We start from the raw sequence: 57,671 nt of genomic DNA on the forward strand, positions 1-57,671 counted from the left end.
GCCTCTTGACTAGTGTCAGGAGGCTTTTTGCATTTTAGACCTGCTGTGTTCTGAATGTACCACCTCTCCAATTAAGCTGCAGCATCTTACTGATTGGCAAGACGTGAAACGTGAAAGGTGAAACATGAAACGGCAAACCGGACCTTCGCTGCGCTCAGGTCCGTCAATCGGCAATCGTGAATCGGCAATCGGCAATGGGGACCTTCGCTGCGCTCAGGTCCGTCAATCGGCAATCGTGAATCGGCAATCGGCAATGGAAATACGGGATTTCGGCTGCGCCTCATGCCCCGAACAAGGATTACGAAATTCGGCTTACGCCTCACATTTCCGAACCCGGATTGATTATACCTCCTTTCAGCTCTACTCAGCATTCGGCTGGCGCCTCATGGCTGAAACCAGGAACCCGATTATACTTCCTTCATCCCTCAACATCAACCAGGGCCATTCGGTTCGCGCCCCATTCGCTGATCTCTTGATACTTTAGCCCGTCATCTTCTTGATCTCTCCCCAAACCCAGTAACATAAAAACCCAATAACTTAAACTTAGGATGCTATACGACACATCGCATATTAACCCTCGTCTAGCGAAGAGCGATTAAAGAACAAAGTACGTGAACTATGAACTTTGAATTGTGAACGGTACTTTTGACCTGCAACCCTATGAAAAAAGTACTCTTCCTTCTGATTTCATTGTTAGTTATTAGTACAATACAAGGCCAATCTGTAAATTTTGGCGATTCTTCTACCAGAGCATCCTGTGACAACTTTGGTCTTTCCCTTTTAGCAGGTTATAACCAGGGATATTATGTTTTGCTGAATTAGGGGTGGCTTATAATGCGTTTTCCTTTTGTGAATATCCTGTGTCATTTGCTTTGTTTGCTTCTACTGAAGTAAAATTATCTGACCATAAAACAATAGGTCCAAAAATTGGCTTTTGGGGGTCTATACTAGGGGTTGCATTTGGACTAAACATTGTTGATTACACCAATTTTGAGAATAGCTCCTTTGTATTAAGACCTGAGATTGGACTGGGAACCGGACCGGCTAAAGTGGTATATGGCTACAACGCTCGATTAACTAATTCATTAGATAGTATTAACAGACACCAGCTGGGGGTAGCCTGGTGTTTTAGAATAGTTCGGTTTAAATAAAAAGTTCAACAATGGCCTACTTTTTTGCCAACTGAGTTTAATTAAACGCAAATCTTCCGCATACGATTTTACTTACATTTGTCGTATGCGTTACTTATGCGTATTGTTAATTATCTGTACCGCTTTTATTCAGCTACCATCCTGGCGAAAGATACAGATCAACGGAAAGGCCCAGGGCACTACTTACCATATAACCTGGTATGCGCAAGACAGCACCTTCGGCCAACCCCAGATCGATAGCATCCTGGCCAGGATAGATACCTCCCTTTCTATTTACAATCCTCTTTCTCTTATCTCCCGGTTCAACGACTCGGCTACCTCGGTAAACATGGATGTGCATATGCTCAACGTGATCAGAAAGTCGATAGATACCTACCAGCAAACCGGAGGAATATTTGATATCACGGTGCAACCCCTTGTTCAGGCCTGGGGCTTTGGCCCAAAGAAAGTGAGCGGACTGCCAGATTCTACCACAATCAGGTCGCTTAAAAAATGCATAGGCAGCAATAACCTCTCAATGAAAGGAAATGTTTTATATAAATCAAAACCCTGCATAAAGATCGATGTGAATGGTATTGCCCAGGGCTATAGTGTTGACGTAGTGGCCAACTACCTGGAGACGCATGGTATTGGAAATTACCTGGTTGAAATAGGTGGGGAGATCAGGGTAAAAGGGCATAAACAACCCGGTGGTGAGAAGATGAAAATAGGCATTGAAGCACCGGGTGAAAACGATTATGAATTGTCGATGATCAGTAAGATCGTTTCGGTAGACAGCGGTGCCATCACAACCTCGGGCAGCTACCGGAAATTTTATGAAAGCGATGGCAAAAAGATCACGCACCTGATAGACCCGCGTACCGGCTATCCGGAGCAGAACGAATTGATCAGTGTGACCGTATTTGCCCGGGACGCTATTACCGCTGATGCCTACGACAATGCACTGATGGTAATGGGGTTAAAAAAAGCATTGCAGTTTGTTGAAAAACGAAAAGATATGGCTGCCCATTTTATTTACCGTACCAGTAAGGGTGCCATTGCCGATACGGCATCCAGCCGGTTTTATAAATTGTTGCAACTACAATAATTATATTAAATTGTTGGGGTGATGCCACCGAAAAATGGAATTTTACAACTTATAATAGAAGGGGATTGATTCCATTTAATCGTCTAAATAAAAAAACTTTTGCATTTGCCTTATGAGCAGACGTCATTTCATTAAACAATCTGGACTACTGGCCGGTGGTCTGTTGTTATCCAACCAATGGGTGCAGGCTTTTGCCGGCACTGCTGAAAAACTAAACATCGGTATCATCGGGTGCGGCGACCGGGGAACGGGCATAATGAATATGCTCAATGAACTTCCCGACCGTTTTGCGGTGACCGCCATTTGTGATGTGCTCGACTTCAGAATTGAGAACGCCAAAAAAGCAAGTACTTCCGCGAACCTTAAAGCATATAAAGATTATCGCCAGCTGCTCGATGATAAGTCGATACATGCAGTGGTGATTGCCGTTACATTAAGTGAGCACTATCATATAGCCAAGGATGCACTGGCTGCAGGTAAACACATTTACCTGGAGAAAGCAATGGCTTATTCCATTGATCAGGTACTTGACCTGGTTAAAGTTGCAAAAGCGCATCCCAATCAAACCGTACAAATAGGACATCAATACCGGTCAACACCTTTATACTTTAAAGTAAAGGAGATGATCGATAAAGGATACCTGGGTAAAGTTACGCAGATAGATAGCCGCTGGGACCGTAACTGGAACTGGCGCCGGCCGGTACCTGCTGGTTATACTGACAAACAGGTGAACTGGCGGATGTATAGAGAATTCTCTGGTGGTTTGCCTGCTGAATTGCTTTCGCACCAGATGGATTTCGTTAACTGGGCTTTTAACACCCATCCCGATGAAATACTGGGAACTGGCGGCATCGACTTTTATAAGGACGGTAGGGAAACCTGCGATAATGTACAGGTGATGTTGCGGTATGCCAAAGATGGGATGATTGGCAATTTTGGCGCTACCTGTGGCAATGCGCATGATGGATACATTTTCAAAATAAAAGGTACTAAAGGCGCTGTGCATTTGTTGATGCACGAAGGCGTGTACTATCCAGAACCTACTACCAAAAAGGATTTGCAAACAGTGGATGGCGTTACCGGCGCTACCAAAATTGAATGGAACAAGGATGGTGGTATTCCCATTATAAAAGAAACATTAAAAGACGGTACCTATTATGCGTTGGTGGAGTTTCATGAGTCCATTACCAATAAAAAGTTGCCATCTTCCAACATTGTTACCGGTGCTACAACCGCTATTTGTGTAGCCCTGGCCAACAGTGCTATATTTAATCACACCATAGAAAAGTGGAAACCTGCATATAATTTATCGTAATTATTTTAACTGACATATGAAAAAACTTAGCTGTGTACTTTTGGCGATTGCTTCTACGGCTGTAGCTACGGCACAATCGGGCGGTGGCTGGACTAACTTATTTGACGGAAAATCACTCAATGGCTGGAACAAGATCACCGGTTCGGCCGAGTATAAAATTGAAGATGGTGAAATCGTAGGAATTACAGTGCCTAACTCACCTAATACATTCCTGGTTACAGATAAAGAATATGGCGATTTTGTGCTGGAGCTGGAAGTAAAAGTAGATGATACTACCTCCAACTCAGGTATTCAATTCAGAAGTCACTACAATCCCGAGATGAGCAATGGCCGGGGTGGTAAAGGCCGCGTATATGGTTATCAGTTTGAACTGGACCCTTCTTCCCGCGCCTGGACTGGCGGGGTGTATGATGAAGCCCGCCGTGACTGGCTCTACCCTTTATCGTTGAACCCGGCCGCACAAAGCGCTTTCAAACCCGGACAATACAATAAAGTAAGAGTGGAGTGCATCGGTAATAACATCAGGACCTGGGTAAACGATAAAGCCTGTGCTTATGTAGTTGATACAGTTGATAAAAAAGGATTTATCGCCTTACAAGTGCATGCTATTCCCAAGCCCGAACTGGCAGGGGAGAAGATCCACTGGCGGAATATTCGTATAAAAACTACCGGTTTGTCGCCATTACCTTTCCCCAAAGGGGTTTATGTGGCAGATTATATTCCCAATACACTGACTCCCTACGAAAAAAATGAAGGCTGGAAATTGTTGTTTGACGGTAAAACCACCAACGGCTGGAAAGGCGCCTACAAACCCGGCTTCCCTGAAAAAGGTTGGGAGGTAAAAGACGGAACGTTGACCGTGCTGTCATCGAACGGTGCTGAATCGACCAACGGTGGCGATATTGTAACCAAAGATGAGTACAAAGCCTTTGACCTGTCGTTCGATTTTAAATTAACTCCTGGCGCCAACAGCGGCGTGAAATACTTTGTGACCCTTTCTGAAAATAATAAGGGATCGGCTATTGGCCTGGAATACCAGGTGCTGGATGATACCCTGCACCCCGATGCCAAACTGGGTCGCGATGGCAATCGTACCCTGGCTTCCTTATATGACCTTATAAAAGCCGATAAACAAAAACGGTTCATTCACCAACCAGGACAGTGGAACTCAGGCCGCGTAGTGGTATACCCCAACAATCATGTGGTGCATTATCTGAATGGGGTAAAAGTGCTGGAGTATGACCGGGGTTCAGCCCATTTCCGCGAACTGGTGGCTTTAAGTAAATACAAAGTATGGAAAGACTTTGGTGAGGCGCCCAAAGGACATATTTTGTTGCAGGACCATGGAAATGAGGTGAGCTTCAGAAGTATTAAATTAAAGGAATTAAAATAGCCTGTAACGTTTGAGAGATATTCAGGAACCCTTCCCGGACCGGGAGGGGTTTTCTTTTTGGGCCAAACGGCAGAATTGCCGGAAAAAAGAAAGGTCGCCTTTTTACAGGCGACCCTACACTAATCAAATACCATTAACCATTAAACCTTATCCTACTGCAAAGTTGCATATTAAATCGCACATAAAAAATAGATTGCCATAAAGATTTTGCACTAATAAATAATTACTCCTAGACAAAACCTAAATAATAGGATTATTACCATTACGTAAAGATTGGCTATGGGGAAAAGACTGCTGCACACGTTTGTATAGGCTGCTAAAGGAGTGCTAAACAAACAAGTGTTAGATTAGAATATAGCATGCCCGTCCTGTAACAAGGAGCCAGAGACTGAGAACCCGATGGGAAGTAATAATTGTCTGTTTTACAACCCGGTCTGTATTACATGGGATTGCGTTCGTTGTATTTCCTTAAGAAGGCGAGTTTGTCGCGCTCCTGGTTATATTCTCCCAACTGGTTATATTCTGCTGACAATTCTGCATCATTACTGATCAGCTTTTTAACAGCACTGGCTTTTAAGGTGGTTATTTTACCGGTATTCATATCCAGGATATAGGATACTTCTCCTTTTTCTTTTGTTTTATAGCGGAACGGTGTCGGGGCATTATGTGTTATTGTAGTACCAACGGGGGTACTAACCACCGTGGTAGAAGATGACGTTGACCATTTTGTTTCTGACTCCTGGAAAAATTTGAATACACTGATCTTACCGATGGCCATGAACCTGGCGTAGTGCTTATTATATTTTATATATACGTTTTCATTGTCTGAAAATCCCCAAAGTGACTCTTTATATTCCTTCATGTTACCTGCAGAATCCTGGTAGCTCAGCAAGTATTTATCTTCACCTGTTTGTTCCAGGAACAGATTGATGGGGTGGATGGATGGTGTGTTGCTTTTGAATTCTTCAAAACTCTTGAATACAGCATTTCTTACAATGGGATCAGTTTGTGCAAATGAAGTGAAGCAGAATGCCACAAGCAGCAGGGTGATAACCAGTTTCATGGGAAGGGGTTTGTGAAGTAAATGTAATTGAATTTGCCCAATAGCAAAAAAGTCTCCCGATTCAACGGAAGACTTTTATATCTAAAAAAACAAAACGAATACTAGGATTGAGATTGAGGTGCCTGTTCGTTGTTCTTGTCAACGGTGATCACCGGTATTTTTGACCCATACGATAACAATTTACGGGTGATGCGGTTCCACCAGCCAGGCATATGAAATTCCTTCAATGGATTGGCCATGATGAGATCGGCATTAATGCGCTTTGAAAAATCGAGCGTGCTTTTGGCCAGGTTTTTTCCTTCCAGTAAAAAGCACTGCACCGGAATAGTGCTGAGGCTTTGTATAACCTGCAGGGTTTTGTTCACTACCTGTTCTGCAGTATTGCCATCTTTACGCAAACTAACGAGGTATACCGTGCTTTGGAACGTACGGGCCAGCAAGGTAGCGAACTTGATCCGTCGCACCGGTACCTCATCGGTCAATGGTAGCACGATCTTCTTGAAGTGACTTACCAGTCCGCTTGAACGAATGGCCAGCGCCGGCACATTGGTTTTGCGGGCCAATTGGCTAATGGAAACGGAAGATAGTATGCGATGAATGAGATTGAATTTTGATAAACCTACCACTACAAGGTCCATATCGTACTGCTCAATGTATTTTACCAGCTGTTGACTGGGGCGGCCCTGTAATAAGCTGATCTCTATTTTACCTTCTCCACACAAATGATGTTGATAGGTCTCTTTCAGTAATTCCAGTTTTTTACGGGCATTTTTAAGGTCGGCAGTAATGTCGTAGGGCAGCAACATGCTGGCGTCAACGGGGATCAACGGCAACAGGTTCTTCGACACCACGTGTACCAGGTGAATATTGCACTGGAAGGTGTTCGCCAGTTCAATAGCCTTGGAAATGGCCCATTTGCTGCGGCCGGTAAAATCAACCGGCACCAGTATGTTATATAATTTTCCTGGCATAGACGTTCTTTTTTAGGTTTACTGATTAGAAATGTGGTTACTATAGCTGTGGCTCAGGGCTCTTGTATTAAGCAAGCGCCAGGAGCGATTGAAAACTGCTTTCCCGGATGTTCTTAAAGGCGATCGTTTCCAGCAGATCGTCTTTAGTACAAAAGGCAACGCCTTTACCGGCATGGCCAACCATACAACGATCGTCGCGGCTGTCGCCCACCACTATGGTGCGTTGCATGGGCACATTATACTTTTCACAGGCATATTGCAGGGCATTCGTCTTACAGTAGGAATGTCCGCATACGCTTTCTGGTGAACCAAAGAAATAGGAAGGCAGGTTTACTTCCCCTGTTACCTTTCCTTCAAAGAACTCCAGTTGATTGGCATAGGAGAAATCGGCACCGATCTTTTGCCTAACAAAGTTGGTTATTAAAGTATAACTGTTGCTGATGATGCCTATAATGTAGCCCCGGTTCTTTAATTCTTTTACAACCTCTTTAATATCACTGACCATTTCAATTTGACTGGCTACGTTCAATAGCTCATCCATGGTGCGGCCTTTTAAAAATGAACCGATCCTTTTAGTAAGGATGATGGGGTCTTTTTCACGGGCGCGCAGGTCTTCAAGCTTGGCGTTAAACCCAAATGTAGTGGCACAGGCATTAATGAAGCGGCCTTGTAGAATGGTATCATCCATATCGAAGATGGCCATTTTGTGAAAGCCGGATAATTTCTCCCGCAGGGTTTTGTTCATTTCCCGGTTAATGGCTTCCAGGGAGTGTATTTCTTCTTCACTGATGTCTTCAGGGTGTTGTAACTGGGCTTTGCTGATAATGGCCTTTGATACTTCCTTACTCATTTTACCCAGCGCCTGCCAGGGTTTGCTTTTGTTTTCAATATACCCGATGTTCACTTCGGTTACGCGCGCCTTCATCAGGTACATATCTATGAGAATACCTATATCAACCCCGTAATCGTTAAAAAAATCGATCTTTTTGAAATATGATTTTTTACCGGCTATCATACCACTGAGTGGCTGGGAGAAATGCGACAGACCGGGGTAAAAGATGTTCAACAGCGGTTTGGCAACCAGTTCGGTTACCCGGCCTGCATTGCGGGCAAAGCTGCCTTTTACAAAGTCAGCTTCATCGGCCAGCAGGGGGGCGGCCAGGTTGGTAATAGTGCCTTCCGGATATGGGTCAATGTCACCGTCGAGGAAAATAATGAATTCATTGGTAGTTATGGCAATACCATCTTTCATGGAGATGCCTTTCCCGCGCACCTGACTGATAATAACAGTTGCACCAGCTTCTTCGGCTATCTTAACGGTATTGTCTTCTGACTTATCGTCAACCACAATGATCTCAGTTACCAGCTGGAATTGCTGGCAAAAACGTATTACGTTAGCGATAGTAGCCTCCTCGTTTAAAACAGGAATAATTACAGTTAGCATATTTGTATATTTCTCCGGTTTATGATTCTACGGTGTGTATGGGGGTGAGGAAAATAATGCTTGAAAATGAGCCTGCCTGAGCGTATATCCGATGTTCCGGGTAAAATGGCAAAAGATGTGCCTTTCCTTTTACCAGACATTAAAATATATTATGTGTGGGGAAAAATCCACACATACACCCTCCATACACCCCATTTTTCCTGCGCTGAAGATCAACTGTGAATATTGACTGGGCGTTAATTTGCTATTAAAAGAGAATTAAATAAAAGCGTGTGCCAGGGCTTGTAATGAGGGAGGTCCGGTTGAAAGAAGGGAATTATCAGTGTTGAAAGGCTGGAAAGGGACTCTATATAGAAAGGGCATCTGCAATTTTGTGTTCCCTGTTAGTTAGTTATTAAGTTATTAAAAGTTATTAGGTTTTTAAATTTTGGGTGTTCTGCTATTTGACAGGAAAAGCCAAGGTTTAAGGTATTCTACGGGCGGCTCTGTAAGCTGTTGTTTTGTGTTCCGATAACTCTTTACCGTTTTAAGACTGCTTTAAGCGAGCCTGGCTATTATTCGGAGATTGCCCATTGCCGTCTATCGACTGCCGGACGCACTGAGCGAATCTAGCTATTAATCGGAGATTGCCGATTGCCGATTGCCGATTGCCGATTGCCGATTGCCGATTGCCGATTGCCGATTGCCGATTGCCGATTGCCGATTGCCGATTGCCAATTGCCGATTGCCGATTGCCGATTGCCGATTGCCGATTGCCGATTGCCAATTGCCGATTGCCGATTGCCGATTGCCGATTGCCGATTGCCGATTGCCGATTGCCGATTGCCGATTGCCGATTGCCTCCCATACCAGCCTTTGCTGAAAATAAAAAATCCTCCCGGAATTACCGGAAGGATTTATATAAGTCGATGCGATTGTGTTATTAATAGTCTCTGTTGTATCCACCGCCGCCACCGCCGCGATTGTAGCCACCTTTTTTGTAGCCACCGCCGCCGCCGCCGCCACCGAAGCTGCGTTTTTTGAATCCGCCGCCGCCACCACCTTGTGGTTTTGGTTGTGCTTCGTTAACGATAATCTTACGGCCTAAAACTTCAGACTCGTATAAGCTGGTCAGCGCGTTTTGAGCTTCGCCGTCCTCAGGCATTTCTACGAATCCAAAACCTTTGCTACGTCCGCTGGTTTTGTCTTTAACAATTTTAGCAGAAGTAACTGAGCCGTACTGCTCGAACAGGGTTCTTAAATCCTCATCGGTCATTTGCCAGGAGAGGTTCCCTACATAAATGTTCATTGTAACGAAAATTTTAGTGTTCTGAAAAAAAGGATAATGGCAATAGTTGCTACAATGAACTGAGGAAACCGAAAAACAGGTAAGACACTCGGAACATGAGAACTAAGACATTAATCTAACATGAAGATAGGAGAATTATTTTGATTTAAACAATAAAAAAAATCCCTTACCCAACCAGGAAGCGGGTTTGCGGAAACGACCGGCTTGATCTAAGACAAGTACTTAAGGAACAATAGGGGTATTTTCTGAGAAATTCCCCAGCAGGCTATAAGAACGGGAAAACCCCTAAATATGTTGTTTTTTGACATGTACAGAAAAAGAAAAAGCCTTTCCTGCCCGGAGACAGAAAAGGCTTTTTATATTGAAGTGGGAAATATTACTCGGCCACAACTTCAAATTCCAGCTCGGTTGAATGACCATTGCCGAAATCGATGGTAGCTTTATAAGCACCCAGTTCTTTAATTTCCTCAGGCAGAGTGATCTTTTTACGATCGATCTCATAACCTTTTTGCTCGCGGATTGCGCGGGCAAGTTGCAAAGAGGTAACTGTACCGAAGATCTTGCCGCTGGTACCGGATTTAGCTCCGATTTTCAGGGCACCTTCTTTCAGTTTTGCAATTACTTCATTGATAGCAGAAAGCATTTTCTGCTCTTTCTTTGCAATTTGCTTTCTTTTTTCCTCTAATTGTTTGAGGTTAGAAGGACTGGCTTCTACTGCAAACTTGCGGGGAATAAGAAAGTTACGGGCATAGCCATTGCGTACTTTAACTACCTCGTTGGCACCACCCAGATTATCTACGTCTTGAATCAGTATTATGTCCATGGTGTCCTCCTATTTTAAAAGGTCAGTTACGTACGGTAATAAGGCCATTTGACGAGCTTTTTTACAAGCCTGAGCCACTTTACGCTGGTACTTCAAAGAGTTACCGGTAATACGGCGGGGCAGTAATTTACCTTGCTCGTTCAGGAATTTCTTCAGGAACTCAGCGTCCTTATAATCAACGTACTTGATGCCATATTTCTTGAAACGGCAGAATTTCTTCCGGGGTTTCTCGGTCTTAATGGCGGTCAGGTACTTAATTTCATTTGCTTTTGCCATGGTATTATCCCTCTACTTTTTCAGTTCCTGTAGGTACACCACTTCTCTTTTTGTTATTGTACTCGACGGCGTATTTATCGAGCACAGTGAACATGTGACGCAACACATTGTCGTCACGCAGCAATTGAATTTTCAATTGCTCATTGAGGCTGGATGGCGCTTTGTATTCCATTACCCAGTACAGACCAGTGGTCTTTTTCTGGATCGGATACGCCAGTGATTTTAATCCCCAGGGATTTTCGTGCACAATTTCACCGCCAAGACTTTTGATCAGGTCAGTGAATTTTTTCTGAGTCGCTTTGAAGTCGTCGTCAGAAAGCACAGGGGTAAAAATCACCATCAATTCGTAATTGTTCATTGATCCCTGTTTGTTGGTTAAAAAATTAATTTGGGCTGCAAAGGTAGAATAAATATGTCAATTGGTCAAACATGAACAGGAGGAATGCGGGGCTAAGGATAAACCCGGATGGATTTGACTAAATAAATGAGGCAGAGCTGTGATACGCTGCTGATAACCAGGCAAATAATTAGTAAGGAATAAAAAGGGCATTTTAAATTCATTTTTAGCCTGGCAGTTAATTTATTGGCTTTTTCAAGCTTTCGGGGAACAATATTGTTCCGGAAAGCTTTTCCAACGAATTGGATCGAAAACGGGCCTGCGAATGACTTCAGCCGAATTTTAAAAGGGGCTGGCAGGGAGCTTACCCGGACTTAACAGGGACTTTCTCCCTGTGAGGTCCTTGTGAGGTCCCTGTGAGGTCCCTGTGAGGTCCTTGTGAGGTCCTTGTGAGGTCATTAAGGTTCAGGGTGTAATTGGGGAATAAAAAAGGGGGTATCATATTTTTGATACCCCCTTTGCGCACGATCAAATTATCTTTCTATTCCACCATTATCTTTTCGGTTTGAATACCTTTTGACGTAGTAAGTTTCAGCAAATAAATACCTTTTGATAAGGCACTTACATTGATTGGATTAGCGTAGGTGGCAGCCCCAATATTCAGTTGCTGCATTAATTTACCATTGACATCCATCAGTTCAACACGGGCTGCCTCATTGGTACCCTGGCGGTAAATGGTTACCGTATTGCGGGCCGGGTTGGGGCCAACAAAAAAATCGCCCGCTTTATCAAATTTGATCTTTACAATATCTGAGTAGGTTGTTTTTCCATCAAGATCCACTTGTTTCAGGCGATAGTAATTCACGCCGTATACCGGTTGTGCATCGGTATAGCTATAAGTGGTTGAGTGATTGGTATTACCTGCTGCTGCTACTTTTCCAATAGCACTAAAGGTGCGTCCATCGGTGCTTCTTTCAACAATAAATTCCTTGCTATTGGTTTCCTGAGCGGTAGTCCAGCTAAGTTTTACCAGGTCATTTGCTTTTTGACCTGTAAAGGACAAAAGGGTTACAGGAAGCGGTGTATTGTTATCGTTCCTGGTATACCAAATGGGCGAGGTAATGATGCGCGCGCTGCCATTGGTGATATCCAGGTAATAATATCCGGTTGCAAGATCTGCCAGGTTATTATCCTGGTAAGTCATGCTGCTGCCATTTACAGAGGCGATCTTTTGTGCAGCCACCCCACTGCCAGGTACGCCAAACATAACATTGATCACTGCATTGCTTACAATGGTCGATGCATCTGTAAGCCTCACGGTAATGATGGGTGCAAAACGGTCTGTAAAAATGGAACCCATCATATGTGTGTTGATGGCAAAGTCGACCCAGGTGTCACAATCCTGTGTTGCATAGAAATGCATGTCGCGGTACGCTTTGATGATATCAGTTTTTGTAAGCGCAGGCGCTATCACAGCAGTACGGGAATACGTGGTATGCCCGAAGGTAGTTTTGTGGTTGTCGTGATCGATAACTGGTCCCAGGTGATAACCAAGGGCGAGGAGTTTCTGATAATAGCCCAGGTAAAACATGGAACTACCGGGATCTTTATAGTTGATGCTGTCTGATGTTGACGGACCGCTTTCAACTGCTGTTCCCGTAATGGCATTATCTGCAACCAGATTATAGGCTATATTGGAAAGGTTGCTATAATCACTTGAATTCGGGTGGGCGAGGGTGGCGAAAGTATTTTTAGCCACATAGTCATTGATGGTTTTGAATAAACCATTGGGGCCAATATAATCGTTCTTGGCTACATATACGTCGTAGTTGTTGCCAGTACCCCAGCCGCCGCTGCCGCTTTCCCAGCCAAACAGGTCGTCCATGCCGTCGCCATACACCACTACGTGGCCCCCATTATTGATCACACCCCACTCCATACCATACAATGCGAGGAAATGGGGATTTGCGGCACTAAAGGTATTGGCTTCAATTGAACCGGAGTGATAATTATCTTTCAGCGTACCTGGGTTGTTAAGGTTCGAGAAATGGTTATGTTCTGAAATACCCAGGAAATCCATACACTGGGCAGTCATGGCATAATTGTAGTCGATGGTAGGTGTATAACCGGGGTTATCCTGGTTACCATCTGAATAATCAGAATGCGAATGCAATGTTCCAAAATAATAGCTGGTTATAGGAGCATTGCTGGTGGCTTGTGATCCTGTTAATGGAGAAGCAGTCAGATACTTTGTTCCGCCGGTGCAATTTTTATTGGCAGCAAAAACAAAGAAATAATAAGTAGTGCCTGGTGTAAGGTTAGTCGACAGGAAGTTGGTGGTGGTTGTGTTGGCCACCACTACACCGCCGCCGAGATTATCACCCACATTGTAATCGGTATTGTCAACCGGTGTGGCGCTCAACGTTGCTGAAGTGCTTCTGATCACCAAATAATTATTTGCACCAGCACCTGCGTTAAAGGTTCCCGAAATGCTGGTGTTGGAAGCATTGAAGGATAAATTGGCAGGTTGCCCGGTTGGCGTGGTACAGGGCGGCAATGGCTGGGTATTTTGTGATGCCGACAGTGGGGAAACGGTGTTGTAAGCCGGGCCGTTTAAACAATTCTGCAATTGCAGGCTGAACACATAAAAATAGTAGGTGGTATTGGGAGCCAGGTTGCTGGCGGTAAATGTAGTGGCCGTGCTGCGGCTTACCACAGTAGCGTTGCCTATTACATCACCTGCAACGTACGACTGTCCGTTCACGGGGTTACTGCTAAGAGAAGCAGCCGTACTTACTAAAACCAGGTATTCATCTGCGGTAGCAGCGGTGAAAGAACCCTGAATAGAAGTAGGCGTTGTGGTACCGAAAATGAGTGCTGTGGGTTGTGAAGCCGGGGCGGTACAAGGTGGAAGTCCGGCATTGGTGGTTGAATGATCGGTGAGTATGGTGCCAGTATAATACAACGGCCCACCGGTACAAATACCGTTCAATGAATAAACAAAGAAATAATAGGTGGTTGACGCGTTGAGTCCTGTAGCGGTGAAGCTGGTACTATTGCCATTGGCAATCACTATTCCATCCCCCACATTATCCCCGATATTGTATATCTGACCGTCAACAGGATTTGAAGTAAGGCTGCTGCTGGTGCTGGCAATAACCAGGTAAGTGTCTGGCGCCGGGCTGGCAGCGGTAAAGCTTCCCTGTATCGATACATCAGTGATGGTTCCAAAGGTCAGTGCAGTAGGTGCTGCTGTAGGGCTAACACAGGGGGTAGTTGCTAATGCGGTCACTTTAAGGTTGTCGATGCTGATCTTGGGCCTGGAACCGGTTGGAGTAACACCACCTGCGGCATTGTGATAGTAAAAACGAAGTCTGGCGGTGGCGCTGTTATTAAAAATAGCAGGCAGCGCAATATTTGATTGTGATCCGCTGGTGGGTGATCCGTTGGTAAAGTTCAGCACATTGGCAAAGGTGAGTTCGGTCCAGTTAATGCCGTCGATACTGGCGTATACGCGTAAGGAACCATTTCGATCGCCCGAGGGGTTATTGATAGAAGCCCAGTCAAAACTCAATGTGCCGGCATTTACCCCGGTAAAATCCATATAAAAGTCTATCGCTGCTGAAGAGGTATTATCGGTACCACCTGTAGACAGTAATACGATCGATTGAGTTGGCGTCGATTGATCGGTACCTTTTTGTACGCCTCCGGAACTTAAGTTCCCCTGGAAGGAGGCTGTTGAGGTGGAGAGCACATTGGGATTGGGGATGGCGCCTGTACCTGTTATTGACAAGCCGTCAAAATGGTTAGCCCCATTTCCATCAATGAAGAAATTGGTCCAGGTAGCGATATCAGAAAAATCCTGTGTATAGCTCAACCCTGGCTGTGATGCCATGGGAACCGGTAATGGTTCATTGATAAATGTCTGTTCGGTCCCATAGGCGGTGCCTGCGGCAGTTGTAGCATAGGCTTTGTAATAATATTTTGTGTTGGGAATCAGACCTGACAATGCTACGCTGAAATTTCCGCTGCTCAGATTTGATGCGGGAACCTGTATTCCTGTACCAACCGGGAAGGTTGGTACTGTACTGTATTCGAAGCCATAGCTGGAAACGGCTGAACAACCGGCATTGATAATACTTCCAGCAATGGTTGCAGTGGTTGCAGTAACTGTGGAGCTTGTTCCCGTGGTGACTGTAGCAAGTGTATTTATACCGGAACCTGTAGCCGAAATATTTATAGGCGTAACGCCTCCACCGCTTACAATGATATTACCATTATAAGATTGAACTATTGTTGGACTAAAGCGTACATAGATGGCTTTTCCTGTAAAACCATTCCCGGAATAAGAAAAGCTAAGGGTGCTGGTATAAGGGCCTGCAGCCGATTCGCTGTAAGTAAATCCCGGAAGGGCTGCGAGGGCAAGATCACTGCCATCCAGATCTGCGCCATCTAAGGTAAACGAGGTAGGACCAGCTGTTGTATTAATACAGTTATTACCAAAACTATTCAAAGCAGAACCCTGAATAACTGTTGGTGTGCCGGCTGTTGCTCTGCTTACGGTTATAGTGTACGATTTGGTAGTAACCCCATCCGGTGCAGTTACTATAGTTGTGATGGTATTAGGGCCTTCGCTTAACGAAATGGCTGTAGAAGCGTTGCCACTGATTACCGGAATGCTATTAACGGTAATGGTGGCCGATGCATTAGCGGTTGGGGTAACAGATATGCTGTTGATAGCATTTGCTACTGATGCGGTATAGCTGGTAGTAGAAGCGGAAAATGCTGGTGATAAGGCTCCGGAGCTTATTGTAAGTCCTGTTAACGACACATCTGAAGAGGTAGCAGTAATGCTGAAATCATCAATGCCAAGTCCATCATCGTTACCTGTAATATTAACGTCGTTCCATTTGATATAGAAGGTGGCCCCATTGGCTATAGAAAGCCCCGAAATGGTGACGTTGAGGGTGGTGCGGTTTGCGGTGGCATTACCATCATAAGCACTGATGGCGCCGCTTGTATTAGGCGTGTTAAAATCAAGGGAGTTAACATCCGTCCATGTTCCGGTAGTAAGGCTGGTCGCATTAAGACTGTATTGAAAGTCCAGCCTGTCTGTACGGCCGCCCGTAGCGCCCAAACGCCATTGTTCGCCCACATAGGTAATGGTAAGGGATGTAACCGTACTGCCCGTGTTGTTAGTAAATCCAGCGCCGATGGAAGGTTGCAGGGCGTTTGATGCTATACCGCCGAAAGCCCGATCGGAACTGCCAGCGGAACCAAAGCTGTAGGTATCTCCTGCAGTTACAGAACCTGTGCTAGCAGTATAATCGGTATTGCCGCCGGCTTCGCTGAATAGCCAGCCTGTGGGAACATTGGTGGCCAGGGTGCCTGTTCCTGTACTGACCAGCGTATTGAAATCCTGGGTATACGCGGTGTTCAATGTTGTTAAACTAATTTGTGCAAATAGTTTGGGACATGCTATCAGGAGCATACCCAGGAGTAACAGGTACAATTTTCTCATGTGTGCATAAAGGTTTTGAAGGAAAAATATTTATCGGTTATTCAATGATACTGGCTGCAAGCAGAATGAGCTACCAGTTAAGGATTTTGTGGGTGTAAAGGGTCGGAATCAAAGATAGAAGCCCTGTATTATGCAAATGTTACGGGTTGCAGTAAATATAGTATATCACAAATACATTGTCAGGGATTGTAAGAAACCGACGCCGTAAATGTTAGAAACTAACATTGATGAAGAGGCCAGGGTTTCATGAATGTACTTGAAAAGGCAACCGGAATGGCCGACGTTATTCACGTAGTCACACGTTGTGTTTGCGGAAATTGAGTAATTGCTGTATGTTAGAGGCATATATGGAAAATAATAGATTAACCATATCGGAGGGCAATAAACTTTTTAAAAAGCTGATGAAGGATCCGCTTAAAGAATTGAGCTTTTCTATTAAGGCAGGTGTCGTTATAAGAAGAGAAAAGAACCAGGGTTTTGAAGAAATTGCTTATGAAAGTCTTGAGTGGTGGAACGGTCAGTTTAGATTATGGTATAGTGCAGTAAAACGTATCGATCCGGTTGAAAAGATCTGGGATGACTATTTTTTAGATTTAATGCCGTTGGGTGTTGGCGAAGCCTACGTGAACACGACTATATTTGTTAATGCCCGGGTTTTAAGGGAATATCAATACGATCCTGCGAACAGGATTAAATGGAGAAGAATGAATGATTATCACCTGGCGGATGCTACAGAAGAAGGCGTTGTTGATTTGGCTGAACAATTTCTAAAAACGCTTAAAACTTATATAATACCTACATTCGAAAAATACAATAACATACAGCTTTTGGATGCTTTTGTAAACGAACGGCCGGAATATTTCTTTGAAACAATGCATCTGTTTCCGGATAGAGGATTTGAATATAAAAAAATGATCATTGCCAAACTGGCTGGTAATAACGATTTTCAACTGGTATGTGATGCGGTTCGACAAAACATTATCAATACCGAGTATGTTAACGGGGATTTGCCGAAGGAAACATATTGTGGCTTATTTGAGAAAGTGTATGAGCGATTAAAAAACGAATTACCCCTTAACAATCCTGTGGTAGATTAGTACTCGCCCAGGGGTACGATTACCGCACCCGGGAACAAAAGGTGGCTGAAAGGAAATTGAAGGTCTTTAATGTGTCCAGAAGTGTCATTGCCTCCGTTCCGACGCCCCGGTTACGACCGACCAATCAATTAAACAGCATAGACCAGGGGCAAAACCGCCATTAAGGGCTGGTATTGGCCTGGCTCGTTTTTGTGCTGGTAAGGATGGTCGCCTGCCTAATGAAGCATCACTGCCCCTGAAATCACCCCCTTTCAAGCGGTCTGGCTGACAATTTTGCCGATTTTAGCTTCCCACGGGCCAATGGCACTCTCTTTGGTGGGGTTCAACCCATACTATTAAACTGCCAAAAACGAAACATATGCAAAAAGGGACCATACAGGTACAAACGGAGAATATCTTTCCGATTATTAAGAAGTTCTTATATAGCGATCACGATATCTTTCTGCGCGAGCTGATCAGCAATGCGGTGGATGCTTCCCAAAAATTGAAAACCCTTTCTTCAATAGGCGAAGCAAAAGGGGAAGTGGGCGATCTGCTGATAGAAGTAAAACTCGATGAAGAAAATAAGACCATTACCATTTCTGACCGCGGTATTGGGATGTCAGCTGCGGAAGTAGAGAAATATTTGAACCAGGTGGCATTCAGTGGCGCCGAGGAGTTTGTAAAAAAATACAAAGGACAGAACGAGAATGCCATCATTGGTAAGTTTGGACTTGGCTTTTACTCTGCCTTTATGGTGAGCGATAAAGTAGAAGTGTTCACCAAAAGTTTTAAAGAAGATGCGCCTGCCGTACGTTGGGAGTGTGATGGCAGTCCAGAATACATGTTGGAAGAAACCAATAAAACCGATCGTGGTACCGACATTGTTTTACACATTAATGAAGAAAGCGCCGAATTCCTGGACCCAGAACGCATTCGTGGCATTCTGCTCCGTTTCTGTCGCTTTTTACCCGTACCTATTTATTTCCGTCATAAGAATGAAGAAGCTGATGCGCCCCCAATCAACAATACCCAGCCAGCCTGGAAAAAGAAACCATCTGAACTGACTGCTGAGGATTACCAGAATTTTTATAAAGAACTGTATCAGTATAACGAACCGCCGTTGTTCTGGATACACCTGAATGTTGATTATCCATTCAACCTCACTGGTATCCTGTACTTCCCCAAAATAAAACAGAGCTACGAAATTCAAAAAGACAAGATCCAGCTCTACAGCAACCAGGTATTTGTAACTGATGAAGTAAAGGATATTGTGCCGGAGTTCCTGATGTTGTTACATGGGGTAATTGACAGTCCGGATATTCCATTGAACGTAAGCCGCAGCTACCTGCAGGGCGACCCCAATGTGAAGAAGATCAATAACCACATCACGAAGAAGGTAGCCGATAAACTGGAAGAGTTATTCAATAAAGAAAGAAAGGAATTTGAAGGCAAGTGGGATAACCTGGGCTTATTTGTGAAGTACGGTATGATGACTGATGACAAGTTTATGGAAAGAGGCAACAAGTTCCATTTGTTTGAAGTGGCCGGCAGTGCAGAAGGGGAGAAGAAATTCTATACCCTGGATGAATTGCGCATGGCAACAGAGACCCTGCAAAAGAACAAAGATGGCAAACTGGTTATTCTGTATACTACCGATATCGTGCAGCAAGATGCCTACATAAGAGGGGCAGAAGCGAAAGGTTATATAGTAGTGAAACTGGATACCATTATCGACCCTTCCTTCGTAAACCAAATGGAAACGAAATGGAATGATGTTACTTTTAACCGGGTTGATGCTGATATTGCCGATAACCTTATCGACAAACAGGAGAACCTGGATAGTGTGTTAAGCAAGGATGATGAAGCTACCTTAAAAGGTCTGTTTGATATTAAAATGACCGGTCTTTCCATGACAGTTGAAGTGAAAGGGTTGAGCACGGAAGCGCCGCCGGTAGTGGCTACCCGCCCTGAGTTTATGCGCCGGATGAAAGATATGGCTTCTATGAGCGGTCCTATGGGTAGCTTTTATGCAAATATGCCCGATGAGGTTACGCTGACAGTAAATGGTAATCACCCTATTTATCAGCAGGTGTTGAAGAATGATGATAAAGCAATACAGGAAAAGGTAGTGCATAACCTGGCAGATCTGGCTTTGTTATCCCAGGGTTTGCTGAAAGGAAGTAACCTGACCAACTTCATTACCCGTAGCGTTGACCTGATGGGTGCGAAAGAATCTGAAGTAGGAAATATAAAATAAGAAGTAAGACAGGTATAAAATAAAAACAGGCCACCAGTTTTAACTGATGGCCTGTTTTATTTTTGTCTACTTGATTCTTTGTCCTGTCGTACTAATTCCTATCTTATATATTTACATGGCCCATCTTTTAATTATCCATCATCTCACTTTCCTGGTCCTATTTCCAGCCACCTCCGAGCGCACGGTACAATTCTACCATGGCGTCCAGTTGATTGCGTTGGATAGTGGCATTGTATAACTCTGCCTGTAACAGATTGCTTTGGGCAGTGATCACTTCCAGGTAGTCGGCCAAACCGCTTTTGTATAACAGTTTCGCATTACCTATGGCGCTGTTCGACAAAGTCACCTGGTCATTACTGAGCTGGAATTGCGTTTTCAGTTTATCAATGCTTACCAGGGCATTGGCTACTTCACCCATGGCATTATAAGCAGACTGGCGAAAGCTGATAGCAGCTTCATCGCGTTGCAGCTTGGCCACTTCAAACTGTGTTTTCAACGCCCGGCGTTGAAAGATAGGCTGGGTAATACCGGCCAGACCTGTAGCAAATAATGAACCTGGGATGTTGAACCATTTGGTGAACTCAAAAGCATTCAAACCGCCACTGGCAGTGATACTGATGGTGGGGTACATACTGGCCTGGGCTACACCAACGCGTGCATTGGCTGATACCAACGCCATTTCGTTGCTACGCACATCGGGCCGGCGGCTTACCACAGCGGCAGGTACGCCGGTTGGTAACTGTTCCCATGCTTTGTATTCCTGCAATTTCGTGGTGCGGGCAATAGTACCAGGCTGGTCGCCGCTCAGGATGTGGATCGTATTTTCCTGGATGGCGATCTGTTGCTCCAACTGAGGGATCAGGATCTTAGCCGTTTGCTGTTGAGAAGTGGCTTGTTGAACCGCTAACTCAGTAGCCTGACCAGCTTGTTTTTGCAACGAGATAAATTGTACAATGGTATCGCCCAGGTTAACGCTGCGTTTGGCCACTTCTAACTGTGCATCCAGCATCAGCAGGTTGAAATAGCTGCTGGCAATGTTGGCTACCAGGGCAGTTTGCACGGCCCGGCCAGCTTCGAATGATTGCAGATAATTCGCATTGGCAGCTTCGCGTTGTCCGCGCAGCTTGCCCCAGATATCGATTTCCCAGTTTAAACCGGCATTCAGGTTATAGTCTTCCAGGTGCTCTTTGCCCAGGAAGTTCTTCAGGCTTATTCCATTCAAGCTGTTCTTTGAAGGGAAGGTACTGGAGGCGGTTAAATTAGCCGAAATAGTAGGTCCCCAATTCACTTTAGCCTGTTTGGCATAAGACCGGGCTTCTTCTACCCGTTTCATAGCCAGTTGTATATCGAAGCTGTTATCCAGTGCATGACCTATCAATGACTGCAGGGTAGGATCGGAAAAGTATTTTTTCCATTCCATATCTGCCACACTGCTGGTATCGGCAGTTGCGGTAGTGTTGGCGAACTGAGTAGGTAAAGCAAGGTCTGACCGTTGATAATCTTTACCCATTCGGCACGCTGCCAGTAACGCCACCAAAGCCAGGGTGGAATAAATAGTGATATTACTTTTACGCATGTATATCCTTATTTAAAATTTCGAACTTTTAAGAATTGCCATCCGCCGCTAAGCGAATGGCAATCCATGAATGATTTATTATTCGCCTAATTTGATCTCTTTCATACCTGGGCGGCCTGTTATTCTCTCCTGCATAGCCTGGAAGATCACAAACAGAACAGGAATGAGGAACACACCCAGGATCACACCGGTAAGCATACCGCCAATGGCGCTCATACCAATAGAGTGGTTACCGAGTGCAGAAGCGCCATGCGTCCATACCAGTGGTAACAAACCAACGATAAAGGCAAAGGAGGTCATGAGGATGGGGCGTAACCGGAGCCTGGAGGCTTCGAGAGCCGCATCTATCAATCCCATTCCATTTCTTCTGCGTTGTACGGCAAACTCCGTGATCAGGATCGCGTTCTTTGCCAACAAACCTACCAGCATGATCAAACCGATCTGCACATAGATGTTGTTTTCGATACCGGCAAAGCCGATAAAGGCAAATACCCCTAATACGCCCGTAGGTATGGTTAAGATTACCGATAGGGGCAGGATGTAACTTTCATATTGTGCTGCCAGCAGGAAGTATACGAACAGGATGCTCAGCAGGAAGATAAAGATCTGCTGGTTGCCTGTTTTAATTTCCTCCCGGGTTACACCTGTGAACTCAACCTGGTATCCTCTTGGTAAGGCCGTTTTGGCGGTTTCTTCAATGGCCTTGATGGCGTCACCGGTACTAAAACCAGGTTTGGGTGAACCGTTGATGGTAACGGCATTGAACAGGTTGTTACGGGTAACGGTTTCAGGGCCGTATACTCTTTTTAATGTTACCAGCGTTTTGGCCGGTACCATTTCTCCCTGGTTGTTCTTTACATAAATTCCATCAATTGAATTAATATCAGCGCGGAAGGGGGCATCGGCCTGCGCCATTACGCGGTAGTATTTACCAAACCGGTTAAAGTCGGTAACAAAGCTACTTCCGTAATAGATCTGCATGGTTTGCATCAGCTCGCTGATGGATACACCCAACTGTTTGGCTTTCTGATTATCCACTTCTATGGTGAATTGCGGATTACCTGCTGCAAAGGTGGTAAAGGCAAAACCGATCTCTTTCCGTTGCATCAGCGCGCCAATGAATTGCCAGGCGGTTCCACCCAGTTTACTGAGCGGACCATTGGTGCGGTCCTGCAACATGAACTCAAAACCACTCGCGTTACCAAAACCCTGTACGGTAGGGAAGTTGAAGAAGAAGGCATTGGCGCCTTTTACCTGGCTTACTTTCCCGATAAGGCCGCCAGCTATCTGGTCAGGGTTTTTAACTGCTCCTCTCTCTTCATAAGGTTTCAATCGCATGAAACCTGCTGCATACGGTGAAGCGTTTGCATTGCTGAGGAAGTTCAAACCGTCGATCACATACAGGTGATTATAGGCAGGGTCTGATTTAATGATGCTGTCAATTTGCATAGTAGCCTGGTGCGTACGCTCCAGTGAGCTACCGGGCGGTGTATTTACAGCAAACAGTACGAAACCCTGGTCTTCTGTTGGAATAAAGCCGGTAGGTGTTTTCTTAGTTAAATAGAATGCACCGGCGGTAATAGCTATCAGGGCAACTATGGTCACCCATTTGCGGCGTACCAAAAACTTCAGGCTGCGTACATATCTGTTGGTCATTCCATTGAACCCGGCATTGAAGGCAGCATAAAAGCGGCCCATGAAACCTCTTTTACGGCCATGGTGTTCCCCACCTTCCCCTGCATGTTCATTCTTCAGGAACAGGGCGCACAGCGCAGGGCTCAGGGTAAGGGCGTTCACCGCCGAAATAAGGATCGCAATGGCCAGCGTAAAGGCAAACTGCCGGTAGAACACACCTGCAGGGCCTTGCATAAAGCCTACCGGGATGAACACCGCCGCCATTACCAACGTAATAGAAATGATGGCGCCGGAGATCTCACTCATTGATTGTACCGTAGCCGCTTTTGCCGGCAGGTTGGTGCGTTCCATTTTCGAGTGCACCGCTTCCACCACCACAATGGCGTCATCCACCACCACCCCAATAGCCAATACGAGGGCGAACAGGGTTAACAGGTTGATGGTAAAACCAAACAACTGCATGAAGAAGAAGGTACCGATAATGGCCACTGGAACGGCTATGGCAGGGATCAGCGTTGAGCGGAAATCCTGCAGGAAGATGAACACTACAATGAACACCAGAATAAAGGCTATCACCAGGGTTTCCCGTACCTGATCTATGGAGGCATCGAGGAACTCCTTGGAGTTATACATTACTGTAGTTTTAAGACCCTTTGGAAGCGTTTTTTCAAAATTCTTCAGCAGTCTTTCTACTTCTGTCAGGATGTCGTTGGCGTTGGAACCTGCAGTTTGAAATACGGCGAAACCAGAAACAGGTGTGCCATCCAGGCGCGCGTTGGTTGAATAGGTGTAAGAACCAAATTGAACGCGGGCCACATCTTTCAGGCGCAACATAGAACCATCGGGATTTGATTTGATGATCATGTTCTCATAATCTTCACCCTGGTTCGACTTCCCTTTGTATTTCAACACATACTCAAACACTTCGGCGCTGCTTTGGCCCAAACGGCCGGGAGCGGCTTCGAGGTTCTGATCTTTAACAGCATTCAACACATCCTGAGGCGACAGGTTATTGGCTGCCAGGCGATCGGGCTGCAGCCAGATACGCATGGAATAATCCTTGGTACCAAATACCTGGGCCTGACCTACACCAGGTACACGTTGTACCTCGGGAATAAGGTTGATCTTGATATAGTTTTCGATAAACAGCTCATCGTATTTTTCTTTGTTGTCGCTGCTGAGCGCCACGAACATGATGATACTGTTCTGTACTTTTTGGGTGCTGATACCTGCCTGTACTACTTCTGCAGGAACCTGGCTTACAGCTTTTGATACGCGGTTCTGTACGTTTACAGAAGCGATATCGGGGTTGGTGCCCTGTTTAAAGTATACAGTCAGTGTCATACTACCATCGTTACTGGAGTTGGAGGTCATGTAGGTCATGTTCTCCACACCATTGATGGCTTCTTCGAGCGGAGTGGCAACGGAGCGTGCTACTACTTCGGCGTTGGCGCCTGGGTACAGTGCTGTTACCTGTACGCTTGGCGGCGCAATATCAGGGAACAGGGTAACAGGCAGCGTGAATAACGACAGCCCGCCTAGCAAAAGCAGTATGATTGATACAACCGTTGATAGGACCGGTCTTTCAATAAATCTTTTTAACATGAGGGAATTTTTTTGAAATTGAAGTCTGTTTTCTGCGGTAAAGGCAGGAAGCAGGAGGTAAGTTTTGTATCATCAGGCACAAAAGCTCCCTGTAGTCAAAGTAGGTTAACTCTGACCTTCCTACGTCTTACGTCCTGCTTCGTGAATTATAGAGGTTTCGCTTTCAGCAAGCTGTCGGCAGAAATTGGCTGCGGTACTATCGCAATACCATCCTGCAGATTTCCAGCTCCGGCAAACACGATCTTGTCACCGGCTTTCACACCGTCCTTTACAAAATAATAGTTAGTTGTTTTTCCTGCCACGGTGATGGGCTTGCTGGCCACTTTGTTACTGTCACCTACGATGAAAACAAATACTTTGTCCTGCACTTCGAAGGTAGACTCGATAGGCACGATCATCGCATCGGCAAATTGTTGCGGGATGCGAACCTTTCCGGTATTACCTGTGCGGAGGATCCCGCCCGGGTTAGGGAAGGTGGCGCGGAAACTGATAGCGCCGGTTGTTTTATCGAATTGTCCTTCTACGGTGCTGATCTTTCCTTTTGAACCAAACACGCTGTTGTCGGCCAGGGCCAGTTCAACCGCTGGTACATGCTTTACTTTTTCTTCTATGCTGTTTCCGGCAAATTGGTTTTTAAAAGAAAGAAAGTCGGGCTCACTCAATGAAAAGTAAGCATACATTTCACTGATGTCTGAAAGAACGGTCAGTACATCGTCTTTACCAACAAGGGCTCCTTTTTTGCTGGGAATACGGCCGATGTAACCATTGGCAGTTGCTTTCACTAACGTGTAACCGACATTGATCTGTGCATTGGCTACTGCAGCATCTGCCTGTTTAACGGCAGCGACTGAAGCATCGTAAGCGGCTTTGGCGGTTCTGAGCTGAACATCGGAGATCACATTGTGCTCCACCAACGGCGTCAGGCGATCTATTTCCACCTGGGCTTTTGATACGTTGGCCTGGGCAGCCAGTAAGCTCGATTTTGCGGTGTTCAGTGACTCATTATAAGTGCGTGCATCGATTTTAAAGAGGGGCTGGCCTATTCTTACATAAGCGCCTTCATCTACAAAAATCTGTTCGAGATAGCCTTCTACCTGAGGCCTGATCTCTACGTTTACTTTTCCTTCCAGTGAAGCAGGATATTCACGGAAAGTGGTAGCTGTGGTGGTAGTTACTGGAACCACCGGTAATGCTGGTGGTGGTTGTTGTGGCATACCGGGTGTAGCAGAGCTATTAGCGCAACTATATAAAACTGTTGCAACACTGATTGCTGTTAGTAACTTTACCCAGCTGTTGTACTGTTTGATATCCAAAGGTTTCATCATACTTGGTTTAATAGACATACATAAAAATCGTTAAGGACAAGCAAGTCGTTACTACATGCGGCTTCAATGCGCAGTAGCTTGCTGCGCAGGGTCAGATGGTAGCAGTATACCGGGATCAGTTGGCGTCAGGTACGAGAAACGATTCCAGGTTTCCGGAGAATAATTATAACGTGTTGTAGATTGCTGTATATTAACAGGTAGCTGTTGCCATTCTGTTGGGTAATGCTAAACTATTATCTTATAACCTGCCCATTAAAATCATCCTGTAAAAGTAATGAGGATTGTGATTTACTTAATTTACCTTATTGGGGGATTAATTGTACTTTTCCCGGATTTGTCTTTGGAACAGGGCAGGTGTGTTACCAGTATGTTTCTTGAAAAAACGGTTGAAATAGGCATCATCTTCAAAGTTCAAACGCCCGGCAATTTCTTTTACCGAGTGTTCGCCCCAGAATAATAACCGTTTGGCTTCCAGAATTCTCCTTTCGTCAATAATTTGTTTAGCTGTTTTACCTGTGACAGTTTTAATCAGGTCGTTCAAATGGCCAGGCGTTACATATAACATATCGGCGTATTGCGTTACCTGGGTAGCGTTTACAAAGTTTTCATCGATGAGTGATTTGAATTGACGTACTATGCGGTTTTGTGAGTAGTCCATGGTAACTACAGGGGCAGGTGCCACTGCAGTAGTTTCACTTTTACAATTTACCAGGCGGCCTGCACATATAATAAAGGCATTGAGCAGGTTCTTGAGAATTAGGCCCTTTTGTGGCTTGTCATCTTTGAATTCCTGGAACATCAGATCAAGATAAACTGAGATCTCCTGCAATTGCTCTCTATTCACAATAGGCAATACCACCTGGCTGAACATACATTCCCAACAGGCAAGTACACCCTGTGTTTCAGTTAGAAGAAATTCTTTATTGAAGGAAACATGCATCATCTTATAGTAGGAGTTTCCTGTTTGCTGATGCACCTGGTCTGGGGCCAACATTAATAATGCGGGCGCCTTTATAGTATATTTTTCAAAGTCGGTATAATGCGTTACTTCGCCTTCCTGCAAAAAACTGATCTTGTAATCAGTATGACGATGCGGGATAGCCCAATAGGATGGTACAGAATTACCTTCGGTTCTTTTAATTATGAAATTGGTACCTGGAATACAAGCGGCCAAATCATAAACTGGAATCAGTGCCTGGTTATTTTTCATACAATCACAACATTGGTAGCAGGTGAAAAACCCCACCCTACGCTACAGGTGGATAGTAAAAATATTATAATAATGGCAAACTCTTACTACCGTAGATATTATTGTAGCATAAAATTTTAAATACTAAACCTTTTTGGGATAGGTTTGTTATGGCGTTTTATTAAGGCTGACGGGTTAAATTATCTCAAAACCGCCTAAATGCAAACGAATGTTCATAAACTCAAGGTGCTTATAACGACACCCGTTTGCCCGTTTTTACAAATTTGATCATCTCCCTGCGGTTAACTCATTGCACCGTTTTGATTATTGGTATCCCTGTCTTCTGACAGCCTGAAATCTATAACCCGGAGCTGTAAGTGTTTTTCATTGTTCCATTCATTTTCATCGAGGGTAAAAACAACGTCAACGGGCTTTTTCGATTCAAGCAAGGGGAACTTTTTAGCCATGCCAAACCCTATACCATTAAATAATATGTTATCCTGACGCAGGGAGAATTTTATATGCTGTTCTTTTACAATGCGAGAGTAACCTGAGTCGGTAACATTGCGTACAACAAACAATGGCCGCATGTTCTCAGGCCCAAATGGCTCCATTTGATGAATGATATTATAAAAGGGTTGCTTAAGATCTTTGAACTCCACTTCGGCATCGATGATTATTTCAGGCACCAGCAGTTCGGGGGTAATAGTGGCAGCTACCACTTCTTCAAACCGGGTGCGAAAGGCTTCCACCTTATCTAGTGCCAGCGTCATGCCGGCTGCATAAAAATGGCCGCCATAGCCTAACAGCAGGTCTTTGCATTGGTGAATGGCTTCATACACGTTAAAGCCTGCTACACTTCGTGCCGAACCGGCAACATATTCCCCGCTTTGTGTTAGTACAATAGTGGGCCGATAATAATAATCGATCAGACGGGATGCTACAATACCTACCACGCCTTTATGCCAGTGTGATTGAAAAACAACTGTTGATTTGCGGGTTTGCAACAGTCCATCATTTTCAATTATGGCCAGTGCTTCTTCTGTTATGTTTTTATCTGCTTCCTTACGGTCGGTGTTATCGGAATGTAACATTTCCGCAAACTGCAATGCTTCCTGGGGGGTGCTGGAAATGAACATTTGCACTGCCTTGCGGGCATCGTCCATACGCCCTGCGGCATTTACCCGCGGGGCTATCATGAATACCAGGCTGTTTATAAACAATTCCTTTTGAACACCACTAAGTTCCTTTAATGCCAGGATGCCGTAATTGGGGTTTTCATTGGCCTTTTTTAACCCATAGTAAGCCAGCACCCTGTTCTCGCCAGTCATAGGCACAATATCCGCAGCAATGGCAGTGGCTACCAGGTCGAGGTATTCAAACGCCGCAGATTCATCAAGATTTAGATGCCGCGCCAGCGCGGTGATCAGTTTAAAACCCACTCCACAACCACACAATTCTTTAAATGGGTATTCACAGTCTTTTTGCTTGGGATTTAAAATGGCAACTGCCGGTGGCAGTATGTCATCGGGCATATGGTGATCGCATACTATAAAATCGATCCCGTTTTCCCGGGCATATTGAATAAGATCAATTGATTTTATGCCACAGTCAAGCGAAATAATGAGCGTAAACCCATTTTCAATAGCAAAGTCAATCCCTTTTTTCGATACGCCATAGCCTTCTCGATAACGGTGGGGGATGTAGAAGTCGACTTTGTTACTTATATACACTTTTTGGAGAAAGCGCAACATGCAAGAGACGGCGGTTGTGCCGTCAACATCGTAGTCGCCAAAAACGAGTATTTTCTCCTGCTGGTCAAAAGCCATGCTTATACGGGATATGGCCTTGTCCATATCCTTCATCAACCAGGGATCGTGCAGGTCAGACAGCTGGGGCCGAAAAAACTGCTTTGCTTTATCGAAATTCTCTAAATATCGTTGCGTGAGTATTTTACAAAGAACAGGATGTATTTTAAGGCTGGCATACAATTGCTGCACTTTATCATCATCTGCGGTCAGTATGTTCCATCTCTTTTGTACCATAAAAAATCCCAGGTTTCAAGCCACAAGGGCTTGTGCCTTGAGTCTTTGTTATCTTTTGCCTTAATATTTTCTGTCTGTAGTATACCGTACCAGTTCTTCAAGGCCATTACGAATTTCTATATTTTCGAATTCGTGCAAAATGGCCAGCGCTTCATCCCTGAAGCTAAACATTTTTTTCTCAGTATAGCTAATGCCACCGGTTTGTTTCACGATATTGATGACCTCCTGAACCTTTTGAGGGTCTTTATTCTGATTTTTGATAATATATATCAGTTTTCGGCGGGTGGCCTGGTCACAGTTCTGTAAGGTATATATAAGTGGCAGGGTGAGTTTCTTTTCCCGGATATCGTTGCCGGTAGGTTTCCCTACTGCTTCATTACCATAATCGAAGAGGTCGTCTTTTATCTGGAAAGCCATGCCCACCTTTTCGCCAAATAATCTCATTTTTTCTGTAATGGACTCGTCCTGGGTGGTGCTCCAGGCGCCGGAGGCACAGGCGGAGGCCAGGAGGGAGGCCGTTTTACCTTTAATGATCTCGAAATAGGTAGATTCTTCAAAATTAAGCGTGCGTGATTTTTCCATTTGCAACAGCTCGCCCTCACTCATCGCACGTATGGCATTGGATAATAATTTAAGAATGCGGTAATCATCGTGGTCCAGGGAAAGGAGCATGCCTTTTGCCAGCAGGTAGTCGCCTACCAAAACTGATACCTTGCTTTTCCACAACGCATATGTAGAGAAAAATCCCCTACGTTCCAGTGATTCATCCACCACATCGTCGTGAACCAGGGTTGCGGAGTGTAGTAATTCTACTAAGGATGCGGCCCGGTAAGTGGTATCGTTAACAGGCCCGCATAACTTGGCGGAAAGCAGTACAAACATGGGGCGTAATTGCTTGCCTTTACGGTTCACAATAAACCTCATAATCCTGTTCAGAAGCGGGACCTGGCTCTTTACAGCTTCATGGAATTGCTTTTCAAATTCGGGTAATTCTTCTCGTAATATTGCTAGTGCTAATTTCATGCGGAATATAAGAGGAGCAAATTACTATTTATTAATGTATATCCGTAAGAGGCATTTAATTTGCTCTACAATGATCTTACTGTGTGAAAAACAGCAAGATAATGCACATTGTGTTGGGGAAAAAAATTTGGTAGTTAGCTGTCAATTGATATTTTTGCACAGATTCTGAGTTCTGGTTACTTAATCCTTCACATAAAATTTAGTTATGGCAAGCAAAAAGTACGTAAGTATTCTAAGCTTATCGTTCCTGTTGGCATCTGCTGCCTCCCACGCACAGTTGGGTGGTACGTACGACGTACAGGATTCATCTGTTGTACCTTCTAAGAGGCTTCCTCAGCACACCGAGTTTATGGCAAACAACTACCCTTACCCTGCTAAACCCCGCAACCAATGGGAGCTGGGCTTACAGGTAGGTACGTTTGGCATTTCTGGTGATGTGCGTAACCGTTTTCCCGGTCTTGGCGCTGCTATTCACGCCCGTAAGGCCCTCGGTTATGTGTTCTCTTTAAGAGGTCAGTTAGGCTTTGGAACAACCAAAGGTTTGAACTTCCAACCTTCTTCTTTCTATGGTAAAAACCCTGCATGGGCTGCAAATGGATACAATCCTGCTACAGACCATGTGTTCTACAACTATAAAACGAATGTTTACGACCTGAGCATTCAGGGTGTGGTAACATTGAGCAACATTCGTTTTCATAAGGCGAAAAGCAGCTTCAATGTGTATGCTTTCGGTGGTTTCGGTGGTATGATCTATGACACAAAGATCGATGCCCTGAATGGCAGCACTCCTTATATTACTGAGTTTGCCGATATTTATAATAAATACATCAACACTGCTGATGGCTTCGGTTACAAAAACAGAAAAGACATCAAGAAAGATCTGAAAGATAAACTTGATGGAAGTTATGAAACTGAAGGTCAAGTTGACGAAAGTCAGCCTAAATTGTTTGACAAGCCTTTCCGCTTCATCTTCAATTTCGGTGCTGGTGTTCAATTCAAACTGAACAAAAAGCTGAGCCTCGCTATCGAAGACAAAATGACCATTCCAAAAACTGACTTGTTGGATGGTAACCAATGGCAGGAAAATGGTGTTGCTGGTGTAACAACTGCTACTGCTCAATCAAGAGACTTCGACACTTACAACTTCCTTTCTGTTGGTATCAACGTAGCACTCGGTAACAAAGCTGTTGAACCTTTGTGGTGGCTGAATCCTTTGGATTACGCTTACAACGAGGTTAACAAACCTCGCCACATGAAGCTCCCCAAACCAGTTTTGGATGATGCTGATGGCGATGGTATCACTGACCAATTCGACCAAGAGCCTAACACTCCTGCTGGCGCTCCTGTTGACAGCCATGGTGTTAGCCGTGATACTGATGGTGACGGCGTTCCTGACCACAAAGACAAGGAACTGGTTACACCAACACAATGTCAACCTGTTGACGCTGATGGTGTAGGTAAATGTCCTCCTCCTGCATGTTGCGATTCTCTTCAAAAATTAATTGAAGAAGGTGGCCTGAAAGGAAAATGCAAGATCGGAAACTTACCAAGCGTTACCTTCAAAGGAAAATCAGTTGCATTAAGCAACGACGCTAAAGCTTTACTGGCTGCAGCTGCTTCACAAATCAAGAATAATCCTGATTGTAAGATAGCTGTTATCGGATATTGCTCTTCAAGCAAATCTGAACAACAGTTAAGCTGGGATCGCGTGAATGCCGTTATCAGCTACCTGGTTGATAAAGAAGGCATTGGCCAAGACCGTTTCATCTTCAAATATGGTGAAGCTGGTGGCGATTGCAACACTGTAGACCTCCAGGACGGTTCTGGTCAGGAAGGTCCTACCACAGTGCCTGCTCCGCACCCGAACTTGCGTCGCGGCAGATAAAATAAAAGTACTTTAGCTTAAATTGCTTTAACTAATAGTATAACCCCGACGATTTCGTCGGGGTTTTTTATTATTATTTATATTTATCTTAACGGGATGTTTTTGGGTTACAACTCCTTTCCATACATATTTGCAGGAAAACCTTAACTTTGCCCACTTTATGCGTTCAGTTTTATTAATTGTAATAATAGCCCTAAGCGTAGCGTCCTGCTCCAAGTTTTCTAAGGTGCAGAAGAGTACCGACTATGACTATAAATTGCGTATGGCAGAAAAATACTATGTTGCTAAAAAGTATAACTATGCCTCGCAATTATATGAAGAACTCTTTCCCATTATGAAAGGGCAGCCGCAGTTTGAGGACTTGTTCTATAAGTACGCCTACTGCTCCTATTATTTGCACGACTGGCTGCAGGCTGAAAACCTGTTCAAACAGTTTGTGGAAGTGTTTCCTTCCAGCGTAAAAGCGGAAGAAATGGAGTATATGCGGGCTTATACCTACTACCGGCAGTCACCCAAAGCCGAGCTTGATCAAACCAATACCCAAAAAGCTATTGGTTTGATGCAGACGTTTATCAATACGCATCCCAATTCGCCCAGAAATAAGGAAGCGTCTGATATCATGGATAAATGCCGCATAAAGCTGGAAGAAAAGGAAGTGGGAAGTGCCTTGTTGTATTATAATATGGGCCATTACCGGGCGGCAGCGATCGCTTATACCAGCCTGATGAACGATTTTCCTGATTCGCAAAAAGGCGATGCATATAAATTGCAGGTTATTAAAGCATACTATTTATTTGCAATGAATAGTATCGAAGACAAGAAGCCGGCACGTTTTGAACAGGTGGTTACGGAATGCCATGATTTTTTGGACCGTTTCCCCGAAAGCAGTTTGAAGAAAGAAGTGGAGAATTACGAGACATTATCTAAAAACAATCTTAAAGCCAACAATAATGAGCAAATTACGAAGACAAATTAGCGCCAACACCGCTAACACGGCCGAAACAAAAGATTTGAATGCCATTAAAGCAAAAACCGGCAATGTGTACGAGTCAATTGCCATTATTGCTAAAAGGGCTAATCAGATCAACATCTCTTTAAAAGAGGAGTTACATAACAAACTGGAAGAGTTCGCCAGCCATACCGACAGCCTGGAAGAGATCCATGAGAATAAAGAGCAGATCGAGATCTCCAGAGCCTATGAGCGTATGCCTAACCCGTCATTACTGGCTACCCAGGAGTTTTTCGACGACAAGATCTATTATCGTAAGAACGAAGATGACCTGTTTAGCTAATATACAGTAATAAAAAATATATGGAAAGCGTCCCGATACATCGGGACGCTTTTTTAGTTTTATACCCAGGTAGCCAGTCTGTTGTAGGTATGTTATTGTTGATAAACCGGTTACCCCGGTTTCCGCTTTGTTTAACCCAAATGACCTAATTTTAGCCAATTATGTTCCAGGACAAAAAGATATTACTGGCTGTTACCGGAAGTATTGCTGCATATAAAGCCATTTTACTGGTTCGCCTGCTGGTAAAAGCAGGGGCGGAAGTAAAAGTGGTATTAACACCTGCTGCCACTGCATTTGTATCGCCGCTTACACTGGCAACATTGTCAAAAAATGAAGTTATCAGCGAACTGGCAAACAACGATTCCTGGAGCAACCATGTAATGCTGGGACGCTGGGCCGATGTGATGGTCGTAGCTCCCCTGAGCTGTAATACCCTGGCAAAAATGGCCAATGGGATGTGCGACAATATGTTGTTAGCTACCTGGTTATCCGCAACCTGTCCCGTAGTGGTGGCTCCTGCCATGGATGAAGATATGTGGCACCACCCGGCTACACAGGGTAATTTGCAAAAACTGCAGTTGTTTGGCAACCGTATAATTCCTGTTGAAAAGGGAGAACTGGCCAGTGGCTTGTTTGGCGATGGCCGTATGGCTGAGCCTGAAGCCATTATACATTATCTCGAGAACAACATTTTTGGTAAAAAAGACCTCGCTGGCAAAAAAGCCCTGGTAACTGCCGGACCAACATATGAACCTATTGATCCCGTGCGATTTATAGGAAATCACTCTTCAGGAAAAATGGGGGTGGCCATTGCTGAGGAACTGGCCGGTCGGGGTGCGGAAGTGCACCTGGTGCTGGGCCCTTCTTCCGTTAAGACCACTTGTCCTGGTATATATGTTCATAAAGTGCAAACCGCCGGTGAAATGTATGATACCTGTATGGCTGAATTTGCTACTGCTGATATCGCTGTAATGAGTGCTGCGGTGGCCGATTATACCCCGGTTGAAACCGCACCGGAGAAGATCAAGAAAACAAGCGGTACCCTGATCATTGAACTTACCAAAACAAAGGATATTCTGAAAAGCCTGGGGCAGCTGAAACGCAATGGACAATTGCTGGCTGGTTTTGCGCTGGAAACAGCCAATGAACGGCAGTATGCCCTGGATAAACTGGCCTCAAAAAATGCAGATCTTATTGTGCTGAATTCTCTGAACGATGAAGGCGCCGGTTTTGGATATGATACCAACAAGGTTACTATTTTTGAAAAAGGCGGTAACGAGATTGCCTATGACCGCAAACCAAAGCAACAAGTAGCTAAAGATATCGTTGATAGAATCGTAAACATGCTATATGTGTAGAAAGATTGTATACATATTTTTTATAATGGTAACAGTGCCGGTATGTTTGTTAGCCCAGGAGCTAAAAGTCCGTGTTACCATCGACACCCGCCAGCTGAGTACACCGGCAGATAAGAAAGCGTTCCAAACCTGTCAGGCGGCGCTCAATAATTTTTTGAACAACCGCAAATGGACAAAGGAAACTTTTCAACCCAATGAGAAGATCGTATGTAATTTTCTGATGAATGGTTTAGAGGCACAAGGCGGGAATGTGTACAAAGCTAAGCTTATGGTACAGGCTGCCCGCCCCGTGTACAATACCAACTACGATTGCCCCATCATCAACTTTATAGATGAGAATGTGACGTTTAAATATGTAGAGTACCAGTCCATTGAGTTTAATGATAACCGGGTATCGGGCTCAGACCCATTAGTGGGTAATCTTACCGCCATTCTTGCTTACTACGCCTATATGATCATAGGGCTCGATTTCGATTCTTTCTCATTACGTGGTGGCGATCCCTATTTCCAGAAAGCCATGAATATTGTGAATAATGCCCCAGAAGGCAGAGATATTTCAGGCTGGAAAGCATTTGATGGATTGCGTAACCGCTACTGGTTAACGGAGAACCTGACCAATAACCGGTACAACCTTATTCACGACACGTATTACAGCTATTACCGACTGGGAATGGATTATATGTATGAAAATGAAACAGAAGGCCGCAACGCCATTTTGAATTCCCTTAGTTTGATCAATACGATGAACAACGACATTCCCAATACCATGATCGTGCAGTTCTTTTTTCAGGGCAAAGCGCAGGAGTTAATTAAGATATTTAAAAAGGCTACGCCCGAAGACAGACAAAAAGCAAGGGAAATTTTACAAAAGATAGATATCTCCAATTCCAATACGTATAAACAGGAATTAAAATGAGCCGGCTATTACTGGTATGTTTGAGCGCTATAGTGTGTTGTTTGGTAAGTTGTACAGATAAGGACAAGATCCCAAAAGGTGTAATGGGAAAAGAAAAGATGCAGAAGGTGATGTTGGATATGATCCAGGCTGAACGGTTCAGGGAAGGGTTTATCCAGGATTCTGCCAAAGACCTGAAGGTGGAGACTTTTAAACTGTACGCTCAGGTATTTGAACTTAATAAGATCACGAAAGACGAATTTATAAAGAGCTATAAATTTTATATGAGCCGGCCCGACATTGCACGGCAAATTTTTGACTCCATGGCCAATCAGGCAAACCGGCTTCGTGAAAATTTGTACAAACCCAAAGCGCTCGATACAGCGGCAAAATCGAAAACAGATACGTTTTCTGCTGATAGTGCTAAGGCAGCTGCTGCCGATAGCGCCAAATCAAAAGGTATAACCACTGATAGTGCAAAAAAAGTAATAACGCCAGCACCAGTGCCATCAACCATTGCACCGGCAACAATGAATGCCAGAAGAGATGCTTTCAGAAAAAGGAGGCTCAAGGATACCATGCTGCGATATAATAAAACCAAGCCATAAATTATTCCCGTTGTTTTGGCTATAGGTGGTAGTTCCTTATTTTTATCAATAAATTGCTTGCTATGCAAAAAGTTGTTGTCAATGCCGATGACGCCATTGCCGACATTCAGGATAATGCTACCATTATGCTGGGTGGATTTGGTTTATGTGGAATACCAGAAAATTGTATTGCTGCACTGGTACGCAAAGGCGTAAAGAACCTCACCTGTATCTCCAATAATGCCGGGGTCGATGATTTCGGTTTGGGCTTACTCCTCAAGACCCGCCAGATAAAAAAAATGATGAGCTCCTATGTGGGTGAAAATGCCGAGTTTGAACGGCAGTTGTTAAGTGGTGAACTGGAAGTTGATCTAATACCCCAGGGAACGCTGGCTACCCGTATTCAGATGGCCGGTATGGGCATCCCGGCCTTTTATACTCCGGCTGGCTATGGTACTGAAATAGCCATTGGGAAAGAAGTGCGTGAGTTCAATAACAAAATGTACCTGATGGAATACGCGCTGCATGCCGATTTTTCTATTGTAAAAGCCTGGAAGGGTGACCGTTATGGTAACCTGGTTTTCCGCAAAGCTACCCGCAATTTCTCCACCTCTATTGCCAAAGCAGGTAACATTACCATTGCTGAAGTAGAACACCTGGTTGAGCCTGGTGAACTGGACCCCGATCATATTCATGTAGCCGGTATTTATGTACACCGGATCTTCCAGGGTGCTGATTATGAAAAAAGGATTGAAAGAAAAACTGTTCAGATCAATGGGAAGTAAGAAGTGAGCCCAACTAACTACAAACTTCAAACAACAAACTACAATGGCTTTAGATAAATACGGTATTGCAAAACGAATTGCCCGGGAGTTGAAAGATGGCATGTATGTGAACCTGGGTATAGGCATTCCAACCCTGGTATCTAATTATATTCCGGAAGGCATTTCCATTATGTTGCAGTCTGAGAACGGCATACTGGGCATGGGGCCTTACCCTGTTGAATCAGAAATAGATGCCGACCTCATAAATGCCGGTAAAGAAACTGTAACTGTGATCCCGGGCGGTGCTTTTTTTGATAGTGCAGAAAGCTTTGGTATGATCAGGGCTGGTAAGGTTGACCTGACAGTGCTGGGAGCCATGGAAGTTTCAGAGAATGGGGATATTGCCAATTGGAAGATCCCCGGTAAAATGGTAAAAGGCATGGGCGGTGCCATGGACCTGGTAGCCAGCGCCAAAAACATTATCGTGGCTATGATGCATACCAACCCCAAAGGGGAATCAAAAGTATTGCCCAACTGCACCTTACCGTTAACAGGAGTGAAATGTGTTAAACGGATCGTAAGCGACCTGGCGGTGCTCGATGTATTGCCTCAGGGCGGTTTTAAACTGATTGAACGGGCACCCGGTGTAACCGTAGATGAGATCCGCGTTAAAACATTAGGCAAACTGATCATTGAAGGCGACATTCCCGAAATGACCATCTAATATTTGATCGTTCGCCTGGTTCCTTGTGTGGGGAAGAGGGGAGGCAGCGGTTGTTCATCCCGAATGTTGTTTTTGTTGTCATTCCTTTTACCAGCAACACAAACAGCCACTATAAAAAATGCCATACGCAACATATCGGCCAGCGTTATGATAAAGGCTATTTCCTGTTGTATTTGTTGCGACAGGTTTGAACGACTGCCTGCAATGGCTTCCATCAATACAACCATTCCATTATAACATAGCAATCCACCGGCAATCCAGAAAGCGGGTTCACTGGCCAATACAATATGCCGGTTGTTGATCAGTTGCAATAAGATCACAATGGCCAGCACGGTAAGGATACCTGCCTGTAATACGGTCAGCACATCGTTATAAGCTGTAATCCCTTTTAATGCGTAAATGGTAATAGTTATTGAAAGAAAGGACACCAGCACCATCTTCAACAGGTTTTTTCCCTGGGTACCGGCCATCAATAAATTGAACAGGTAATATGCTAGCGTAAATTGGGTGAGTTTAAAACCGGAATGCAGCGCCGCAAAGCCAGGCTGAATAAAATAGAATGCGAGGTATTGACAGATTACAAAAAAGCAAAGGAGTTTCAGCACGTTAAGTAGAGCAGAGGCTGCTACCTTACGAACATAGAGTAGGCATATGGGTAGTAATGCCAGCAGTATTACTACCAGCGCCAGGGCAATAAATATACTTCCACCGGTTTCTACCATGGTCTAAGAGTTCAGGGCCAAACCGGTTCTTCATAGGGGGCCTATTGTTTTTGATGCTGCGAAAAAGGGTATTCAACATAATGCCGGCTGTTATGCGTTAAACAAATAATAATTCAGTCGTTATTTGTCAAAGATTGCCGGGAGTTTAATCAATCAGGTTATTCTTAACTGCAAAAAATACCAGGCCAGCCGTGTTTTTAGCTCCAAAGCGTTCCATCAACCTGTCTTTGATAGCCTCAACAGTTCTCGGACTAACCTCTAATTTTTGTGCAATTTCATGGGCGGTAAACTCCATGCAAATATATTTGATCACATCCCGTTCGCGGTCGCTGAGGGTGATTTCGCTGTTTAAGCTGGGCACCACCTTAACCCGGGCGTGTGATTTTTTTAATAGTATCCTGTTTACAAAATTGTTCAGATAGTATCCCTTGCTCATTACCTCCATAATGGCCTTCTTGATCTCAGAAGGGTCGGCACTTTTGAGCAGGTAACCATTAGCGCCAATTTCCATCATATGGCTCACAAACCGCTCATCTTCATACATGGTTAGCGCAATAACATGTATATTAGGATATTGGCGGGCAATTACCTTGGTAGTTTCGATGCCATCTTTCAGGGGCATGCGAAGGTCCATTAAAATAACATCAGGTTGTTCAGGGGCTGTTGGTAAATTGTCCAACAGTTCCTGGCCGTTTTCTGCTTCGAGTACGAACTTGATGTTTGTATAAGGCCTTAACGACAATATAACTCCTTTACGGAATATCTTGTGGTCATCAGCTATAGCCACTTTTATAGGTCCCATCTGTTTTTGATATTGGCAAAACTAAATTACTAAAATTCTTCAGTGTTTAGGTATTCAGGGGGTATTGCATTCTTTCGTTAGTATAAACACTTATTCCGGTCCGCATCTTAAGATAGTAGCCCTTATCAACAAAATATGAACCAATATTTCTATAATTGTGGTGCTACCGCTTCTTCCTCCAACCGGGGAATTTCGATAGTAACCTTATAGTATGTTTGCGATATGTCTTTTTCGAAATAAATTCGCCCATGTAAGAGCTTCAACCTGCTCTGAATGTTTTTTAAACCCAAACCCACATTGCTCTTATTCAGCTTATCAAAATCGGCCTGGGTAATACCCCGGCCGTCGTGATGGAGGCGAATATACAATTTATTACCACTCAGGTTTTGGGTCAGGTGAATAAAACTGGCATTACTGTGCTTTAGAATATTATTCACCAATTCCTGTATCACCCTGAAAATTATCAATTCCTGGTCTGCGTGCAGGCGTTCGCGATAATCATGAAAACGGCAGCTGGCGTTCATGCTGCCCGAACCGCTGATCTTCTGAAACAGATCGTTCACGGCCGATTCCAACCCAAAGTTCTTCAGAGTGGGTGGCATCAGGCTGTGTGAAATGTTACGTATCAACTGTATGGTGTCGTCTATGATCTGTTTGGCGTTGTAAATGCTTTGCAGCTGGGCGGTTTTATCGAGGTTCACCAGGTTCTCGTTCAGGTATAAACGCGCCGTGGCCAGCAGTGGGCCGGCATCATCGTGTAGATCGGCTGCAATTCGTTGCCGTTCCTCTTCCTGCAGGCGAATAGAGGCGTTCAACAACATTTTCTGCTGTTCCTGCTCCAAATGCTGTAACTGCATTTGATACCTGATAACCTTACGTTGATGGAAAATAATGAAAACGATGAGGCCTATAGTTAAAACCAGCATGCCAATGGTGCCAAAATAAAGTACCATGGGAAACTGGCTGGTGCCATGTGCAACCTGCAGCAAGATCATTAGTATGTGAGAAGCCGGGTTTATAATGGGTTATAGGGGTTTTTAAAAAAATTATCGTATGCGGACAGACTGGAACTGCTTTTGTCCTTTGCCTCTCTCAGCGAAAAAGCAATGCTAAAGAAAAGATTTTTTATGGTATTGAATATGAATGTGATGAACCAAAATTTCCCGATGTCTCTACTATCAATCTCGTCTACGAAGGTATAGATAAAAAAAGACCCGGCTAAGTATACCAGGAAGCCCAGTATGACCCAGAACATGGATGTATTATATATGAACAGCACCCTGGGTTTGTTTATTTGCTCGAATAAATAATATAGAGAAAATGTAAAGATCAAAATTGATTCGCAAGCTACTGGTACTGAATCAAAAAAATTCCACTTGGTGGTAAAAAAGTAATAACAGATAAATATAATAAACAATGTTGAAACAGTGGCGATGACTTTTTTAAACACCCTGCCTTCAATAATGAGCCAGATAAAATAACTGAAGAGAAAAAACTCCACCAGGGTATAGGTGCTCAGGAAGAGCTTGGCAGACAGGTTTAAAAGTATTATATCATTCAGGAATGAGTAAAGCGAGTAAATAAAGATTACCCATAATTCCTTCCTTTTGGTTTGTCTTAAAAAGACAAGAAAGAGAATTACGGGTAATAGTGAAGAATATAAACTGATATGTAAGAAAAAACTCTCTATATCAGGCCGCTTTACCTCAAATATAGAGATTCAGGTTTATTTAATCAATAATAAACCATGTGTCATCCCCGAAAAATGGATCGTCGCCTGAAGGAGAGGGGATGCTTCTGTCAGCAACAATGCCTTTTTGTTTTTGAAGTTGGGCGTCTTCAGTAACTACGGTGTAGTTAATCAGTTGTTTGCCATTTTGATCAAGACCTACGTAAACCAGGGTTTTCTGGCCAACTTCGTTGATGGCATTGTGAAACTGAATGCCTGCACAACCTGGTTGAGCCAGGATCTGGGTCAGGATTTCCTTGCCAATAATGTAACCTTGTACATCATTCGGATTAGCCTTACGATAGTTGTTTACCAGTTCAGCGCCTAATTCATGGGTAATTTCTTCACCAATAGTAGCAATGTTACGTTTAGTGAGTAGTTCAGTCTGCATCATAGTAGTAAGTTTTTAGAGGTTGTAAAAAGTGGTTCCGAGTAGAAAGAAACCTCCAAAAAAAAAGATATACAACGGGTTGCGAGCACCTATAAATGCTGTAATTTTGCTCGAAATGCACTATGGGCCTGCGTTCTGAGGGGAACTTCTAAGAAGTAATACGATATAAAATGAGGGATTTTTTCTTGTTGTATACCGTATATTTACTATTGCGAAGGTTCGTATAACCTACTCCTGGAGAATGGTTATTCACATGTGTGAATAAGTGTAATTGCTTAAGTATCGTAGGATTAGTGCTTAAGTAGCGTGGCGGATTTTAAAAACGGGGCACAGTAAGTCGCAGCTCTTGCAGTAATAATTTCCTTTTCTTATTTACCGGCTGACTTAATTGCAATACAACTGATTTAAAACAGGTATCGATAGAACTATGTTTTCGAGGAGTAGTTGATTTTGTATTGACCAGGATGAGGTAAGTGAATATTGGTAGACGTGGTTAAAACAAAAAGAAAGAAGTTGACTGATATTGGATTTGACAGGCGGCATTCATAAGATCGTTGGAAATACTTTTTAAGGACGGTATCAGAATATTGGATGTTTTAAGGTTGCCATACCTTATCAATCAACTTCGAAACAAAAATAATCGGCTACCTGCCAGTTCGCAATAGCGGAAACGCTCAATTTTAAAAGTTCGGGAATTACCGGTAAACACGTAAAAGCGTCGTAGCCAAACTGGTACTATTTCGATTGATCCTGGTAAACTAACGTTTACAAAGTGATTAGAATCGTTTTTTTATACGATATTGCCGCAAGGTTAGGGCCCCAAACGTATTGAAAACACTATTAAGGGGTTAAAACGGTAGGGCGTATTGTACCAAAAAGGAACAACTTATAACCCATTAATAAGCCAACCTTACCCATTATGAGCACTGAACTGGTTATTAAAGTAGCACTTGCCGACGATCACAAAATTTTTCGCGACGGCATTAAGATGGCTCTGAAAGGAAAAGAGTACCTGAAGATCCTTTGGGAAGCCGAAGATGGTAAAGATCTGATGCATAAAATGCAGATCAAAAAACCGGATGTTTTACTGATGGATATTCGTATGCCCGAAGTAGATGGGGTGAACGCTATTGGTATACTACGTAAAGAATACAGCGATGTAAAGATCGTTGTACTTACCATGTATGATGAACAGGAAATGATCACCAAGATGATGGAAATGGGCGCCAACGCTTACCTCACTAAAACCTCTGACCCTGAAGAGATATATCAGGCCATACTCACCTGCATGAACGATGACTTTTACTTTAATGATCTTGTAAACAAAGCAGTACTGTCGAAATTGCAAACTAAAAAGCAGGTCCGGCAGTTCTACCCCAATCCCGTCAAATTCTCCGAAAAAGAGATCAAGATCCTCAAGTTGCTGGCGGCCGATAAAACCACCGAGGAAATTTCAAAAGAAGTATTCCTGAGCCCCCGGACTATTGAAACAATTCGCCAAAACATGAAATCGAAGGTAGGCGCCAAAACCATCGCTGGCCTCATCATGTATGGTATGCGAAACAAACTGATCGATTAATTGCTCCGGTAAACATGTTACCCTCCTTATCCCGCCCGAAGGCACAACTGCCAATCCTGCCCAACTATTTACCGCCTTACAATTAAACAATTGATCGCGTAAGCACTTGCTGTACGTTGATCAGCATTCTCTTTTGCTACGGCTGACCGCTGCATTTACACGGCTATTGATTAATTTGCGCAGTTATTGACAAAAACTACGCGAATATTAAATTCTGAGTGAAATAAACAAAAAACCCTATTATTTTAGCAATTATCTCTTTAAACAACGGGTAACCCCATTTCTATTTTAGAATTATGAGAAAAAACCATGTCTTATTAGCCATTAATCTAATGGCTTTTGTTATTTGCAGCCATTCTGTTCTTGCTCAACCTATTTACCAATGGAATGGTAATAGGTGGATGTCTTCATCCTCCTCTTTTACTCCCTTCCTTGAAATAATGAAGTCTCAGACCGGGGCTTTAGGTCCTGTATTGCGTTTAACCAATGGGGCCGGTATGCCTGGGGCACAATGTGCTTTTGAAATAGCCACGTTTGATGCTGGCACCAACCCGGCTAACTTTAGAATTGTAGCTACTGACCTGGGTGATTATGCTTCCAGGGTCGAATTTCAAAACAAACCAAGGGGTGTTATCGGCGACCCGCTGCAAACCAGGCTAACTATAGCTGATTTTGGTTTTGTTGGTATAGGTACAACCAATCCAGCCTCAAAATTGCATGTTTCTGAAGGAAATATTGCTGCTTCTACCAATGATCAATTAGATGGATTTGTACAAATGTGGGGTGGCAATGCTGTTATTTGGAAGTATGGCAGTACGTCTAACGGATTACGGTTTGGTTCTGCAAATGACCTTAATGCCGGCGGCTGGTCTGAAAAAATGCGGATCTCAGATAATGGAGCCGTATGTATTGGTACTATTCTAAATAACCCACCAGATTACAAACTTTTTGTTGAACTGGGTATTCGTACGCGTAAGGTAAAAGTAGACGCCGTTAACCCCTGGCCCGACTATGTTTTTCATTCCAATTACCCCTTACGTCCTTTAAGTGAAGTAGAACAGTATGTTAAACAATACGGTCACCTGCCTGAAGTCCCTTCTGCAGAGGAAGTTAACAAAGAAGGTATCGACCTCGGCAACAACCAGGCTGCCCTATTAAAGAAAATTGAAGAGCTGACCTTATACGTGATTGAGCAGAATAAGAAACAGGAGAAGCAGGAAATACTTATTCAGGAACAAAGCAAACTGTTGCAGGCGCAGCAACAAAAACTGGAAGAACTGGAGAATCAGGTAAAGGGAAAACACTAAAAGAATTTTCCTCCTATAATACAATGCCCCGATGGTACTACCATCGGGGCATTGCTGTAAAAATCCCCTGTAAATAGAAACGCGTATCCCTGTTTTTTGAAGGATTTTAATTGATGGTGCGCACTGCATTTTAGAATACCTTGCAATGGATATTTATTTATAATTCTGATCACGATGCAGGCGCCGGTTTCGTATAAACTATTAGGACAACAACTTTGGTTATCAGCACACAGAAGTGTTTTTTGGGAAGAAGAAAAAGCCCTTATTGTTTCAGACCTTCACTTTGGCAAAACGGGACATTTTCGCAAATCGGGCATAGCTGTGCCCCAGGCCGTATATAAAGAAGACCTGCAACGGCTCGTACACCTCTTACAATACTTTCAACCCCGGCAAATAATAGTGGTAGGCGATCTTTTTCACAGCCACCATAACAAGGAACTGGAACTGTTTCAACGGTGGCGGCACGATTTTCCCGACCTGCCTGTTCACCTGGTCAAAGGCAATCACGATATTCTGCACGAAAGCTGGTACAAACAATGTAATATTCATGTTACAGACGATGAATTACAGATCGGCGTGTTCAGGTTCCGGCACGAACTGGATAATGTAATCCCCAGCGATACTGATTATTTTTTCTCAGGTCATATCCATCCCGGTATTCGAATAAGAGGCAGTGCCAAACAATCGTTGAGCTTTCCCTGTTTTTACTTTGCCAGGGCGTTTTGTGTGCTGCCCGCATTCAGCCGGTTTACGGGTATTGCGCTGGTACGGCCTGAAGAGGAAGAAAATGTATTTGCCATCGTAAACGACAATATTGTACAGTTGCAATGAGCCCTACACCCCCGATACTTAAGATCGCATTTGATCCTATATATGCACATCCGCTGCCCGAAGGACATCGGTTCCCTATGCTTAAATATGAACTGATACCTGAACAATTATTGTATGAAGGCACCATAACAACCCATAATTTATTTTCACCAGCAGTTTGTGCGGATGAAATAGTATTGTGGACTCACGACGCAGCATATTTGCAGCGATTACACCAGCAAACCTTATCGGCCCGCGAACAGCGGCATATTGGTTTTCCGCAATCGCCCCAGTTAACGCGCCGGGAGCTGGTGATCGCTCAGGGTACCATCGACTGTTGTTACCATGCTTTTGTACATGGCGTAGCATTGAATGTAGCGGGTGGTACCCACCATGCATTTGCTGACAGGGGAGAGGGGTTTTGTTTGTTGAATGATTTTGGCGTGGCGGCCAATTATCTGCTTAAAAAAGAAAAGGCGCATAAGATCATTATTATCGATCTCGATGTGCACCAGGGCAATGGTACGGCAAGGATCTTTGAACATGAACCCCGCGTGTTTACATTCAGTATGCATGGCGCTCACAATTATCCGTTCCATAAAGAAAAAAGCGATCTCGATATTGCGTTGAACGATGGTACCGATGATAACCTGTATTTAAGCCTGCTTCAAAGCAATCTGTTCACTTTGCTGGAGCAATTAAAACCCGATTTTGCCTTCTATTTATCAGGGGTTGATATTCTATCGACCGATAAGTTTGGTAAACTGAAAGTTAGTATAGAAGGTTGCCGGCGACGCGATGAAATGGTATTCTCGCAACTAAAACAACTCGGCATTCCTTGTGTAGTGGCCATGGGCGGCGGATATTCGCCCGATATCAAAACTATTGTGGAAGCGCATTGCAATACATTTCGAGTGGCAAAGGATATTTACGAATTGTAATTTGGCAGAAGGCAGAAGGCAGAAGGCAGAAGGCAGAAGGCAGAAGGCAGAAGGCAGAAGGCAGAAGGCAGAAGGCAGAAGGCAGAAGGCAGAAGGCAGAAGGCAGAAGGCAGAAGGCAGAAAAATTTAAGCGTCGCAAGATAATTATAAATCTCAACAGTCGCGAGCTGTTTGCCGTTTGCCGTTTCACGTTTGCCCATTCACCATTCACGGGTATTCTACTTATTACCTCTTATTTCTTTTCTCTAACTGCTGATAGTTTAGGAAGTAAATGAATCTTACAGTGAGTTCATTACCATGCGGGGTGCTGAACAACTGCCGGGCATTATTGGTGTAGTATTTATAGTTATTAGCGCTAAGGGCATATTCATAATCTTTACCCAGCCAGTTCTTCCAGCCAATTATTAACCGGCTACCCAACCGAAAATCCCAGGTATAGAACACATCCAGGTTAAAGGCATTGTAATTGATGTTGTAATCACCTGGTTCCAGATCGTAACGCGCTGCCCAGTATCCATCGTTGTGAATAGTGTACAGATTGGTGTTCTGTAATCGGCTCCAGTAATGCCGCGCCCTGAAAGAAAGGTTCATGCGCGAGGTAAAATTGTACACACCGCTGCAAATGGCCGTTACATCGGCATATTTGCGTCTGGCCAGTAGGGGTGCCTTCGTAACCGGATCGCGTACGAACGCATAACCAAACTGACCATTATCGTATTGGCGTTTATAACTCATTTCCAATGTAAGCTTGTCGCTGAACCGGTATCGTACAGCCAGCTGAAGACCATAAAACGGATCGTTGGGCAAAGGGCCCTCTGCACCGCCAATAAGCCAGCTAACAATTAATGGTTTGCGATTATCAGTATTGCCTTCTATAAACAGGTTGTAATAGGGCGACCGTTTTAAGGTTTGTCTGGGTGTTTGAAACAGGCTGGCAGGCGTTTGCATTTCGAAGAAATCGTTATACCACCAGGGAGCTATATCGGCAGTGAGTGTAAGGTGCCAGAAGTTTTTAAACAACCACGATGAGGAGGCCTGGAAAGATGTTTTCTGGTAAGCAAATGGCTTGAACAGATAATCCCGGTTCACTACTATTTTATAGCGCTGGTTTAAAAAGGAAGGGGTTGCCTGATATATATTATAACTGACTGAACCTGTATTGGAAAAGGCATTGGGCGATAACTGAAAGCCCAGGTCGTTGGGGTCATATTGGGCTGTTCTCAATTCATTAATGTAAGAGAATTGCAGGTTGCCGCTAACTTTGCCTGCCTCCAGATAATTGGAAAAGCCATCGTACATGCCAGCGGCTACATCTACCATACTATACCTTGGTTTTACCACCAGGCCATACCGGTTGGCCTTATCGTACAGGGCAACATCCAGAGCAGTAACATTGGCGTCGCGTTCATGCCCATTTCGCAGCACATTGGTATTGGTAAAAGTGATGTACGACCGGTTCTTCAATGCCTGGTCTATCACCACAATATTGTAATTGGTAAGCGGTTCGGTTATTACGGTAGAATCTTTTCCGGTGCCGCGATTGCGCAGGGTGGCTTTTACGTTTTCAGTAACGGCATTAAAGACACCTATGCCCAGGTTGCCAGCTGTTCGGCCCGAAAACTTCACGGCATTATATAACCTGGTTACCGAGGGGTTTTTTAAAAGCTGGTAGCCATCTAGATCACCCGAACTGATCTTGTTTTGCAGGGTATCATATTTATCAGGTGTTTTACCAATGCGGCGTGAGTAAAAGATGCCAGCCTTATTAAAGAGTTCGGTACCCTCAGTAAAAAATGGACGGTTTTCCCGGAACCTGATCTCGAATGGGCTGATATTATTGATGACATTATCTGAAACCACCTGACCAAAGTCGGGTATTAAAGTAGCATCGAGGGTGAAGCTTTCGTTAATGCCATATTTAACATCCATGCCCCCGCTTTTAAGCGTTTCTGTTTGTTGTGCAACGTTGTTATGAGGTGTTTGCCGGTAGCCGCCGCTAACATACGGGGAGAAGCTCAATCGTAAGGGTGGTACCAGTTTATTCAATCCGGTAATATCACCAAACTGATTGGCGAAACCGCTAACGGCAGGGTTTACCGGATTCCAGAAGGAAGTTTCATTGAAGCGCCGGCTAAAGCGCATGAACTGTATGCCCCAGTCGGCGGCCGATTTACGTGAGAAGCGAAGGGAAAAAAGCGGGATACGCATTTCAACGGTCCAGCCATCGGGGCGAGCGCCTACTTTACTTTCCCATACTGCGTCCCAGCTTATATCACCATACATGCCTTCAGTAGCGGTGTAATTAGCGCTTACGCGTGCATCTGTTTGTACATTGCGGGCAGTTACCAGGAATTGAAAAGCATTTTGCCGGTCTTTATAAGTATCGAGGAAAACAGAAAAATAGTCAACGTTCGCCTTTTGTAAATTATCGCGGGGGGTGTATTGGCGCCTGATCTCAGCCGGATCATCATACAGGTAAGCACCTATGTAAATAGCATTGTTATCATACAAGATGCGCACTGTTGTTTTTACAGTAGCTGGATTACCATACACGGGTGTGTTGGTAATAAAGTCAACAGCTACGGGTGCATTTTGCCAGGCTGAGTCCTCTAATGAACCGTCGATCCGGGGCGCCTGGGCAACGGAAATAGCCTGGGTTATTTTAGGTTGTGCCTTTAACCCGGTATAAATAAAGAATGTTAATATAATAACCAGGCCTTTAGGCATAGGTTATTGTAAGGGTGGCTTTAATAGCCGGATTTGCCTGTTGAATATGGGTCATATAAATACCTTTTATTGATGCGCCAATAGAGTTACCCAATTGTAAACAAAATCTACGCGCTGTGCGCTTAACAAGAGGTATAGCTGCTATCAGGTTGAATGGATCTCAACCGGATTTACATGGTATTGAATAATGCAGACGGGTTAGCCAGATTCCTGCTAACCATTTAAGTAGATAAGGAAATATGACAAATTACTGGTGGGAATGTCTGGTCGCGCGTAGACAAACCGCTTAAATTATTGATAAATATAAGAAGTTCTTTTCAGTTTCCAGTTACCGGATACCGGTTGTCTGCTGGTTGGTAAACAGTTACCCAGTTAAGTGGGGCAGCGGGTGAATAAAAGGGCTCGATGAATGAGTGCGTGGAGACCGGTAACCGGCCTTGCTTCGATGACACTTAGTGATTGTGTACCGCCAAAGCTTTATCGAAGCAAGGCACAGTAATCGGGAACAATTAGTTTGAAATGTATTAGCTGTTTTTATACCTAGTTTATCTTCTTCTTAAGATAACTCACCTGCTCCTGTAATGTATTTACTACATTGGCCAGTTGATTCACATTCCAGTGCGGTTGTGCATTGGCCTTACCAATGATCATCGTGGCTTTCCATACCTCTATTATGTCTTCGCCATTTACCTGATAGGGCTGATAGGTAGGGTTGTCGCTAACAAGGGTATATTTGTTCTTGGAACGATTATTCTTCATCATTCTTTTGTACACAATGCCTTCGTTGCGCGATACAACTATATAGGTGAAGGTGTTCTTAACATCGTTGATGTCTTCCACCTTTTCGCCTACGATAATAGAACCGCTTGGGGTTGGTAACATAGAATCTCCCACGATCTCGAATGCGCGGTATTGACCGGGCGCCAGCATGGGAAGGGTGAAGGTGTTCAGTTCATCAATAAATTCCGGATCAGCATACCCCGCGAGATAACCGGCTGCTGCTTTTACGGGAACAAACTGTATTTCATTGGTCCCAGCGCTTAGTTTTTGAGCGCGTCGTTTGGCCAGGTAATTTCCCTTACTGTCTGCCAGATCTTTCAGTAACAGATCATCCAGGGTGAGTTTGAACAATTCACCAACGAGTTCAAGAACATCGATGCGTGGTTCTGCCCGCTCTTCTTCATAAGCACCTAGTAAGGAGCGTTTGATCTGTAGTTTGGTGGCAAATTCTTCCTGGGTCCACCCGCGTAGTTTGCGCAGATATTTCAGATTTTTACCGGCCGTAGACATAGACTAATAAGTTTAGCGCTAAAATACTAATTATTTTATCATAAAATGTGAAAAGAGGTCATTAAAATTTCATTTGGAGTGTATTGTTGAGCCGTCCTATCTTTGCACATGGCAACAAGAAATAGTGCTCCACAGAAAAAATCCCCCCAGTCAAGTAAGTTTTTTGGTGAAGGTTTAACGTTCGACGACGTTTTACTAGTCCCCGCTTATTCACAAGTACTACCAAGAGAAGTAGATATAAGCACCTGGCTTACCAAAAATATTAAGCTAAATGTTCCCATGTTATCGGCCGCCATGGATACGGTAACCGAGGCCAATCTGGCAATTGCCCTGGCCCGTGAAGGCGGTTTGGGTATTCTGCATAAGAATATGAGCATTGAAAAGCAGGTTGAACAGGCGCGGAAAGTGAAGAGAAGTGAAGCGGGGATTATCTTTGACCCTATAACGCTACATGAAGAAGCCACCATTGCCGATGCTCAACGGCTAATGAAAGAAAACCGCATCGGTGGCATTCCCATCGTTGATAATAATAAAAAGCTGGTTGGTATTTTAACCAATCGAGATCTGCGTTTCGAGACTGATAATAAACGCATTGTAAGTGAGGTAATGACCCACGAAAACCTCATTACCGCTCCTGAGGGTACCACGCTTAAAAAAGCAGAAAAGATTTTACAACAACATAAAATTGAAAAGTTACCGGTCATTAAAAAAGACGGTACCTTGTTTGGACTGATCACCTACCGCGATATTTTGCAGGTAGTGAGCTATCCCAATGCAGTAAAAGACTCTTATGGGCGTTTATTGGTAGGTGCTGCGCTGGGTATTACCCGCGATCTGCTCGACCGGGCTGCTGCGTTGCAGCAAATAGGGGTTGATGTAGTTTGTCTGGATAGTGCACATGGCCATAGTAAAGGCGTGCTGGATGCGTTGAAAACCCTGAAGAAGAACTTTAAAAAACTGCAGGTTATCTCTGGTAACGTTGGTACAGCTGCCGGCGCTAAAGCAATGGCAGAAGCAGGTGCCGATGCAGTAAAAGTGGGTATTGGCCCCGGTTCAATTTGTACCACCCGCATCGTTGCAGGAGCTGGTGTTCCGCAGATCACTGCTATTATGGAAGCTGCTTCTGTTTTAAATAAGTTAGGTATTCCATTAATTGCCGATGGTGGTATCCGTTATACCGGTGATATGGTGAAAGCGCTGGCCGCAGGTGCTAACATGGTAATGATGGGTAGCATTTTTGCCGGAACCGAAGAAAGCCCTGGCGAGACCATAATTTATGAAGGAAGGAAATTCAAACAATATCGTGGTATGGGTTCACTCGGCGCTATGAGCCAAGGTAGTGGCGACCGCTACTTCCAGGATGTGGAAGCTGATATCAAAAAGTATGTACCCGAAGGCATTGAAGGCCGGGTGGCTTTCAAAGGAAACCTGAGTGAGATCGTTTACCAATACGTTGGCGGCCTTAGATCTGGTATGGGCTATTGCGGTGCAAAAGATATCAAAGCTTTACAACAGGCACAGTTTGTTCGCATTACCAATGCCGGTATGAAAGAAAGCCACGCGCATGATATTGAAATTACAAGAGAAGCGCCGAACTATAGCAGACGATAAAAAAAGGCTGTTGATTTATTAGATGGCCTTTCATTATAATAACCGTTACAGGTTACATGTTTCGGGTTGCAAGGGATTAAAAGGCCCTGAAACCTGGAACTTGCAACCTGTAACTTGTTTTAAACGCTGACCGATGAAACTCCGTAATTTACTGCCATATCTTTTCCTGCTCATTTGTTGCGCTGCCGCAGCCCAACCCGATACAAGTCATTTGCGCATCAGTCTGCTTACCTGCAGCCCGGGCGTTGAATTGTATTCAACATTTGGTCATACGGCCCTGCGGGTTACCGACAGCGCCCACAGCGTTGATATGGTATATAACTACGGTACTTTCGACGACCGCGATCCTAACTTTTATGCCAAATTCACCAAAGGCATCATGTTGTATGCGCTCTCAAATTATTCTTACCAGGAATTTTTACAGGAATATGCATACGAGCACCGGGGCGTTATTGAACAGGCGCTGCAGTTAACCGGCGAACAAAAACAAAAAATGTACGCCGCCCTGCAGGAAAACGCCCGGGAAGAGAACCGGTATTACAATTATTATTTTCACACTGATAACTGCACTACCCGCGCCCGCGATATGATAGAACGGCAATCAGGCGCTTCGGTAGTTTTCAAAAATATCCTGCCTGAAAAAAGACCTACATACCGCAACCTGATTTATACCTATCTTGATAATGGCAACCAGTACTGGAGCAAGTTTGGCATTGATATGTGTCTGGGTAGTAATTTCGACGACCGGGTAACCAATAACCAGTCTATGTTTTTGCCCGATTACCTCATGAAAGGGCTCGACAATGCCACCGCCGATAGCCACCCGTTAGTGTTACAAAAGCAGGTTGTTGTGGCCGCTCCGCCTGTGCCCCCCGCATCAAACTTAATAACTCCGATGTTTTTATTCTCGACGTTATTAGTTATTACGGGACTGTTATCTTTCAGTACCAACAAGTGGGCGCTACGGTTCCTGAACGTATTTGACTGCCTCTTTTTCCTTTTCGTGGGCGTCTTTGGTTTATTGATCGTAACCCTGTGGGCTATACGGGTTGATATTGTTTGTCGCAACAACTTTAATGTTTTCTGGGCGCTGCCTACCCATTTCTTCGTTGCATTTGTAGTGTATTTAAAAAGGAAATGGTTACAACAATACTTCCGCGTTGTATTTGTACTGACCTTTTTATTTACCCTTTGCTGGTTCTTTATTCCACAACAAATAAATGTGGCTGTATTACCATTGTTGGGCATCATTATGATACGTAGTTATTTTCGGGGGAATTTACCTGCGAAAAAGCGCGTAACTACGAACACTACAAACATTTTCAACAGCTCAAAGGCGATAAATATTGAATTGTAGTACCTTCAGGCCATGGCAACAGAAAACAATATTCTTCTAAATGATAAACCAGTATTTTATCGGGTAGAAGGAGAGGGGCAGCCAGTGGTGTTGATACATGGCTTTGCCGAAGATGGTACTGTTTGGGAGCACCAGGTAGAATATTTAAAAAGTAAATTTCAACTGATCATCCCCGATCTGCCCGGCAGTGGCCGCTCACCCATTAATGAGGCTTCGTGGTCAATGGAATATTTTGCAGAATGTATCCGCCAGATAATGGACAAGCAAAATATTACAACGGCCAGCATGATCGGTCACAGCATGGGCGGGTATATTACCCTCGCGTTTGCCGATAAATATCCTGACCGGTTACAGTCATTTGGATTGTTTCATTCCACCGCTTATGCGGATAGTGAAGAAAAAAAGATGGCCCGCCGCCGGGGCATCGAATTCATTCAGCAATATGGCGCTGGCAAATTTTTAGAGCAATCTTACGCTAATCTTTTCTCCGACATAACAAAAAAGCTCCAGCCCGAACTGGTGAATAAAATAGTAGCACGCTACACCAACTTTGTTGACCTATCGCTCGTAAACTACTACCAGGCCATGATCGTGCGTCCTGATAGGACCCATGTGCTTAAAAACTTTTCCCGCCCTGTGTTGTTCATAATGGGAAAATTGGACAATACAGTGCCATATGAACAGATATTGAAACAGTGTTATATGCCTGGATTGTCATATATTCATACACTTGAACAATCCGGCCATATGGGAATGTGGGAAGAACCCGAATTAAGCAATGTTTTCCTAGAAGAATTTTTAATGCATGGCCAAATTGTATAACGTAAATTTTGTTGTAGCCCAGCCTAATGAGAAGATCCCTGGCGATAGCTTTGTTATTGTTTTTTGGAACGATCCAATCCCTGTTTGCTGAGCATATTAAGGGGGGAGAAATGTTTTATGAGTACCTGGGACCTGGAAGCGATCCCAATTTTTTACAATACCGGGTTACTTTAAAATTATATATAGATTGTAATGCCAATAGTAGCGGACAACTTGACACGGAGATCAAGTTAACGGTGTTTGATAAAGGCAATATTGGGCAGGTACGTGGCAGTCCGTTTACGGCATCATATAGTAATGATGTATTTCTTCGGTTCGATCCCAGTTCCAATCCCTGTATCAACAATCCCCCTTCGGATGTTTGCTACCGGGTGCGCTCGTTTTCCGCAGTTATTTTTTTGCCTATAAGTACCAACGGGTACATTATTGCTTACCAGCGGTGTTGCCGGATCAATAATATCGTCAACCTGCAGGCGCCCAGTAATTCAGTAGGTGCTACCTATACCTGTGAAATCCCCGGCACCAATGTTTTACCGGATGCTTATAAAAATTCCAGCCCCAGATTTTTACCCAATGATGCTACCGCTATTTGCCGCGGCAGTAATTTTACTTTGAGTTTCGCTGCAGTTGAACCTGATGGTACGGATTCCATAGCATATATGTTCTGCAATGGTTATTCAGGTGCTTCTTCTACCAGTCCTAATCCCTCATCTGCCTCACCGCCTCCCTATGCCTCATTGAATTATCAGGGCGCTTATAATGGAAATGCGCCATTGGGCGGCCAGGTGCGCATTAATTCCAAAACTGGTATTATCAGTGGTATTGCACCTTCAACCATCGGGCAATACGTGATCACGGTATGTGCCTATGAATACCGCCAGGGCAGATTGATCAATATTCATCGTAAAGACGTGCATGTTAAAGTGTCGGATTGTATTCCGCTGAAAGCCTTGCTGGATCCCAATTATGCTTTTTGCGACGACTTTCTGGTAACTTTTAAAAACGAGCAGGTGAACCCGGCTGGTTCCGTATACACCTGGGATTTTGGCGATGGGTCACCTCCTGAAACTACCAGCGATCTCGAGGGCCGGTTACAACACCAATATCAAAGTGCCGGTAGCTATACGGTTAAATTGAAAGTAGTGCTGGCCGGGCAGTGTGAAGATGAAGCAGTAACGGTGGCAAACGTATATCCAGGGTTCTTTCCCGCATTTAAGGTGCAGGGTACTTGTGTTTTGTTGCCAATACAATTCATTGATCAAACTACTGCAACATATGGGCGGGCGGCCAAATGGACCTGGGATTTTGGCGATGAAACAACCGATGCAGATGTGTCTTCCGTGCAAAACCCTGGCTGGAAGTACAACACCCCCGGTTCAAAAACGGTATCGTTAACCGTAGAAAGCGACAAAGGATGCATCGCCACCATCACCAACATCGCCGATGTGCGTGACAAACCCCCTATTGACCTGCCTTTTAAAGATACATTGATCTGCAGTATTGATACGTTGCCATTGATTGCGAACGGCAATGGTATCTTTTCCTGGTCACCGCTTTATAATATACTGTATGAAAATACGTCCCGGCCATTGGTATGGCCAAAGCGAACGACCACCTACTCTGTTTCCTTAAATGAAAATGGTTGTGTGAATACCGCTGATGTACGCGTGCGCGTGGTTGATTTTGTAACCCTGGATGCAGGCGTAGATAGCACCATTTGTCTTACTGATACGGTTCAGTTAAACCCGCAATCTGATGGTTTGAAGTTTGAATGGACATCGAATAATCCCAGTTATTTTGATAACCCCAATGTGAAACAACCCTGGGTAAGGCCTTCCAGCACTACCATTTATCATGTGGTAGCACATATTGGTAAATGTTTGGCCGAAGATGATGTAAAGTTAACTACTATCCCATACCCCATAGCCCGGGCGGGCGCCGATACGCTTATTTGTTATGAAGATACTGCCAGTATTCACGCCAGCATGGTGGGGTATCGGTTTTTCTGGAGTCCTATTAGCACTTTAAGCGATCCTGATAATTTGAATACCCTGGCCTGGCCAAGAAGAACAACTTCGTATGTTCTTAGCGTGTATGACACGTTGGGCTGTCCCAAGCCAGGACGCGATACGATCGTAGTGCGTGTGAAAAATGAGATTGTTGCTTTTGCGGGAAGGGACACTTCCATTGTAGTGGGCCAACCATTGCAGCTGAATGGAAGTGGTTCTGATTTTTACGAATGGCAACCTCCCCTGTATCTTAACCGGAACGATGTTCAGAACCCTGTGGCCCTGCTGAATGATCATTTCAGTTATCAGCTAAGGGCCTATACAGTAGAAGGATGTTACGACCTTGATACCATCAACATCAAAGTATTTAAAACCGCACCTGATATTTTTGTACCCAATGCGTTCAGGCCAGGTAGTGGTCGCAACAATGTGTTGCGGCCGATACCGGTTGGTATTGCCAGGCTCGATTATTTCTGCGTGTTCAATCGGTGGGGGCAAATGGTTTACCAAAGTTATTCCACCGAAGCAGGCTGGGATGGGACTATTGGCGGAAAACAACAGGATGCCGGCACCTATGTGTGGATGGCGAGGGGAACTGACTACACCGGTAGGCTTATTACGAGAAAAGGAACTGCTGTATTGTTACGTTAAATTCTCTGTTCACTGTTCAAAGCGCTCAGTTTTAAATTGAATGTTCTCTATTTTAAGTTCCTCGGTTTATTTGTTATTGGGTTATTGAGTGAGGTACCAGCCGAATTTATTAACGGACCTGAGCGTAGCGAAGGTCACGTCTGCCGTCTGCCGTCTGCCGTCTGCCGTCTGCCGTCTGCCGTCTGCCGTCTGCCGTCTGCCGTCTGCCGTCTGCCGTCTGCCGTCTGCCGTTTCACGATTGCCCATTCCCCATTGCCTTTTTCTTCCTGCCTTTCTTTAATTACTTTCGCGTTGTAAATTCCACGCATTCATGAAAACAGTCTTGATCACAGGTGCTACATCGGGTTTTGGAAAAGCCATGGCAGAAAAATTCGCAGCCAACCACTACAGGATAATTATAACTGGCCGCCGGGGCGACCGGTTGCAGGAGCTGGAAAAACAGCTGGCCGATACATACAAAGTACCAGTACATGCGCTGGAATTTGATGTACGTGACCGGGAGGCTGTTTTTGCTGCTATTGAACAATTACCGCCCGACTTTGTTACAATTGATATCCTCATAAATAACGCCGGGTTGGCACTGGGCCGTGATTACTTTGAAGATGCAGAAACAGAAGACTGGGAGATCATGCTTGACACCAATGTAAAAGGCGTGATGTATGTTACCAAAGCCGTATTGCCCAAAATGATTGAAAGAAAGCAGGGCCATATTATTAATATGGGGTCTATTGCCGGCAAGGAAGTATATGAACGGGGAAATGGATACTGTGCTTCAAAATTTGCGCTGGATGCACTTTCGCAGTCAATGCGGGTTGATCTGTTGCGGCATAAAATAAAAGTTACCGGCATTCACCCCGGCGCTGCGGAAACTGAATTTTCGATAGTGCGTTTCAAAGGCAATGCTGAAGTTGCTGATAAAATGTATGAAGGCTATCAACCCCTTACCGCTACCGATGTTGCAGATGTAGTATATTATACCGCCACTCTACCACCACATGTATGTATTAACGACCTT

44 protein-coding genes (1 of these 44 running past the window's edge) are annotated in these 57,671 nt (G+C 44.3%); 22 read left to right on the top strand and 22 right to left on the bottom strand.

Features of this window, described 5'->3' with window-relative positions; genetic code table 11:
• The first annotated feature begins 1,236 nt into the window (after positions 1-1,236).
• The 3 genes from J7I42_RS14155 (at position 1,237) to J7I42_RS14165 (ending at position 4,946) form a co-directional block, all read left to right on the top strand.
• Positions 1,237-2,238, top strand: coding sequence for an FAD:protein FMN transferase (locus J7I42_RS14155; RefSeq protein ID WP_209139478.1), 1,002 nt, complete (start codon positions 1,237-1,239; stop codon positions 2,236-2,238).
• A gap of 112 nt (positions 2,239-2,350) precedes the next feature.
• On the top strand, positions 2,351-3,553 hold the full coding sequence (locus J7I42_RS14160) for a Gfo/Idh/MocA family protein (RefSeq protein WP_209139479.1): 1,203 nt from the start codon (positions 2,351-2,353) through the stop codon (positions 3,551-3,553).
• Between the two features lie 16 nt (positions 3,554-3,569).
• Positions 3,570-4,946, top strand: coding sequence for a 3-keto-disaccharide hydrolase (locus J7I42_RS14165; protein WP_209139480.1), 1,377 nt, complete (start codon positions 3,570-3,572; stop codon positions 4,944-4,946).
• A 439-nt stretch (positions 4,947-5,385) separates the two neighbouring features.
• On the opposite strand, the gene J7I42_RS14170 is transcribed toward J7I42_RS14165, so the two are convergent.
• From J7I42_RS14170 to J7I42_RS14210, 9 genes are all read right to left on the bottom strand, one after another.
• Positions 5,386-6,009, bottom strand: coding sequence for a hypothetical protein (locus J7I42_RS14170; RefSeq protein ID WP_209139481.1), 624 nt, complete (start codon positions 6,007-6,009; stop codon positions 5,386-5,388).
• A 101-nt stretch (positions 6,010-6,110) separates the two neighbouring features.
• Positions 6,111-6,980: a universal stress protein gene (locus J7I42_RS14175; protein ID WP_209139482.1), complete on the bottom strand. Its 870-nt coding sequence runs from the start codon at positions 6,978-6,980 to the stop codon at positions 6,111-6,113.
• A gap of 67 nt (positions 6,981-7,047) precedes the next feature.
• Complete coding sequence (locus J7I42_RS14180) at positions 7,048-8,424, bottom strand: HAD-IB family phosphatase (RefSeq protein WP_209139483.1); 1,377 nt, start codon at positions 8,422-8,424, stop codon at positions 7,048-7,050.
• Positions 8,425-9,039: 615 nt separating this feature from the next.
• On the bottom strand, positions 9,040-9,429 hold the full coding sequence (locus J7I42_RS14185; protein ID WP_209139484.1) for a hypothetical protein: 390 nt from the start codon (positions 9,427-9,429) through the stop codon (positions 9,040-9,042).
• Complete coding sequence (locus J7I42_RS35350; protein WP_081198473.1) at positions 9,347-9,712, bottom strand: RNA recognition motif domain-containing protein; 366 nt, start codon at positions 9,710-9,712, stop codon at positions 9,347-9,349. The genes J7I42_RS14185 and J7I42_RS35350 overlap by 83 nt, the downstream gene beginning before the upstream one ends.
• A 376-nt stretch (positions 9,713-10,088) precedes the next feature.
• A complete protein-coding gene (gene rplI / locus J7I42_RS14195) occupies positions 10,089-10,535 on the bottom strand; it encodes a 50S ribosomal protein L9 (RefSeq protein ID WP_209139485.1) in 447 nt (148 codons plus the stop codon).
• A 9-nt stretch (positions 10,536-10,544) separates the two neighbouring features.
• Complete coding sequence (rpsR, locus tag J7I42_RS14200; RefSeq protein WP_014221276.1) at positions 10,545-10,811, bottom strand: 30S ribosomal protein S18; 267 nt, start codon at positions 10,809-10,811, stop codon at positions 10,545-10,547.
• Positions 10,812-10,815: 4 nt separating this feature from the next.
• Positions 10,816-11,169 (bottom strand): 30S ribosomal protein S6, encoded by a 354-nt coding sequence (gene rpsF / locus J7I42_RS14205; RefSeq protein WP_209139486.1) that lies wholly within the window; start codon positions 11,167-11,169, stop codon positions 10,816-10,818.
• Positions 11,170-11,689: 520 nt separating this feature from the next.
• Positions 11,690-16,669 carry a cadherin-like beta sandwich domain-containing protein gene (locus tag J7I42_RS14210; RefSeq protein WP_209139487.1) on the bottom strand — a complete coding sequence of 1,660 codons (4,980 nt, stop codon included), beginning with the start codon at positions 16,667-16,669 and terminating at the stop codon, positions 11,690-11,692.
• A 401-nt stretch (positions 16,670-17,070) separates the two neighbouring features.
• Here J7I42_RS14210 and J7I42_RS14215 point away from each other — a divergent pair, with 401 nt between their 5' ends.
• On the top strand, positions 17,071-17,766 hold the full coding sequence (locus J7I42_RS14215) for a hypothetical protein (RefSeq protein WP_209139488.1): 696 nt from the start codon (positions 17,071-17,073) through the stop codon (positions 17,764-17,766).
• 358 nt (positions 17,767-18,124) lie between these two features.
• Complete coding sequence (gene htpG / locus J7I42_RS14220; RefSeq protein WP_209139489.1) at positions 18,125-20,005, top strand: molecular chaperone HtpG; 1,881 nt, start codon at positions 18,125-18,127, stop codon at positions 20,003-20,005.
• 157 nt (positions 20,006-20,162) lie between these two features.
• Here the strand turns inward: htpG and J7I42_RS14225 are convergent, their stop codons facing one another.
• The 6 genes from J7I42_RS14225 to J7I42_RS14250 form a co-directional block, all read right to left on the bottom strand.
• Complete coding sequence (locus tag J7I42_RS14225; protein WP_209139490.1) at positions 20,163-21,581, bottom strand: efflux transporter outer membrane subunit; 1,419 nt, start codon at positions 21,579-21,581, stop codon at positions 20,163-20,165.
• Between the two features lie 78 nt (positions 21,582-21,659).
• The gene (locus tag J7I42_RS14230; RefSeq protein ID WP_209139491.1) at positions 21,660-24,821 is read right to left on the bottom strand and encodes an efflux RND transporter permease subunit; all 3,162 of its coding nucleotides are present in this window, start codon (positions 24,819-24,821) and stop codon (positions 21,660-21,662) included.
• A 146-nt stretch (positions 24,822-24,967) separates the two neighbouring features.
• A complete protein-coding gene (locus tag J7I42_RS14235) occupies positions 24,968-26,146 on the bottom strand; it encodes an efflux RND transporter periplasmic adaptor subunit (protein WP_209139492.1) in 1,179 nt (392 codons plus the stop codon).
• 313 nt (positions 26,147-26,459) lie between these two features.
• Entirely contained in the window at positions 26,460-27,356 is an 897-nt protein-coding gene (locus J7I42_RS14240) for a helix-turn-helix domain-containing protein (RefSeq protein WP_209139493.1), read from the bottom strand.
• 281 nt (positions 27,357-27,637) lie between these two features.
• On the bottom strand, positions 27,638-29,380 hold the full coding sequence (gene recJ / locus J7I42_RS14245) for a single-stranded-DNA-specific exonuclease RecJ (protein WP_209139494.1): 1,743 nt from the start codon (positions 29,378-29,380) through the stop codon (positions 27,638-27,640).
• 60 nt (positions 29,381-29,440) lie between these two features.
• The gene (locus tag J7I42_RS14250) at positions 29,441-30,403 is read right to left on the bottom strand and encodes a polyprenyl synthetase family protein (RefSeq protein WP_209139495.1); all 963 of its coding nucleotides are present in this window, start codon (positions 30,401-30,403) and stop codon (positions 29,441-29,443) included.
• 205 nt (positions 30,404-30,608) lie between these two features.
• On the opposite strand from J7I42_RS14250, the gene J7I42_RS14255 reads away from it, so the two are divergent.
• The 8 genes from J7I42_RS14255 to J7I42_RS14290 all read left to right on the top strand — a co-directional run bounded on the left by J7I42_RS14255 (position 30,609) and on the right by J7I42_RS14290 (position 37,908).
• A complete protein-coding gene (locus J7I42_RS14255) occupies positions 30,609-32,288 on the top strand; it encodes an OmpA family protein (RefSeq protein ID WP_209139496.1) in 1,680 nt (559 codons plus the stop codon).
• A gap of 160 nt (positions 32,289-32,448) precedes the next feature.
• Positions 32,449-33,264: an outer membrane protein assembly factor BamD gene (locus J7I42_RS14260; protein WP_209139497.1), complete on the top strand. Its 816-nt coding sequence runs from the start codon at positions 32,449-32,451 to the stop codon at positions 33,262-33,264.
• Positions 33,239-33,580 carry a DNA-directed RNA polymerase subunit omega gene (locus tag J7I42_RS14265; protein ID WP_081198487.1) on the top strand — a complete coding sequence of 114 codons (342 nt, stop codon included), beginning with the start codon at positions 33,239-33,241 and terminating at the stop codon, positions 33,578-33,580. The genes J7I42_RS14260 and J7I42_RS14265 overlap by 26 nt, the downstream gene beginning before the upstream one ends.
• A 161-nt stretch (positions 33,581-33,741) precedes the next feature.
• Entirely contained in the window at positions 33,742-34,938 is a 1,197-nt protein-coding gene (coaBC, locus tag J7I42_RS14270) for a bifunctional phosphopantothenoylcysteine decarboxylase/phosphopantothenate--cysteine ligase CoaBC (RefSeq protein WP_209139498.1), read from the top strand.
• A complete protein-coding gene (gene porD / locus J7I42_RS14275; RefSeq protein WP_209139499.1) occupies positions 34,931-35,854 on the top strand; it encodes a type IX secretion system protein PorD in 924 nt (307 codons plus the stop codon). The genes coaBC and porD overlap by 8 nt, the downstream gene beginning before the upstream one ends.
• Positions 35,851-36,441, top strand: coding sequence for a DUF4296 domain-containing protein (locus tag J7I42_RS14280; RefSeq protein WP_209139500.1), 591 nt, complete (start codon positions 35,851-35,853; stop codon positions 36,439-36,441). The genes porD and J7I42_RS14280 overlap by 4 nt, the downstream gene beginning before the upstream one ends.
• A 62-nt stretch (positions 36,442-36,503) precedes the next feature.
• Positions 36,504-37,205 (top strand): CoA transferase subunit A, encoded by a 702-nt coding sequence (locus J7I42_RS14285; protein WP_209139501.1) that lies wholly within the window; start codon positions 36,504-36,506, stop codon positions 37,203-37,205.
• A gap of 43 nt (positions 37,206-37,248) precedes the next feature.
• Entirely contained in the window at positions 37,249-37,908 is a 660-nt protein-coding gene (locus J7I42_RS14290) for a 3-oxoacid CoA-transferase subunit B (protein ID WP_209139502.1), read from the top strand.
• On the opposite strand, the gene J7I42_RS14295 is transcribed toward J7I42_RS14290, so the two are convergent.
• The 4 genes from J7I42_RS14295 to J7I42_RS14310 form a co-directional block, all read right to left on the bottom strand.
• A complete protein-coding gene (locus J7I42_RS14295) occupies positions 37,905-38,630 on the bottom strand; it encodes a hypothetical protein (RefSeq protein WP_209139503.1) in 726 nt (241 codons plus the stop codon). The two genes, J7I42_RS14290 and J7I42_RS14295, sit on opposite strands and share 4 nt — an antisense overlap.
• A gap of 145 nt (positions 38,631-38,775) precedes the next feature.
• Positions 38,776-39,432: a response regulator transcription factor gene (locus tag J7I42_RS14300; protein WP_014221254.1), complete on the bottom strand. Its 657-nt coding sequence runs from the start codon at positions 39,430-39,432 to the stop codon at positions 38,776-38,778.
• Positions 39,433-39,581: 149 nt separating this feature from the next.
• On the bottom strand, positions 39,582-40,427 hold the full coding sequence (locus J7I42_RS14305; protein WP_209139504.1) for a sensor histidine kinase: 846 nt from the start codon (positions 40,425-40,427) through the stop codon (positions 39,582-39,584).
• Between the two features lie 735 nt (positions 40,428-41,162).
• Complete coding sequence (locus J7I42_RS14310) at positions 41,163-41,555, bottom strand: hypothetical protein (RefSeq protein WP_209139505.1); 393 nt, start codon at positions 41,553-41,555, stop codon at positions 41,163-41,165.
• A gap of 916 nt (positions 41,556-42,471) precedes the next feature.
• Here J7I42_RS14310 and J7I42_RS14315 point away from each other — a divergent pair.
• From J7I42_RS14315 to J7I42_RS14330, 4 genes are all read left to right on the top strand, one after another.
• Positions 42,472-43,131 carry a response regulator transcription factor gene (locus J7I42_RS14315; RefSeq protein ID WP_081198498.1) on the top strand — a complete coding sequence of 220 codons (660 nt, stop codon included), beginning with the start codon at positions 42,472-42,474 and terminating at the stop codon, positions 43,129-43,131.
• A gap of 296 nt (positions 43,132-43,427) precedes the next feature.
• Positions 43,428-44,438 (top strand): V-type ATP synthase subunit E family protein, encoded by a 1,011-nt coding sequence (locus J7I42_RS14320; RefSeq protein ID WP_209139506.1) that lies wholly within the window; start codon positions 43,428-43,430, stop codon positions 44,436-44,438.
• A gap of 174 nt (positions 44,439-44,612) precedes the next feature.
• Positions 44,613-45,269, top strand: coding sequence for a ligase-associated DNA damage response endonuclease PdeM (gene pdeM / locus J7I42_RS14325; RefSeq protein ID WP_209139507.1), 657 nt, complete (start codon positions 44,613-44,615; stop codon positions 45,267-45,269).
• Positions 45,266-46,189: a histone deacetylase family protein gene (locus tag J7I42_RS14330; protein WP_209139508.1), complete on the top strand. Its 924-nt coding sequence runs from the start codon at positions 45,266-45,268 to the stop codon at positions 46,187-46,189. The genes pdeM and J7I42_RS14330 overlap by 4 nt, the downstream gene beginning before the upstream one ends.
• A 225-nt stretch (positions 46,190-46,414) precedes the next feature.
• On the opposite strand, the gene J7I42_RS14335 is transcribed toward J7I42_RS14330, so the two are convergent.
• Positions 46,415-48,916, bottom strand: coding sequence for a DUF5916 domain-containing protein (locus J7I42_RS14335; RefSeq protein WP_209139509.1), 2,502 nt, complete (start codon positions 48,914-48,916; stop codon positions 46,415-46,417).
• Between the two features lie 540 nt (positions 48,917-49,456).
• Positions 49,457-50,206 (bottom strand): LexA family transcriptional regulator, encoded by a 750-nt coding sequence (locus J7I42_RS14340; protein WP_209139510.1) that lies wholly within the window; start codon positions 50,204-50,206, stop codon positions 49,457-49,459.
• A gap of 108 nt (positions 50,207-50,314) precedes the next feature.
• Between J7I42_RS14340 and guaB the strand changes: the two genes are divergently transcribed.
• From guaB to J7I42_RS14360, 4 genes are all read left to right on the top strand, one after another.
• Positions 50,315-51,817, top strand: coding sequence for an IMP dehydrogenase (gene guaB, locus J7I42_RS14345; protein WP_209139511.1), 1,503 nt, complete (start codon positions 50,315-50,317; stop codon positions 51,815-51,817).
• A 133-nt stretch (positions 51,818-51,950) separates the two neighbouring features.
• Positions 51,951-53,174: an Lnb N-terminal periplasmic domain-containing protein gene (locus J7I42_RS14350; protein WP_209139512.1), complete on the top strand. Its 1,224-nt coding sequence runs from the start codon at positions 51,951-51,953 to the stop codon at positions 53,172-53,174.
• Between the two features lie 12 nt (positions 53,175-53,186).
• Complete coding sequence (locus tag J7I42_RS14355) at positions 53,187-53,996, top strand: alpha/beta fold hydrolase (protein ID WP_209139513.1); 810 nt, start codon at positions 53,187-53,189, stop codon at positions 53,994-53,996.
• A gap of 26 nt (positions 53,997-54,022) precedes the next feature.
• On the top strand, positions 54,023-56,656 hold the full coding sequence (locus J7I42_RS14360) for a PKD domain-containing protein (protein ID WP_209139514.1): 2,634 nt from the start codon (positions 54,023-54,025) through the stop codon (positions 56,654-56,656).
• A gap of 134 nt (positions 56,657-56,790) precedes the next feature.
• Here the strand turns inward: J7I42_RS14360 and J7I42_RS14365 are convergent, their stop codons facing one another.
• Positions 56,791-56,964: a hypothetical protein gene (locus tag J7I42_RS14365; RefSeq protein WP_209139515.1), complete on the bottom strand. Its 174-nt coding sequence runs from the start codon at positions 56,962-56,964 to the stop codon at positions 56,791-56,793.
• A 2-nt stretch (positions 56,965-56,966) separates the two neighbouring features.
• Between J7I42_RS14365 and J7I42_RS14370 the strand changes: the two genes are divergently transcribed.
• Positions 56,967-57,671 carry the 5' portion of an SDR family NAD(P)-dependent oxidoreductase gene (locus tag J7I42_RS14370; RefSeq protein ID WP_209139516.1) on the top strand. Its footprint extends 48 nt past the window's final position, so only the first 705 of its 753 coding nucleotides appear in the window; the start codon lies at positions 56,967-56,969; its stop codon lies off the right edge, out of view.

The organism is Niastella soli (assembly GCF_017742245.1).
Classification (GTDB): domain Bacteria; phylum Bacteroidota; class Bacteroidia; order Chitinophagales; family Chitinophagaceae; genus Niastella; species Niastella soli.

Bases quoted from the DNA above. Each gene is read 5' to 3' on its own strand.
- J7I42_RS14155 (WP_209139478.1), top strand. From the start codon at position 1,237: ATGCGTTACTTATGCGTATTGTTAATTATCTGTACCGCTTTTATTCAG.
- J7I42_RS14160 (WP_209139479.1), top strand. From the start codon at position 2,351: ATGAGCAGACGTCATTTCATTAAACAATCTGGACTACTGGCCGGTGGT.
- J7I42_RS14165 (WP_209139480.1), top strand. From the start codon at position 3,570: ATGAAAAAACTTAGCTGTGTACTTTTGGCGATTGCTTCTACGGCTGTA.
- J7I42_RS14170 (WP_209139481.1), bottom strand. From the start codon at position 6,009: ATGAAACTGGTTATCACCCTGCTGCTTGTGGCATTCTGCTTCACTTCA.
- J7I42_RS14175 (WP_209139482.1), bottom strand. From the start codon at position 6,980: ATGCCAGGAAAATTATATAACATACTGGTGCCGGTTGATTTTACCGGC.
- J7I42_RS14180 (WP_209139483.1), bottom strand. From the start codon at position 8,424: ATGCTAACTGTAATTATTCCTGTTTTAAACGAGGAGGCTACTATCGCT.
- J7I42_RS35350 (WP_081198473.1), bottom strand. From the start codon at position 9,712: ATGAACATTTATGTAGGGAACCTCTCCTGGCAAATGACCGATGAGGAT.
- rplI (WP_209139485.1), bottom strand. From the start codon at position 10,535: ATGGACATAATACTGATTCAAGACGTAGATAATCTGGGTGGTGCCAAC.
- rpsR (WP_014221276.1), bottom strand. From the start codon at position 10,811: ATGGCAAAAGCAAATGAAATTAAGTACCTGACCGCCATTAAGACCGAG.
- rpsF (WP_209139486.1), bottom strand. From the start codon at position 11,169: ATGAACAATTACGAATTGATGGTGATTTTTACCCCTGTGCTTTCTGAC.
- J7I42_RS14210 (WP_209139487.1), bottom strand. From the start codon at position 16,669: ATGAGAAAATTGTACCTGTTACTCCTGGGTATGCTCCTGATAGCATGT.
- J7I42_RS14215 (WP_209139488.1), top strand. From the start codon at position 17,071: ATGAAGGATCCGCTTAAAGAATTGAGCTTTTCTATTAAGGCAGGTGTC.
- htpG (WP_209139489.1), top strand. From the start codon at position 18,125: ATGCAAAAAGGGACCATACAGGTACAAACGGAGAATATCTTTCCGATT.
- J7I42_RS14225 (WP_209139490.1), bottom strand. From the start codon at position 21,581: ATGCGTAAAAGTAATATCACTATTTATTCCACCCTGGCTTTGGTGGCG.
- J7I42_RS14230 (WP_209139491.1), bottom strand. From the start codon at position 24,821: ATGTTAAAAAGATTTATTGAAAGACCGGTCCTATCAACGGTTGTATCA.
- J7I42_RS14235 (WP_209139492.1), bottom strand. From the start codon at position 26,146: ATGATGAAACCTTTGGATATCAAACAGTACAACAGCTGGGTAAAGTTA.
- J7I42_RS14240 (WP_209139493.1), bottom strand. From the start codon at position 27,356: ATGAAAAATAACCAGGCACTGATTCCAGTTTATGATTTGGCCGCTTGT.
- recJ (WP_209139494.1), bottom strand. From the start codon at position 29,380: ATGGTACAAAAGAGATGGAACATACTGACCGCAGATGATGATAAAGTG.
- J7I42_RS14250 (WP_209139495.1), bottom strand. From the start codon at position 30,403: ATGAAATTAGCACTAGCAATATTACGAGAAGAATTACCCGAATTTGAA.
- J7I42_RS14255 (WP_209139496.1), top strand. From the start codon at position 30,609: ATGGCAAGCAAAAAGTACGTAAGTATTCTAAGCTTATCGTTCCTGTTG.
- J7I42_RS14260 (WP_209139497.1), top strand. From the start codon at position 32,449: ATGCGTTCAGTTTTATTAATTGTAATAATAGCCCTAAGCGTAGCGTCC.
- J7I42_RS14265 (WP_081198487.1), top strand. From the start codon at position 33,239: ATGAGCAAATTACGAAGACAAATTAGCGCCAACACCGCTAACACGGCC.
- coaBC (WP_209139498.1), top strand. From the start codon at position 33,742: ATGTTCCAGGACAAAAAGATATTACTGGCTGTTACCGGAAGTATTGCT.
- porD (WP_209139499.1), top strand. From the start codon at position 34,931: ATGTGTAGAAAGATTGTATACATATTTTTTATAATGGTAACAGTGCCG.
- J7I42_RS14280 (WP_209139500.1), top strand. From the start codon at position 35,851: ATGAGCCGGCTATTACTGGTATGTTTGAGCGCTATAGTGTGTTGTTTG.
- J7I42_RS14285 (WP_209139501.1), top strand. From the start codon at position 36,504: ATGCAAAAAGTTGTTGTCAATGCCGATGACGCCATTGCCGACATTCAG.
- J7I42_RS14290 (WP_209139502.1), top strand. From the start codon at position 37,249: ATGGCTTTAGATAAATACGGTATTGCAAAACGAATTGCCCGGGAGTTG.
- J7I42_RS14295 (WP_209139503.1), bottom strand. From the start codon at position 38,630: ATGGTAGAAACCGGTGGAAGTATATTTATTGCCCTGGCGCTGGTAGTA.
- J7I42_RS14300 (WP_014221254.1), bottom strand. From the start codon at position 39,432: ATGGGACCTATAAAAGTGGCTATAGCTGATGACCACAAGATATTCCGT.
- J7I42_RS14305 (WP_209139504.1), bottom strand. From the start codon at position 40,427: ATGATCTTGCTGCAGGTTGCACATGGCACCAGCCAGTTTCCCATGGTA.
- J7I42_RS14310 (WP_209139505.1), bottom strand. From the start codon at position 41,555: ATGATGCAGACTGAACTACTCACTAAACGTAACATTGCTACTATTGGT.
- J7I42_RS14315 (WP_081198498.1), top strand. From the start codon at position 42,472: ATGAGCACTGAACTGGTTATTAAAGTAGCACTTGCCGACGATCACAAA.
- J7I42_RS14320 (WP_209139506.1), top strand. From the start codon at position 43,428: ATGAGAAAAAACCATGTCTTATTAGCCATTAATCTAATGGCTTTTGTT.
- pdeM (WP_209139507.1), top strand. From the start codon at position 44,613: ATGCAGGCGCCGGTTTCGTATAAACTATTAGGACAACAACTTTGGTTA.
- J7I42_RS14330 (WP_209139508.1), top strand. From the start codon at position 45,266: ATGAGCCCTACACCCCCGATACTTAAGATCGCATTTGATCCTATATAT.
- J7I42_RS14335 (WP_209139509.1), bottom strand. From the start codon at position 48,916: ATGCCTAAAGGCCTGGTTATTATATTAACATTCTTTATTTATACCGGG.
- J7I42_RS14340 (WP_209139510.1), bottom strand. From the start codon at position 50,206: ATGTCTACGGCCGGTAAAAATCTGAAATATCTGCGCAAACTACGCGGG.
- guaB (WP_209139511.1), top strand. From the start codon at position 50,315: ATGGCAACAAGAAATAGTGCTCCACAGAAAAAATCCCCCCAGTCAAGT.
- J7I42_RS14350 (WP_209139512.1), top strand. From the start codon at position 51,951: ATGAAACTCCGTAATTTACTGCCATATCTTTTCCTGCTCATTTGTTGC.
- J7I42_RS14355 (WP_209139513.1), top strand. From the start codon at position 53,187: ATGGCAACAGAAAACAATATTCTTCTAAATGATAAACCAGTATTTTAT.
- J7I42_RS14360 (WP_209139514.1), top strand. From the start codon at position 54,023: ATGAGAAGATCCCTGGCGATAGCTTTGTTATTGTTTTTTGGAACGATC.
- J7I42_RS14365 (WP_209139515.1), bottom strand. From the start codon at position 56,964: ATGCGTGGAATTTACAACGCGAAAGTAATTAAAGAAAGGCAGGAAGAA.